Raw genomic sequence first — 57671 nt, 5'->3', positions numbered from 1 at the left:
GCTAAAGTGAACTGAACATCAAGACGCTGCTGGGAAGCTTTACCCGAAGACCGCGCGCGCCTCGTGTGCTTTCACCGAGGTTCTAGCCTCCAAGCCAAAGTTGGTTGATGAATGTGCTAACTCTGGAAACAGAGTAAGTATCTCAGTGCGCTGATCTTCATCAAGGGCATGAATGGACTGCGCTCCTGGATAGAAACTTTCTGACGGAATGCCTGCGCTATATATAATTTCGTGTTGATCAAACAGTATGTGAAAATACTCAACTGACCCACCTGCTTCAATATATATACCTTCGTTCATCGTAAGGTGTTTTGCGGGAATTAAAGCTTCAGATACGCCTAAGTTTAACTCCACTTTCCAGCCCTCAATGAGCAATCTATGTTGCGGAGAGACGCGCAACTCAATGGAGTTGCCCATAGCACCAGCCGAAATAACGACTGGGGCAAACCGATCGTCTGCGTGTACTCTTGTGGATCCTATCCATCTGATCGGTTGCAGAACTGAATCTTTCGTCACAATCAGGTCGCCTTTTCGTAAGGCTTCAATGGGCCGTTCGCCTTTGTCGGTCAAAATAGGCGTGCCGCGGACAAAACAGGGAACTATGTCCGTGTATGCCTCGATCACATTTTGACTCGAGACATCGACATTAGAGATCGTAAAGCTGTCGCCGGGATTGATGTAAATCGTAGACGCATACCCTACAAAACCTGTTCCTTGCCCTCCGTCACCTACGGTAACGAACAGTAGTTTTCCTGTTTCGCCTGTCGTATTGTTGATCACGGTAGCTTCAGCGGCGTTGTAGATAGGGTCACCAGCGACCCCAACGGTTTCTCCGTCGACAATCAAATCGGTGGTGAGGATTTGGTCAGCGCCCGTTTCGTCAGGAGTGCCGAAATCGCGTGGGCCATCATGAAAAAACTCATCGTCATCACTAAATTCCGCCACGTCTGGCGTGCCAGTCATTGTGAAGGTTCCACCAAAGACATAGCTCGAGGTGCCGAAGTCGGAGGCAGACCATATGGCGACAGTTGGCATGTTTGCATTCTCCTAGACAAAGGTGTTGCTGTGTTTCGGGTGGATTTAACAAGTAGGCTTTGTGTCCCCGCGGGCGGCTTGTCGTTGGTCCGTCAAGCGACAAACCTTTTGGGGTAGCGCTAATGTGGGCATTTCTGGTGGCTAGCTTCAGGGTAGGGCATTCCACAATTAACATTCAATTATATGGGGGAATGGGGCGAAATTATGAATGGATAGAAATTCCCTCTCCCCCATCTGGCGTGGCCGATACAGCAAGGGCGACCATGGCTTGCTTTCCTGTCTGTAGGCAAGGCGTGTGGAGATCCATTGAGATACAGCCGAGAGGCTGTGATGAGTACTTTCCGCATATGCCATCTGACGCAAAGCGCGTTGACACCTATTGGGCTGCCCCATACCGCTGGCGCTAACACGCATCACACGGATACCCGCAATGCCCACGGTTGCGCCTGCCGCTCCTCTTGCCCATCTCTCCCGTCGCCGCCGGCTGTCGATCTACGCCTTCATGATGATGGCGCTGTTCATGGCGACGCTGGACAACCAGATCGTCTCGACCGCATTACCGACGATTGTCGCTGAATTAGGGTCGATTGAACGCTTCGGTTGGGTCAGTGCTGCGTATCTGCTGGCGCAGAGTGCCATCATGCCGGTGTATGGCAAGCTGGGGGACTTGTTCGGACGCAAATATGTGATGATGTTTGCGATCTCGCTCTTTGTGGTCGGCTCTCTGAGTTGCGGCTTGGCGTGGTCGATGGAAAGCCTGATTGCCGCGCGTGTTTTGCAGGGACTGGGTGGCGGCGGCATTATGGTGTCGATTTTCTCGATCAATGCCGATCTGTTCGAGCCGCGTGAACGGGCGCGGTATCAGAGCTTTTCCAGCCTTGTCCTCATGGCCTCCGGTTCCATAGGCCCAACACTGGGCGGGGCCATGAGCCAGTATTTCGGCTGGCGTTCGATATTTCTTGTGAACCTGCCTGTCGGGATTCTGGTTCTGTCCGGCATCTTTCTCTTGCTGCCCTATGTCCGCCCGAACCGCCAGCCGAAGATCGATTATGCGGGGGCTGCGACCTTGGCGCTGACGATCGGGCTGATCGTGCTTTGGGCTGACGGGGCGCAGATTTTTGGCGGGATGTTTACGCCCGTGACCTTCGGCATTCTGGCTTTGTCCACCATGTCTGCTATTGCTTGGGTCCACATCGAGCGCCGCACGCCGGAGCCGATCATTCCGCTGAGCCTGTTCCGCAATCGCAACTTCCCGCTTCTGTTGATCGTGGCACTGACATCGGGCGGGGTCGGGATTGGCCTCGTCAATTATCATGCGCTGTTTTTGCAAATGACCACGGGGCTCTCGCCCGCCCATGCGGGTCTGTTCTTCATTGCACTCACCTGTGGCATTGCTGTTGGGTCTCTGACGGCGGGGCGTTTGATCGAGCATACAGGGCGATACAAACCGTTCCTGATCACTGGCACGACGCTCTCCGTGCTGGCCTTGATCGGGGTCTCGCAAATTCAGGTGGGAACATCGCTTTGGCTGATTGGGGCTGTGCTGGCAACATGCGGTCTGTCGATTGGTCTGGCGCAGCAATCGCCGGTCATCGGCGTGCAGCTGGTGGCTCCGCAGGGCGATATTGGTGCCGCGACCGGCGCGGTGACGCTGTGCCGGATGGCGGGGGCGTCATTGGCCATTTCGATCTACGGAGCGGTTCTGTCGGCGCGGCTGATGGCGGGGGCAGGAGATGTGAGTGATATTCCAGATCCCTCCAGCCTGTCGCCTGAAGCGCTCGCCGCGCTACCTGAGACCAGCCGCATTGCGGTCAGTATGCTGTTCTCGGATGCCTTCACATGGCTCTACATGGTGGCGGCGGGGCTTTCGGTCATCGGGCTGACCGCCGCGATCCTGCTGCGCCCGACGCTCATGCCGGTGAGTAAGCGGGCGGGGTGAGAGGGGAGGCATAGATTTTTGGCGCTAGCTGTGAAATGCCGCGCAGTGTGATGTCGAAATGACAAGCGCGCTTGACACGCTTCTGGCTGGGGTGCGAATTAATATTGTCCTTGCTGTGGCTTTTGCGGCGTTGTTGGTTAACGTGTTGGCTAAACCAGCTGAAATTTGGGCGGGGGGGCGAACTGTGCAAATTATGACGTCGCATATCATTCGCGCTGTGGCGCTTGTTGCCATCACCGCGAGTCTGTCGGCTTGTGCCCTTCCACGATCCGGTCCCAACAAAAAAGAGATTTTTGCAGGCTCCGTTCTGGAGCAAGGCGATTCCTTTGTCGTGGCCGTCAATGACCACGTCACAGCGGCCACCGCCATCACCGAAGAACTCGGCTTCTCCTCCGCGTTCCAGAACGCCGGCCTTGTCGGTTCCGATACTATTGCCGCAGGCGACATGCTGTCCTTGACGATCTGGGAAAACGTCGATGACGGGCTGCTGGCTGGTCAAAGTGCCAACGCCACCGTCCTTTCCGAGGTGCAGGTCGACGGCAGCGGCTTCATCTTCGTGCCCTATGCCGGCCGTATCAAAGCCGCAGGCAACAGCCCCGAGGCCATTCGCCGCATCATCACCGAGAAGCTCGACACTCAGACCCCTGATCCGCAGGTCATGGTCACACGTGCCGCAGGAGACGGGGCCACGGTCTCCATCACCGGTCAGATTGCCGCTCAAGGTGTTTATCCTATCCAGCGGCCCACCCGTCGTCTGACTGCCATGCTGGCGCAGGCCGGTGGCGTCTCGGTCGAGCCGGATATCGCGCAGATCAAAGTTATTCGCGGCAGCAAATCTGGTGCGGTCTGGTTCGAAGACCTCTACAAGAACCCGAAATACGACATTCCGCTGCGCGACGGCGACCGTATTCTCGTCGAAGCCGATCCGCGCTCCTTCACTGCACTTGGGGCCTCGGGTGGCCAAAGCGTCATCAATTTCGAGACCCGCAATCTCTCCGCGCTTGAGGCAATCGCTCAAGTCGGCGGGCTGCAAACCAATTCCGCCGATCCCACAGGGGTTTTCGTGTTCCGCAACGAACCTGAAGCCATCGCCAGACAGGTGCTTGGCCGCGATGATCTGGTCGGCCCCCAGCGCATGATCTACATGCTGGACCTGACCCAGCCGAACGGCCTGTTCCTTGCCCGCGACTTCCTGATCCGCGATGGCGATACGATCTATGTCACCGAAGCGCCGTTCACCCAATGGCAGAAAACTCTGGGTGCAATTACCGGCGCCACCAGCTCTGTCGACTCGCTGGCCAGCATCGGCGAGTAAGATTGAAGTGGTCCGGCAAAACTGGACGCGTGCTAAGATGTATCCAACCTGAACGAATGGATACAAGAATGACAACGCAACGGAACTTTTCAGACACGCACCTGCGCCTGTTGTCGCCCGGCGTGCCTTGAAGGTCTAACGATCGATGAAGATGAGAGCGTCTTTGCATGCAGTCGTCAGAGCTTCAAGAACACACTGCCAGGCACAGCGTTTCTCTCAACCGGACATAGCAGTTATAAACAGTCGTATGTAGGCTATACTGATCAGGAAGGTTGCGGCATAACACGCCCGTTTTCGACAGATGAAACGTGCAGAAGCGATTTCACCCAGTTGGTGAATTGGGTTCAGACCCTAGTTGTCAATGATCACAAAGAGGTCTTTCCTGGATCATAAGCCGGCAGGTCGAGCTGTCTGGCGATCTGGTTCATCTGATTGGCGAAGTGCGGCCGTCGTGCCGGATGCGATGCCTTGAGCACTGCGTGACAATAGCGATATGTCAGGCGCGGCCGCTTCATCTCTTGCAGGCGCTTGAGAAGCAGCTTTTGATAATATGGTAGCGTGCGGCGGGAGCGTAGCTGCCGGTATACGCCGGATTCATCCAGATCGTCATTGACCAGCCCATAAACAACAGGCTTCAGCGCCCCCATCATGGACATCACCGACCCGAGATTATGTCCTAAATGGCGGCATCTGATATGTGTGGTATTCGGGTGCCGGAACAAAGCGGCGTGGATGGCATCCTGATCTGTGTGTGGGTCATAAAACACCCATGTTTTTCGGGCTGTTGCGACTTCTTCGGGCGCATATCCGTAACGTCCGTCAAAATCCCGACGCCAAGCCGCACGAAATCGCGTTTCCCAGCCGCCTGTTATGTCGCGGTCCAAGGTTGCCTGCGGTGAAAGGGCGATCACTGTTGCACCGGGGGCGGCGGATGAAAAGGCCGCCGCGGCATATCCGGCCATAGATGTTCCGTAAAAGACCACCCGTTTGAACTGGTCAAAGAACTTGCTGTCGCGCAATTCGTCGAAAAAGTCGCAAACCTCTTCTGTGCGATACCACGTCCATCCGTGTGCTGCGATTCCCAGTGCTGACCAGCCTTGGGAATTGATGAATTTCACTCCCCAGGGGAGCCTGTCTTCGACCTTTTGCCGTGCATCGTCCAGATTGTCGAAGGTCACCACCAAGGTATCGTCCCCGCGCAGGAACAGGGCTTTGTGCTCAGCGTCAATCTGCCGGAAAAAGCCATGTTCCGCGCCAAGCTTTTCGAGCTGGTTGGTCCAGGCAATCTGTTTATCCGTTTGGGCGGAACTATTCATTCTAAGCCCCCTGTTTGGGTCGCAACACGAAACCCTATATGGCCCGTTGAACTGTCGGGCGTGTTATGTGTGCGGGAATGTACGAAATATCTCTGGCAATAGGAGGCATGGCACAGATGCGAGCCGCCTCTCATAACGCGTCCGGGACCCTGTGACGGACCTGTCGGGTCGGTGATCGGCGGCATTGTGGCGGCGGGCAAGGCGCCGAACCAGTCCGCGCACCAGTCCCAGACATTGCCGGTCATGTTATACAGCCCGTACCCGTTGGGTGCGAAGCTTTGAGCCGGGGCGACACCGACAAAACCATCCTCGCCGGTGTTCTCGGTCGGGAAGCGCCCATGCCAGATATTGTGCATGTATTTATTCTCAGGTTGCGGATCATCGCCCCAAGGGAACAAAGTGTTCTGCAGGCCGCCCTGCGCCGCGAATTCCCATTCGGCTTCTGTCGGCAGACGGACCCCGCAAAAATCGCAAAAGGCGACGGCATCTTCCCAACTGACATGCAGGACAGGGTGATCTTCCCGACCTTCCAGACCCGATTCCGGCCCTTCGGGGTGACGCCAGCAGGCTCCGGGCACAGCGCGCCACCAAGGGGCGTCCACAGGACCGGCAAGGCCGGCGCCCTCATCAGGGGCAAACATATGGAAAACGAAAGACCATCCTTCGCGTTCAGCCACTGTCTGATAACCGCTTTCGGCTACGAAGCCCTCAAAGATTTCATTGGTGATCTGCGTGGCCCCGAGCATGAAGGGAGACACGCGGACATGTCTGGCCGGACTGTCGAGATCGGCGGAATACCGTGGCTGGTTTGTGCCCATGTTGAAAATGCCGCCGGGAATAGGACGCAACAGAGCCGTAATTTTTTGTTTCAATCGGGCTGAGGCTGCATTCTTTTTGACCGGCGCGACAGGCGCGGACGCGGCCTCCGTCCGAGTGGTGCCGTGACAGCAGCCATGCTCCGGTTGCGCCGTCATTTCGCACCTCGTTGCGCTTTGATCGCTGCCAGTGCCTCTTGTCTTGCCTTGACAAAAACAGGCCCCCGCCGCTCACGCATAACAGCATCGGCCCAGCGGATGACCCATCTGTGCCTTTTGCTCTTTTGCAAGTGGGCGAGGACCGCCCTTTTATACGTCAGGGATGTGTGTCTGTTCCGCATGAGCCGTGCAATGCTGCGACGTGTCGCCGTCCCGTCGATACAGGACGACACAACAGGTTTCAGAATGCCCATGTCGCGCCAGACGGACAACATGCCGTGCCCCATGAAGGGACATTTGACCTTTTCTATATTGTCGCCCCTGAACAGGGCGACATGGGCCGCATCGCCAAAAATACGGCTGTCATAGAACAACCAGACCTTTTCTGCGGTCTCCACCATGTCAGGGGCAAACCCATACCGGCCTGAAAAATCATTATGCCATGCCGGACGGAAACGCCGTTCCCATGCCGCATATTTGCGCGCAAGCGTGGCCTGCGGGTTGATGGCAACGACCGTAGCCCCCGGAACCGCGGCAGAAAAGGCACAGGCGGCATAGCCCCCCATAGAGGTGCCGTAGAACACCACCCGACGGAAACGGTCAAAGAACTTTTCGGATTTCAGACGGTCAAAGAAATCCAGCACAGCCTCGTCGCGATACCATGTTGCGCCATGTGCCATAAAGCCGAGCGCGGACCACCCCTGCGAACTGATGAAATCAACGGCCCAAGGGAGGCGATCTGTTTTCTGGCGCACATCGTCAAGGTTGTCGAACACCACAACGAGCGTATCGGCCTTCTCTCCCTCGGCAGGGATAAAGATTGCCTTGTGCATATCCCCAACGTCTTCAAAAAAACCTTTGTCGCGTGCTTGTGCCAGCAAGGTCTGCCGCCAGGCTTCTGCGCGGCTCGATAACTGCTTTTCTGTCATGACCATTTACCCGCTGTACCGGATCACCCGTCCGGATATGAGACATAGCCTAATTTGTTATACGGCGTAAATCTTTACCTTTGCACGCTAATCAGCGTAAGTTTTCGGGAAATTGGATCAAAAGAGCAGGATCATTATGGCCGATACCTCTGACACTCAACAGGATGCATCTGGCGATAAGCTGCCTGAGTGGTATCGCGAAATTTTTCCCGCCGGTGCCCATGACGGTTTCTACGAAAAACTGGGAGAACACGCTCTGATCCATGTTGATCGCGGGCCTGAAGTTCTCGTGGTCACTTTCGACAACCTGTCGGATGCCGGTTACCCCGATTATGATGTCAAAGCATGGGCGGAGAAATTCATTCGGGACAGCGGGCATAGTCACTTGGGCGTTGTCGCACAGGGGCCAACCTGGTTTCGGGATGCCCGCCTGATCGAGCGGATGGAGAAATTGGCCGCAGACGGATTTTTTGCCCGCTTTGATCGAGTTGTCATGGCTGGCACGTCCATGGGCGGGTTCGGGGCGCTTGCCTTTGCAGATCTCGCGCCGGGCTGTGATGTTATTGCGTTCAGCCCGCAGACAACCCTGTCCGAAGAGCTTGTGCCTTGGGAGAAACGTTTCGGCTCCGGACGCGCTCAGGACTGGACATTGCCGCGTTCGGATGCGGCCAAAACGGTTGGAAATGTCAGAAAACTCTGGGTCATTCTGGACCCTTTCTTCACGCCGGACCTGAAACAGATCCAACGCTTGCCCGAAGATAAAATATCGGTTCTGAAATCCTTCGGTCAGGGTCATAAAACGGCACTGGTGTTGCGTCGGATGGATCTTTTGAAAGACACGATGGCCAAAGCCATCGACGGCACGTTGACCGAAAAATGGTTTTATAGCGCCACACGCAAACGCAAAGACCTCTATCTCTACCGCAAGACGATGGAAGACCATCTTCAGGCACGCGGAAAACAACATCGCATTCCCGCTTTTGTCGCTGCGTTCCGGACACGCGCCCGCGCCCGACAGGCTCAGGAGGCAGGCAAAGAGGGCACGTCCTCCACAGCCTCTTCCTCTGATGCCGACACCCCTCGAAGGGCCGTTGCGGCGATGAGCAGGCAAAACAAAACCGATGCGCATATCACTGTAGGAACAGAGCTTCAGCGTCCGTCACGCAAGCCCCGAACGCTTGGAAATGTGTGGAACCTGTCCGATGACGGGGTCACCCTGCGCTACCTGTCCGATCAATATCGCCATCAGGTGATGGGATTTGAAGAACGCGATGGTGTCACACTGGCCCAAAGCCCTCAGGTGGCCTTAGGCATGGTTTCAATCGGCGGCACAACGGCCATCCCCCGCACCTTGCCGGAGCGGTTTGAATATCACGTACGGGACGAATTTCTGTCGCAGGACACGGCTCCACAAGGTGCAGAAGCACAAGGGGTCGCCGTGCTGTCGTATGAGCGTGCCGACTGCCGTGCGCTACGCACCGTTTTTGCCCTGTCCCACCCCAAACCTGGGATCACCGCCGCAGAGATCCATCCGGACTCCTCCTATCTGCAAGATGTTATGGACCGGATTCAGGATGCGAAAAGCAGCGCCCAAGAACATGATCGCATCTTGTATGTTGATCGTATCTCCATGGACCTGCTCGCGGGGGATCTCACAATGGACGAGTTATCCGCCGCAAGCCACTATATCGACACGATCCGCACCCTACGCGAACATGTCGCGCGCGCCGCAGACCAGATCAGCTACCCCCATGTGATCGTCACGCAAAAGCCGGGCACGCGGACAAACGGAAAATCCGAAGTTGCCCTTGCTGAAGGTCGGCTCGATATTCACGAGCCGGGTCTTGGCATATTGGTGGCCAGCCCGAGTTACATGCTGGAATTCATGCCCGATACAGTTGCAACGATTGCGCCAAAAGACCGGATGTGGCTGGATGAGCTTGAAGCCCTCGCCGTGCGGGCCGCGCAAAATGGCGAACGCTGGTTCTGTCCCTCCATGCGTCAGGTGTTCCGGCGCGGCACGGATCTGGTGGTCGAATTTGCCACCATGACTCCCTTGGAATTAGATCCTAAAGTCGCCCGAAACACGCATGGATTCACATTGGATGGCTGTGTGAACGACGCGCAGATCACCGGTTTGCATTTCGAGCCTGCCTTTCACGGAGGGCAGCGGGTTGTTCTGTCACTCGACCGTTTCGCGGAAGGCCCCGGCCTTTCTGTAAACTATGCCTGGGGCATGATGCGGGATGCTCCCCACGGAGAACGTCCGGCCAACCATGGCGCATTGCGTGAAACCTGGTCCAGACCAAGCCTTCTGCAACCCGAACGAAGGCTCTACCGCTATGCGCTGTCGGGCCGTCTTCCGGTCATGCCGTCCGAGCTGGCAGGAGGCGTGCAATGACAACTCCCGAGCGGCCCAATATCCTGCTGATCAGTATGGATGATGCCTTTGCCTTCTGGCGCTTTCGCAATGCTTTCGGCGTGGAGCTTCAAACCCCCAATCTGGACCGCATCTGTGCGCGGGCGACAGCATTTCATGCCGCCTATTGCCAGACGCCGGTCTGCGGTCCCTCGCGTTCCAGTTTCATGTCGGGGCTGGCTCCACATCAAACAGGCATTTTCGACAATTACAGCGAGATTTTCGAACTACTCCGGCCCGAGCAAATGTGGTCCTACCGCCTGAAGGAAGCCGGTTATTTCTGTTCGACCGGTGGCAAGATACACCACGGTTACAAACCTCGCCCGCCTGAAGTTCATAACGCCCTGTATTCCCACGAGGCACAGGAATGTCACTTCGGTCCGTCCCGCACGGCGCCCCACAAGGATTTTGGCGGGGCCGGAAGGGGGCTCGGGACCACCGATGAGGCGAATGACAGTCAATATTACGACCATACCTCTGCAGATTATGCGATCGACTTCCTGCGCCGCTATGAGGGGGATGCGCCATTCTACCGCGAAGCAGGGTTTCACAACCCCCACCCGCCGTTCAGAACGCCCGCCCGTTTCAAGGAAATGTATGATGAAAACGACTTCATCATGCCGGAAGAGTGGAAGCAGAAAAGGGAATCTGATGCCTTTGCCGAGGCCTCTTTCCCGCCGAATTTTCCGCTCAAGAATGAAACCGCATGGCGCAAGACGATCCGTAACTATTTTTCCTGCTACAGCCATGTTGACTGGCATATCGGACGTGTTTGGGATGCGCTGCAGGCCTCCCCGCATGCAAAAAACACGCTTGTGATCATCACAGCAGATCATGGCTATCACATGGGCGACAAGGCGCGCTTCCGGAAATATACGCTCTGGGAAGAGGCCGCCGGAGTTCCTCTGATTATCTATGATCCGCGACAGGACAAGGGGCAGGTGGTCAAGGACCCTGTCGCGCTTCTGGATATCGGGCAAACCGTCATGGATTACGCGCAACTGCCGCCCCTGCAGGACAGCCCCGGCCGGTCTTTGCGCCCGCAGGTTGAAGGCGCGGTCCAGGACGACCGATCAGTTCCCACGTTCTTTTTCGGTTCGACCGGCATCCGTCATGGACAGTTTCGCTACATTTATTATCAGGACGGAAGTGAAAAACTGTATGATCTGGAGAGCGACCCCTGGCAATTGCGTGATGTCAGCCCCAATCATCCCAAGCTTTCCGAAATGCGGACGCGCCTGAAGCAAACGGCCAGCCAGTACGGCATGTTTATCTGTGATGATGAGACCTGTGAGCCGCGCCCAATCGAATATGTCTCGGTTCAGGAGCATGGGAAACAACCGGCGTCCCCTCCGACAAGCGGCCAGATCGCATTTGAGCCGCCCGACTCGGACATGCCCGACTATCCCGGATGGCGCCGGTATTTCTTGCGCCCGCGCACGGACATGAGCATTGATTTGCCCAAGGCCTGGAGGGAGCTGTATTATCCCGGGGACATCGGGGACAAGGCTGAACACCTTGAAGTGCGCTGCAATGATTTGGGCTGCCACATCGACTTCATGGGGGGGCATCAGCGGATTGCATTGCGCATCTTTGGCGGGCGCGGGAATGACCGGATTGAAACGGCCCATGACCCGATCACGGCCTATCTTCAGGCCGGAGACAACACCGTTGAGGCCGGATTTGCTGATGCGACAATCGTCGGCGGGTCCGGATATGATCGCATAGAATGCCAACGAGCGGAAAACCGTGTGCATGGCGGCACGGGGGACGCGCATATCATATGCGGAACCGGCCATGATATCATTACGACAGGCGACGGCAGGAATATCGTCCACGGCAATACCGGCACCTCAGATGTGACCATCGACGGCGGCACAAACGTGATTGAGGTCGGTCCCGGAGACATGGTGCTACACTTCCAAAGGACCGGACTACCTCAGGTCGTGAAAGGTTATAAAGGCGGTGAGTTGGACATTTCGGACTGGAATGCCCTTGGCCCGTATGACCTGTCATCCGATGGCTGCGATGCGCTCCTGACCTGCGGGACCGAACGGGTTCGCTTTGTTGCAACCGATGTGGCGGTCTTGCGTCAGGCGCTTGCCGATATTGAATGAAAGACACCTTCCCATGCTCTTATCTCCCAAACTGGATACGGAAATCACAACCTTCAAAATTTATGGTGAGCGATGCTCCGGTACGAATTTCGTCGAGACCCTCATCAAGCAGAACTTTCCCGCAATCCGTCAGGGGAAACGGTATAACTGGGAAAAGCATAATTTCGTCAACCCTCCCTTCGCACTGGATACCACTCTAGCGGTTGTCGTTGTCCGGGATGTTTTTGAGTGGCTGAAAAGCCTGCACCGTAGCCCGCATCAGGTTGACTACTGGTATCGCGATGTCGATTTTTCGGGTTTCCTGCGCCACGAATGGTCCGGAGTTTTCAACGGATATCTGATCCCGAACCAGCGTCAATTGCCCGTGCGCTTCAAGGAGTTGATGTATGAGCGTCACCCGATGACGGGAGAGCGGATTAAGAATGTCGTTGAATTGCGCAACCTGAAACTGGCGAGCCAGTTAAAGGTACGAAACCTGTATCGGAACTGGATCATCCTGAGATTTGACGAGGCTCGGGATGCGCCTCACTCTCTGGTGAAACAAATGGCCGAGCATTTCGATTTACATGCTGCGCCGGATTTTCTGCCTGTGAAAAAGGATGTGTCACACTTTGCTCTCCCCGGAGATGTCGAGGGTAAAGGGCGCCAACAAGAATATGCCACCTTTATCCCGAAGGACCGCGCATTCGTGATGGAGAACCTGAATATGGAGAACGAGGCCCTCCTTGGCTTTCCATATGCTACGACAGGCGTGGGTACGTGATTTACTCGCGGAGCGAGGGATTCCCGGTGATGCTGAGATGGTTTGTTGTGGAGGGAAGTCTGGGCCCGAGACCTGTGAGTGTGCAACAGAACCATTTTTGGGAGACAGTTTGTGTCTAAACAGTCCATACTTAAAAACAATGAAACCGCTGGCCCCGTCGATTTGGTGATATTGTCCGGTCAGTCCAATATGGGTGGCTACCGTAGCAATTTGGGAAAAATATTGCCTGCACGGCGTGCTTGCCTTGGAGCCAGTATTTGGCACAATAAAGTTTGGGCGCCGCTTGAAGTTGGTTCGGGCTATCAAAAATACGGGGCAGGGCCTGAGGTTGGCTTTGCTCGAGCTTGGACTAAAACCACAGGGAAGCCGTTGCATATAGTGAAAGTGTGCAAAGGCGGGGCAAGTATTTGGCGTGAATATCACCCGCATTTGCCAGGCCGGAAATTTTCTGAACTTCTTCGTGAAACGAGTGATGCACTTACGTCTCAGCCGCATCGACTAGTCGGGTTAGCTTGGTTTCAAGGAGAAGAAGACGCCAAGCGGTTTGAGTGGGCGGAGGCTTACCAGCAACGGTTTTCTGAGTTTTTAGAAAGTTTTCGTGTAAAATTAGGCGTTTGCCGGCTGCCAGTTGTTTGTGCTGAACTCAGCACTACAAATCCGAAATTTCCGTATATTGCCCCTGTTAATGCTGCATTCAAAGCTATGAAAGCTGAGAATGTCTCGATGATTAAGACTGCGGATTTCCCGAAGCCTGACGGGGTACATTTTACTTACCGTGGGTTGTTCGAGCTGGGGCGACGTGCGGCAAACAGTCTTTATCAACAGCAAAGGTAAGGTGTGGACTGAGGCCTGTTTGGGAAATACTTACGGAAGTGCGGATAACAATTTTCCAATAAGTTCCAGTTGTTCACAGCTGAAAGACGAATGGTTGTTTGCGGGGCTGTGAGGCGGGTCAAAGGGTGGAGTGTCTTGATTGAGGTAATTTTCCGCAAGCTTTATATTTTCGTCCTTAAAGTGGTTAAATATCTCTTTTCGTTGTTCATCTGACAAAAGATTACGACCAGCCCCTGTATGAGGCAGATCTGCTTTTACAAGTTGGGCATTTACCTTGGCGACATCGTACTTTGTGTTTTGGGCGACCAGCTGCAGCAGGTCATATAGATCCCGATTGGCGCGAGGATTGGCTTCTTGTGGGGTGGCCTGCAATGCCTTGAGTTTCTCCATACCGATTAAGTGTAAGAAGTCCTCAATGGCATCCTGCCCTATGAGTTTGTTGCGCTGATAAACTCTCACCAAGATTTCGGCTTCAGGGAATGCCGTTTTCCACAGATCAAGAGTTTTCGTATAACGTCCTCTGCCAAGGGAGATCCTGCTTTGGATGAACTTTTCAAGTGACTGTCGGGTTCTGCCGTTACGCAATCTTTGTAAAAACAATGACTCAAGATACTCATCTTGACGGCGAAGATAGCAAATTATTTTAACATCTTCACCGGGACGAACGAGCTCTGCGTGCAGGGCCGTTTTCAACATATTCGGGGAGGTCGCAAAAAGGTTCTCAGCTGAGATCAGGCAGTGTTCTGCGTTTTCGCGTTGCTTGGCCAGCACCCTCCATGCTTTTTTGACCATATTCGGGTCCTGGCTCGCGATCTTATTGATCAACATGTTGGCTGCCGGAGCTTTGGGACCATAAGTCAGATAAGCGAGCCCTGCTTCCATGAAGGCTTTTCGGTTTTCCGAAAGAAAAACTTGAATTGAGGTGGTGCCAGTTTTGTGGCTGCCGATGTGAAGGTAGACTGTCATATGTGCTTGGATACAATCGCTTTGTTAGAGTGTGATAACTTCTATCTTTCTTGTCGTATGAATGTCCGGATACTCACCTGAAACCCGTGGTTCATGCGATGTGGAACACGCATGACATCAATGCGCCGTTTCACCGCGCTCTACGGTGAAAAAGAACTCCTCGCCCACATCTTTCTCCAACACCTCGTCGGGCACGCATTCGGGGCCTGAGAGGAAGACGTTAGCGCCAAAATGGCGGTGCATCCGGCTGAGTTTTTCCATCCGTGCGCCGGTCAGTTCTGCGTAGAAGTTGCTGTAGTTCTCTGTGGCCCGCAGTTCCGCGATCTTGTTTTTATGGGCGGCAACACAGGCGTCATGCATGGCTCTAATGTCCGGATCGGCCATGAGACGGTCGAATTCTTTCTGGAGTTTGGGGATCATGCGCTGAACCGAACGCTCTTCTTCAAAATTGTTGTTCATGCGGAACCAGTAGGCCAGCCCTTGGTCCCGATCCACATGGTTCACGCGTCCCCGATCGCGCTTGACCAGAAAGCTCTCGGCAGAGCGCACGGCGTAGTGGTTGAGCTGGACGACATCATAGCCATAGGTCGAGGCGTTGGAGCGCCATGCGTTGCGGTATTCGCCCTCCGGCATCGGTTTGGCCGATCCGTTGTACCAGCGGATCTTGTCCCAGACCTGCGGTTTGAGGCCCTTGGGACGATGCACCCCAAGCTTTTTGAACAGGCCGACGTTTTTGAAGAGGGTTTTGAAGCCCCAAGCCTGATGCGGTTTGTTGGCAAATTCGGGGGCGGCGCGGAAGAATTGTTCGACCAGAAAGCGGTCTTCGTATTCATGCACGTCATTATTGCCAAAGAGCCGCCATGTGCAGGAGATCAGGTTCGCATCCGGCACTGTGTCAAACAGTGCGGTCATAGTCCCGTCCCCGACCTTAATATTGATGAACTCGTCCACATCCATGGAAATGGCCCAGTCGCTCTCCATGATGATGGGCTCTTTCTCGGCTTGCTGCAACGCGTGGTGTTGAGGCTTGAGCCCCGTGCCGTGGAACTTGTTGTCGCGGTGTTGGACGTAGCCTTTCTCCTGCAACAGATCGAGCAGCTCATCCGTGCCATCTGTGCAGTCGTTGGTGTAGACCAGAAAACCTTCGATCCCTATGGCGCGGTGATAGGCCAGCCATTCAAGGATAAAGGGCCCCTCGTTTTTCATACAGGTGACGATGGCAACGGAATTGTCACCTTTGGGCGGTTTGGTGATGTCCTCTTGGGGCATCAGGACCGGCTGGTGCTTCCATTCCCGCTTTGCCATTTTCAGTAGTGGCGCATGTTCAATCAAGGAGGCTTTGGGCACGATTTTCGACACTGACGGTGCGCGATGACGCAGGGCCATAAAACGGTAGAACGGGTAGGAGACAGCAGGCTCCACCCCGCCGATGCGCACCAGCCGGAACACGGCCCGATCCGGCAGAACAGACATGGCCGCACACCAGCGCCCGCGGCGTTTTTGGGCGTCGAACTGGACACAGATGTGGTCGGCAAATTGCACGGGGTCATCTTCGCGCACCCGCCACGGGTAGCATTGTTGGCCGACCAGTTGCACTACGCCGTTTTTGGCATCCTGGGCCAGATCGAACATGGTGCCGCGCGGGTCGGCGGGGACCAGATCGTAAATCTCGATATTGGCCACGGCACGGGCCTTGGACAAGAACAGATGCCGCAGCATTTCATAGATCAGAACATCGCCCAAAGGCGCGCTCCAAGGATCCGCTTGCGGCACGTCCATCCGGTCCTTGCCCGGCGCGCCGGGGGTGGCGTAAGGGTGATGTTCCGGCGCCGTGTCGGGCTGCCCCAAGGGCACGTCGCAATCGACGAGCACTACGGTCATATCCTTCAGCTTTTTCAGCCCTTTGCTCAAGGCTTTGACAAAAGCTTCATCTGTGCCGGGCTTTGCGCGATCGAGGATTACTGCGCCCGTCATGCCCTGATGCTTGGCGTGATAGGCAAGCCACTGGAGAACAGTCTCGGCGGTCTCGCCATTGCGTGTGGCCAGTGCCACGTTGCGACCGGACATCATGTCAAGCTGTGGCTGCTTAAGCGGAATTTCGACCAGCTTGCTGTCGACAAAGGTTTGTATCTTGCCCGCGGGACAGGGGCGCGTAAGCCACGGCGCATCCCCGACACTGCGGATCTCCGCGCCAGCCAGAAGGTTCTCCGCCATGATAGGACTCAGCTGCGAACCCTTGCTGAAAAACAGATGCGCCTGACCGTCACCCGTGTCGAGAGCGGCCAGAACAGTTGATGTGCCGAGAGTGACGGCTTTGATATGATGCCGCTGTAGCTGTGCCATACCAGGCCTGTCCTCATCTCACGCCAAGCGGTCTTGTCGCTTGATTTCTTTCATAAACGGGTCTCACATGGGGTAGTATGTGTCAAGTTTTCGGCAGTGGCCCCTCAGGCAGATTATGATAGGCTCGGGGGCGTATTGTCAGGTCAAAAAGAGCAGGTATTCGGCAAAATGGACAGGTTACCCGAGATTGCGTCCTTGTGGATTGGTGGCAAGTTGAGCTGGCTTGAACAGCTTTGCCTGAAGAGTTTTGCCGATCAGGGACATCACATCACGCTCTATTCCTATGAGCCGATCCCGAATGTGCCGCCGGGTGTTCACATCGCCAATGCCGCTGATATTTATCCTGCCGAGCCGATGCTGCGCCATGCGCGCACGGGCAGCCCTGCGATCCACGCGGATATGTGGCGGCTTAATCTGCTCAAAAAGACCGACAAGATCTGGGTTGATGCGGATATGTATTGCTACCGGCCCTTTGATTACAGCTCTCCCTATGTCTTTGGCTGGGAAAAGCCCGGGCTGGTGTGTAACGCGGTTCTGGGCTTGCCGTCGGACAGTAAGACGCTCAACGGTTTGCTGGAGTTTTTCGAGGACGAATATGCCATCGCCCCGTGGCTTAAGCCTGAGCAGATCGCCGAGCTTGAGGCCGAGCGCGATGCTGGCACGCCGGTTCATATGACGGAACAGACCTGGGGGTTCACAGGGCCGTCCTCTGTCACGCATTTTCTCATCGAGACCGGAGAGATCGAACATGCCCAACCCGAAGCGGCCTTCTATCCGGTGAGTTTCAAGGAACGAAACCACCTGATCCTGAGCCGGTTCAAGCCCGAAGAGCGGTTCACTGAAGACACCCGCGGGGTGCATTTCTGGGCACGCCGGATGAAGCCGCGCCTGGAGGAAAAGGAAAACAACACGCCGCGCCGTGGGTCTTTCATGGATGGGTTGATCAAGAAACATGCCATCGATCCCGCCGCAGCTCCTATTCCGGCCAAGAAGCCCAACGCCAATGCCAAAGCCCCTGTCACGGATCCGGCGTTTCAGGCCAAAATCGGATTGGAAGCTCTCAAGGGCGAATTGTCGATGGACAAGATTTGTCGGGATTTTCTTGTGGACAAGAAATTCGTCAAAGAATGCCGCGCGACCATTGAAGAGAAGGCTGTGACCCTGTTTGAGTAATTCAGACTGCAAATCGGTTCAGGGCAACGTGGCAGTCTTTGGAAAATCATAAAAGAGGGACGAACCTTGCTCAACGGGCTTCAGTATCGGACCGTAATTGGCACTTCAGAAGTCCGTTGAGGATATAATTGCGGCGGGCGATCATGGGACAGATCAAGCCCGCCGCTTACGACAAACCAAGCGCGATGGGGGGGGATGGTCCCGCGGCCTGTCGTATTCCTGTTTGATTTTATTAAGTCTAATGACCTGCGAACCTAGGGAGAGACCACGCTGGCTTCGCCGATGTCGACTGTATTCGTCGTCGTGTAGAAATTGGGGCGTTCTAGGTCGGATGCGATCAGGGCTTCTATGATGTCCGCTGTAGTGAAAGCGGGTTGTTCAGCCGTGTCATCAAATTCCGAAGCAATATCAACCTTTTCTGCACCCTGATGTTGATGGCGGTCCACTTCATCAATGGCGATTGCACAAAACGGGCCGGTGTCACTGTCTTCGGGCAGGGGCGCGGCGTTGGTCGCAAAGCTGTAGACGAGGGCCAATGTGGCGGAGAGGGGGAGTGTTTGCGCGGTCATTTGCGTCTCTCGGTGTGCATTCAGTTGCGATGCAGCCGGTATGCACTCTCTATGCGCAGTGAAATTGCAGGAAATTCGCAGATTTGATGCAGAGTGCAAAAAAATCCATTTTGTTTTCCAGAGGCCACAGAATTGCAACCTGAACCGGGAAGGCTCTCCTTCTGCGATCAGGTTTCATATGGTTTGTAATGTTGCTGAAAAAGTTTGGCCAAGAAGACGCGTGTGGTGGTGTGTTTGTCACTTATCCAGTGATCTTCGCACCAGATCGCCAAGAAGCAGGCTTCATAGGCTGCCGAAAGAAATTTCAGACGTAGATCATAGCTGCAAAAGGGGCCCCGCCCGAAACGTATCGGGCAGGGCCTATTCATCATCTTACGGGATCAACTGGTCGATGATCGCGTCGGCGGCTTCTTCCGGTGTCATTTTAGTCGTGTCGATCCGCAGATCCGGAGCCTCGGGATATTCATACGGGCTGTCGATGCCGGTGAAATTTTTCAACTCACCCGAGCGCGCTTTCGCATAGAGCCCTTTCACATCGCGGCTTTCGGCCACTTCCAGCGGTGTATCCACGAAGACTTCGAGGAACTCGCCTGGCTGCATCATGGAGCGCACCATGTTGCGTTCCGAGCGGAAGGGCGAGATGAACGCGGTGATCACGATCAGGCCGGCATCGGTCATCAGGCGCGCCACTTCGCCTACGCGGCGGATGTTTTCCACACGGTCGGCTTCAGTGAACCCCAGATCCTTGTTCAGGCCATGGCGCACGTTGTCCCCGTCCAGCAGGAAGGTGTGGCGGTTCATCCGCGCGAGCTTTTTCTCGACGATATTGGCGATGGTCGATTTGCCCGAACCGGACAGACCTGTGAGCCAGAGCACGGCCGGCTTCTGATGCTTCATCGAAGCGTGGTGCTCGCGGCTGATGTCTGTGGCCTGCCAGTGAATGTTCTGTGCCCGACGCAGGGCGAAGTGGACCATCCCTGCGGCCACGGTTTGGTTGGTGATCTTGTCGATCAGGATGAAACCGCCGAGATCGCGAGAGTCTTCATAAGAGGCGAAGGGGATTTCACGGTCGGTGGTGATATTCGCCACACCGATGGCATTCAGGTCTAGCGTTTTCGAGGCCAGATGTTCCTGCGTGTTGACGTTCACCTCGTATTTCGGCTCATGAACGGTGGCCGACACGGTCTGGGTGCCTATTTTCATCCAATATGCACGGCCGGGCAGCAAAGCGTGCTCGTCCATCCAGACCAACGTGCTTTCGAACTGGTCGGCCACTTCCAGCGGCGATTGGGCCGCGACAATGACCTGTCCGCGCGAACAGTCGATCTCGTCGGTGAGCGTGAGCGTGACGGATTCACCGGCCACGGCCAGATCCTGATCACCATCAAAGGTCACAATACGCGCAATCTTGGAGGTTTTGCCCGATGGCAGAACCCGCACTTCGTCACCCGGCTTGATTGTGCCTGACGCGATGAGGCCGGAGAAACCTCGGAAATCGAGGTTCGGGCGGTTGACCCACTGGACGGGCATACGGAAGGGCTCGGACTGTTCCAGAGCATCTTCGACCTCAACGGTTTCGAGCAACGGCAAGAGCGCGGTGCCCTCATACCAAGGGGTGTTGTCACTCGGGCCGGTGATGTTGTCGCCCTTGAAGCCGGAAATCGGGATTGCGGTGAACTCTTCGATCCCAATGCTGTCGGCAAACTCGCGATAATCGGCGACGATCTTGTCGAATTCGGCCTGATTGTAGTCGACAAGGTCCATCTTGTTGACGGCCAGAACGACATGGCGAATGCCCAGCAGCTTGACGATATAGCTGTGGCGGCGGGTCTGGGTCAGGATGCCTTTACGGGCATCAATCAGGATCACGGCCAAATCGGCGGTCGAGGCGCCTGTCACCATGTTGCGGGTGTATTGTTCGTGGCCGGGCGTGTCGGCGACGATGAACTTGCGCTTTTCAGTGGCAAAGAAACGGTAGGCTACGTCAATGGTGATGCCTTGCTCGCGCTCGGCGGCCAGACCGTCGACCAGAAGGGCAAAGTCGATCTCTTCGCCTTGCGTGCCGGAGCGTTTGCTGTCGGCCTCAAGAGCGGCGAGTTGATCTTCAAAGATCATCTTTGAATCGTAGAGCAGCCGCCCGATCAGTGTGGATTTGCCGTCATCGACGGAGCCACAGGTGATAAAGCGCAGCATGGTCTTGTGCTGATGGGTTTCGAGATATGCGTCGATATTCTCGGCGATCAGCGCGTCGGTTTTGTAGATAGGATCCGGGGTCGTCATGGGAATAGGTACCTGAACTGAAAGGGGCGATAGGAGGCGATCGGGACGCGCGAGGCGTCCTCAGAAATAGCCTTCCTGCTTTTTCTTCTCCATCGATGCCGTTTGGTCGTGGTCAATCGCACGGCCCTGACGCTCGGAGGTGGTGGTCAGGAGCATTTCCTGAATGACTTCGGGCAAGGTTTTTGCCTCGCTCTCCACCGCACCGGTCAGCGGATAGCATCCCAGTGTCCGGAACCGCACAGAGCGCATCACCGGCTCTTCGCCGTCGTTCAGCGGGAAGCGATCATCGTCGACCATCAGGATCAACCCGTCGCGCTCGACGGTCGGGCGCGGCGCGGAGAAATAGAGCGGAACGATCTCGATGCCTTCGAGATGGATATATTGCCAGATGTCCAGCTCGGTCCAGTTGGAGATCGGGAAGACCCGCATGCTCTCACCCTTGGACTTGCGCGCATTGTAGAGATGCCACAGCTCGGGGCGCTGGTTTTTCGGGTCCCAACGGTGATTGGCGGAGCGGAAGGAGAACACACGCTCTTTGGCGCGGGCCTTTTCCTCGTCACGGCGCGCACCACCGAAAGCGGCGTCAAACCCGTATTTGTCTAGGGCCTGTTTCAGACCTTCGGTCTTCCACATATCCGTGTGCAGCGAGCCGTGATCGAACGGGTTGATGCCGCGTTCCACCGCTTCGGGGTTCTGGTAGACCAGCAGTTCCATGCCCGCTTCTTTGGCCGCCTTGTCGCGCAGCTTGTACATGTCCTGAAACTTCCAGGTCGTGTCCACATGCAGGAGTGGGAAGGGCGGCGGGGCCGGATAGAAGGCCTTTTTCGCCAGATGAAGCATAACGGCGCTGTCTTTGCCGACGCTGTAGAGCATGACGGGATTTTCCGCTTCCGCGACAACCTCGCGCATGATGTGGATGCTTTCGGCTTCCAGATGCTGGAGATGGGTAAGGGTTTTGCTGGCCATCAGGCGTTCTCTGACTCTTCTGAATTGAACATTCCGCTCATTTAATCTTATCTAGCGGTCGAATAACCTCCCATATGGGAGCATCTGTCCTATGGAGCGGATATGCCGAGTGAAACCGAACTTCTGACGGCCCTGTTTGCCGCGGCCATGGGGGGGGCTTTATCCCCTCGCTCCGTGGCCGCGCCTGCAGATGAGGTTGCGACGTGGGAGGATTTCCTGTCGGTGCTCTTGGAAATGACCCATGCTGACACGGTGCAAATGCAACTGGTCGAAAATGGGCGGCCTCTTCAGTTCTGGCAGGTGGGGGAGGACAGGGATGGGCTAAACATGGCCGAGAGTGGCCAGATGCGCACAAGCCGAGTCTATTCCCGCTCCGATCTGCCTGCGGGACTGAGTTCCGCGAGCGAGACCTGCCCGTTACGTGCCCTGCGCTGGCGGTTCGGACCGGACGCGTGGGGCGTGATCACGCTCAGACGCCGAAGCGAGGATTTCCGCGCGATCGACGGTCAGCATATGTCCAATCTTTTGCCCTATCTCGGGCCCGCGGTGCAGGGCTGGCAAAAGCGTGCGCGTGAACGCTGGCGCGCCGCGCTGGAACACCGGATTTGCGCCGGTTTTGGCTCTGGTTGGGTCCTGTTTTCACCCTCGGGACTGGTCACGGATATGGCAGAGGGATTGGCTGAGAGACTTGAAGCCGTGGCCGGCATCCGCCTGAGCGCCGAGGGGCGGTTTTTGTTGTCTGAGGAAAACGCACGCGCTTTGCGGGAGGCACTTAGTGAATTGGCACGCGACTCGACTGGCACCCATGTTCTGTGGCTCTCCAGCGCGCCGCCGGTGCAGATGATGCTCTCTGTCGAAAACGGTGAACTTTTGGGCCGTATTCGTCATGAGATGAGTGCCCGCGCCCTCCCGCTGTCACAGGTCATGGCTGCATTCAACCTGAACCGCAGCGAGGCGCGACTGGCGGTAGCTCTGTGCGATGGCCTGAGCCTGTTGGAGGCGGCCGAGAAGCTAGGCTGGACCGCTGAAAGTACGCGTACCACCTCTAAGCGGCTGTTTGCTCGCATGGGAGTTAACAGCCAGCCTGCTGTTGTGCGAGCAATGTATCAGAGTGTGGTTTGGATGTGTTGATGATTGTACCTGAAAGCAGAGTCGTCATACATAGACACTGCACCCATGTGTTCATCGACAGTATCATAAGCAGCCGATGAGACGAATAGGGCATCGGTTTTTGACGTTATAAGCTCTGGGCCGTGGACAGTGAGATATCACGGAACATTAATGGTATGCATGTCAGAATTGATGCATTTAGCTTATAAACATACACATCGTCGAAAATTTTAACGCCAAATACAATCTATGATTGTATCCGATTTATAATTCATTGCAACGGGCATCAACGTATGCATTCGTTTTTTTCGGTGCGGTTTGGTGAGGCCTCATTATGAGATGTGGTTTGGTGGGCCTCATCATGACGTGCATTTCTGGGTTTTGGGGAGTGTGTGCATGTTTCGTGTATTGTGTTTTTTTGGACTGCATAAGTGGCGGGATAGTCATCGCATGCCTGAACGGGTTTGCACGAGATGCGGCAGACGGGAACATTCTTTATAAAGCGCCAAGCAGTTCCTGTGTGTGAACAATTCCATATCAAAAAGTTAAAGAATGCTCGGCCATCTGACTAGGCTTTCTCTCTTTAGTGACTTGGACGGCAAGCTCTATGGAATGGTCTTATGGCGGCAAACTGGCCTCATTTCGATCATTTTTCAGACAATTTACTCGACAATCACGGACCTTTCACGTCGTGCTTGTTTTAAATTTCACGATGAAAGTCGTGCCCTCTCCCAGAGTACTTTTGTAACTTATCGTCGCGTTATGTTGTGTTAATATCTGGCGACAAATATGCATGCCAAGTCCGGTTCCACCCGCCGGGCGAGTGTCGGAATTATCGACCTGTGTGAACAAGCCAAACACCATATCCTCTGCTCCCTCCGGAATGCCGACGCCGTGGTCTGTCACAGAGATTTGCGGTTCGCCTTCTACATAGTTCAGATCGACTTCGACCTGCCCGCCAGGATCGGAAAACTTGAACGCATTCGACAGCAGGTTGGCCATGACGCGGTCGAGTTGTTTACTGTCTCCTTGCACAACGCAGGCGTGGTGTGTCGACGCTGTGAACGTTAAACTGACACCCTTATCTGCAGCATAGCTTTGATAGCTGCTGACAGCCTCCTCAACCAACCCGAATAGATCCACCGGCACAAATGAGGCTCGATTAGTCTCGAAAGTTCCTTTTTGTATCTCCAGAATATCATTGACCAGTGACAGAAGCTTATCGCTATTTTGGTTGGCAATAGTGATAAGTTGATCGAACCGCTCGGGTGGGAAATCGAGCCCGCCGAACTTCAGCAATCCAAGCGCCCCTTTAATCGAAGTAAGTGGCGTCCGTAGTTCATGGCTGATTGTAGAGAGAAAGGTATTTCTTGCTTGTTCTGCGGCGATGAGCTTCTCCGTTTTGTGCCGCAAAGAGGCATTTAGGCCATTCATTTCTGCGTTTTGGGCATCAAGCTTTTGGGAATGATCAACCAAATCCAGATTTTGCCGGTGTGACACAAGAATAGCCGTAATCGCCGCTCCGATTTTGGACAGAGCCTCTTTGGTCTGCTCGGAATGAGTTCTGGGAACCGTGTCTATAACGCATACCGTTCCGAGACGGATTTCAGCTTCTGGTTCCAAAACTGCGCCCAAGTAAGACCGGACTTTCGGATCTTCTACAACAAACGGGTTCGAAGAAAACCGGACATCACAATGCGTATCGGGTATTTCAGTCTGTGAGCTGTTCACAATTGCATGCGCACAAAATGAAGCCTCTCGAGGCGTGCCTTTCAAATCCCCCAGCCCCACATTCGCCAGAAAGATTTGTTCGTCCTCAGTGATCAAGGTGACAATCGCGATTGGAACATTGGCCACACTTGCAGCCACCTCGCACAGTCCTTGGATTTCATCGTAAGGGTGTGACAAATCCAGCCCAAGGCTGCGCAGATACGCCACTCTTTCAGCTTCATTAGCTGGAATGGGACACGATGTGGAATTGGTAGACGAGACCTCGTCACCTATATCTGATACGTGCATCTATGAAACCCTCATTCAAAACAGGTGCAGGCCAAAAAAACTTCCATCTAGAAAAGTCCTGAACATGATTCAATCATAAGGCGTATCCCGCAAGGGATCTTCCGCCCGCAAGTTGAACTTCTTTTAACTTTTGCTGGCTGAAGCGCCCCCGACGCGGGCATGTTTTCATAGGCTTTCTCATGGGTCAATACATGATAAAGTATTTGTGTGCGCCTAACTTTTGCCTTAATTTATAATACGTTGAAAGATTATGCGCCACATGAATGCATCATAGGCAGGCAGCTTCTTCCAATTTATTGTGACGACTACAAAAACAAGTCTATGCGCTTTTTTTATGCAGGCTTCTAAGCTGGGCACCGCAGTCATCGTCACAACACAGGGAATAAGTTCAAAGACTTAAAAATAGAGCATTTTCGAGTGCATCTGGCACAGACTGGGCACGTCCAAGGGGAAATACGGCCAAAGCCGGTTTGTTGACGGAAAGTCCTCAGAGACAAATTTATGCTTCAAGAAGTCTCATTCTTATCGCCACGGCAACGGCTTCGACTGTTGTCATAACAGATAGTTTCCGGCGCAGGTTGCGGCTGTGCATATCGACGGTCGGCAGGGATATGTTCAGTCGATGCGCAATGCGGTCGCGGCGGAGGCCGGAGGCGGCCAGTTCCAGCACGGCGCGTTCACGGGCTGTTAATTTCGGATATGTAACCTCTTCGGCGCCTATCTCCGGGGACGACCAAAACAGAACTATGCGGGCCACACCGGCGCAAAGTGGTAAAACGTTAATCTGCAGGAGTGGGTCTTCGGTATTGTTGATCGGCGAGAGCACGGTCGAAACGGGATCAAACCTGTCACAGGCGGACTTGAGGGCCTGTAGGAACGGCTGTATCGGGGTGACAGTGAAAACCTCCGCACCATTATATGTGATATATGTGACGTAGTGCGGGTTCGCGTTCAGAAACTGTTGGGCCACAGCATTGCGTGAGAGGATCCGCGCTTCGGCATCGAGATCGAAATAGGCAAGATCCGCTCCCTCCGTATGAGCCGTGTAGCCCTCGGCTTGAAAACCGGCTGTCGCGTCCTTCATTTGCAACTCCATTGGCTGAAGTTCTCAGGCTTTTGGCCCTTCCATGGACAACGATAGAAGTCGCGTATTTATCCTTCGCCCCCCCAAAGGGGGGCGGGGTGCAAAAATGCGCAAAGCCGTGTCAAATTTAGGATTGGCAGCCTCAACAGTTGATTTTGACGAGGTTTCAGAGGATCGTGAACCTGTCTCGGAGGCGAAGACCATGTGTGGTGCGTTCGAGAAGCAAACAGCCACGCATTCACTATGGCGGAGCAATCGTTCGGTGCCCTCTTCCTCTCAATTCATTCAAGTTGTGACGAGTGTTCTGAAAAAGGACGCTCTGGCACTGCCGCCTGAAGAAGCGCTCTTACTGCAGCCGCAGGACGAGGCCCTCAGCGCGCGGTTCTTTTACCGGATCTTCTCGGGGTGCAGGCTTCCCGCCAATCTCTTTGACCGGCAAGGCAAGCGGCAAATCCACAATGTGGCTTCCGAGAGAGAGAGTGATTTCCCATCCGTCATCCGGATGCCAGAGCAATCCGCAAGCGGCTGCGCCTTTGTGGTTGAAGAGGACAGGCTATACTTCCTCTATGACCGGATGGAACGCTGGGCTGATGCTCCGGATCATGTGGCGCTGGTGGCTGTGCGGCTTGACCCTGAACGGATCGCCACCTTGGCCATGCAGGGGGGAGACACACGGTTTGCTCCATCCGAGTATCTCTTGCTTGCGCATTTGCTGACGGGCCTCGACCTCAAAACCGCAGCCGAGATTCTAGGCGCTTCTTATGACACCAAGCGCAAGCAAATTCAGATCATCCTGGATAAACTCGGCGCCAAAACGCAAACGGCGCTACTTAGAACATTATCCCTCGAAATCACGGGGGCGGTTCTCGATGAAATCCTGCCGCAGCAGAACCAAAGCCGCGAGACGGCCTTAATCAAGCGCCAGTTCGGCAGGGATGTGATCGCCCATAATATCTCGATCGGTGACGGTCCGGATATCCCTGTCTGGGAGTTCGGAGCACGGCGCGGGCAGCCGGTTTTGTATTTTCATAGCATGCTGGCCCCGATCGTGTTTCACGACGAGATGGTTGAACTGCTCAAGGCGCATGATCTTCGTTGGGTGATCGTGCCTCGGCATTTCCTCGAACTGGACGGGCGTGGAGATATTCAGGCGCGCCTGCACCGGCTGACACATGCGCTGGCAGAGACCGTGGAGTATCTGTTCGATGCGCCCCTAATCTGTGTTGCAGAAAGCGCGGGCGTGCCGTGGGCGGTGCATTTTGCCAAGCAGAATCCGGATCTGGTCTCCCGCCTCGTTCTGGCCGCCACACCGCAAGCGGTTCAGCCGGTCGAAACCTCGGACAGTTCCACACTCTTCGTCGAGATGTCGCAACGCTTGCGTCGGGACGAGCGGATCATCACGGGGCTAACGCAGATTTACAACGCGTTCAGCCGTGTTCCAGCTCTGGCCCAAAAGGGGCTGGCACATATGTATCGTAAATCTCCGCCGGATTCGGCCTGTCTCGATAGTTTGTTCCAAAAACCGCATCTGACCGAATGGCTGCGCCTGATCGCGAACCACGCCACGTTTGCGTCTATTGACGAGCTTAAAAACCTGCAACGTGACTGGCTGTCAGACCTTAAAATGATATCCTGTGAGATGATGTTCTTCCATGGAGAAGAGGATCCCATCAGCCCCATTGGCGACATTCGGGCGATTGCAGAGCATTTACCGGAGGCGCACTTCCATACGATTGAGAATGCCGGACATCTGGTGTTGTCGCAGCATTTTGGTTCGCTGCTGTCACAGATGACGGCGATGGATGGTTCTCCTGAACTGTCATCGTGATACGGACCCCGCAGACATTTCAAAACTGGTAGGACCATCCGATCCGGCAATCCGTCGATGTCGCCTCGTAGAGCGCAATGTTCGAGTTCTGGATTCTATAGCCGCATGACAGTTTCGGCGTTCCGCCCATAATCTTGATGCGCTTGTCGGAAAGAGAGACCCCAATCCGGTAGACTTCGTCCTGACGTGCGTAATCTACTGCGGAGAAATCACTGTCATAGTGCCGCAAGGTCGCGCTCAGGTTGACGCCGCCGCGTAAGGTGTCGGTGATGTTCGTGTCATATCCGGCGCGCATGGTGGTGCCCCAATAGCGGTGATAATCCAGCGAGGGCTTGGACCGCTCAATCGAACCGCCCAAGAAGAACAGAGCGCTGTTGTTAAACCTCTTGCTCCATCCCAGACCGAGAGAGGCGTAAGGGCCAGAGAGCGAGCCTTTGTCCAGATAGTCACGATATTCCGCCAGCCCATTGAGGCTGAGGCGGGTATCTTGAGGCAAAGCGCGGGACCAGTGCCCATGTATGCCTGAGGCAATGCGGTCCGAGCTATCCCCTTCAACATCTGTGTAATAGATACGATCGGCGTGTAGACCCACCCTCAGGTCTTGCGCTGCCTTCAGCCAAATAAGGTCCGCCGTGAGCCGCCCACGCCAATAGCGCAGTTCCGGCTCACCGTACCAAATACGATGGAGCGACGTGCCGAACTCAAGTGAAAACCCGTCCGCCAAAGACTGCCGGTACAGGCCTTTCACGCCAACATCGACACCTATGCCGGAGGTTTCATCCCCACCATCGTCGATCTCGAACCGTCCCAAAAGCGTGTCGAATACGGTCTGTGACGAGGTGTTTCGGATGTTCGTGCTTGGTAAGGCCGCGAAAGAGGCCGAGGCCACGAACGGGTAGCGGCTCTGTAACTTCGCAAGTGCCGCCAGATAATAGACTTCGTTTTGAGCTTGGTCTGGTTGCCTGAGCAAATAGCGAAGAAAGGCTTCGCCCCTGCGGACCTGTCCGCCCCGGGCAAAGGCTTCGGCCAGAGATAATTGCGCACGCGGATCTCGCGGGGCGATCCTGCGGGCTTTAGAGAAATAGACAATGGCTTTTTCCGGTGCATCTTTGGCCAGCGCCACCTGCCCAAGTTGCATGAGTTTGGCATAGGCTTCACGGGCCGTGATGGCGCTTTCTGCCTGCGCGCCGAGGCCGAGATTTATGAGCACCAATATCAGGGCGCATATCTGCCGTAAGGAAAAAAAACGCCCCATGATTACCCCGTTGCCATGTCATGCAGAACGTGCCGCGAGTTTCCTCGCAGCACGCTGAAACCATTCACTCGTTACGAACAGGTCATTCTTCGATCGCAGCGAAGCCGCCATCAGCCTCTTCATCATCGATATATCCATACACCTCACCGGTAACGGCGAGATCTCCATTGGCATCATAGAAGGTGCCCTCCATGGTCATGTCGACGACATTACTGTCGCCTCCTTCGACCAGATCACCCTGAAGACTGGCCTCCATAGTCGTGCCGGTGATATCGCCGTCGACGGTCAGTTCACCCGACAAAGTACCCTCAAGTTCGTCCGTATCCGAGACATAGAGCGCAAAGTTATCCGCGGTCCCTGTTATTGTATTCTCGTCGAAATCAGCTGTCAGAGCCAATTCGCCGATCGCTTCGAATACCTCTCCCCCTTCCTCTCCAAGATCTTCAAAGGCAATTGCACCCGCAAGCGTGGCTGTCCCGCTCATCATCTCTTCGGAGGCTTCTTCGAGTTCGCCCGCTTCTGCAGCATCGTACAGATCCGTGAGCTCTTCAAAATTCTCCGGAAGATCGACGTCATTGTCCCCTCCGCCCCCGAGACAAGCCGCCAATGGAAGAGTTGCGGCAGCAAGAGCCGCCATAGTGAAAAGTCGCATGAAGAGTTCTCCTAGTGATTGTGTCATGATCTGAAAACCGATCCTTCGAGATCATGAAAACTCTCCATTGTTTTGGCCGTAGAACAACCTATAGGAACTTGTAGGTTTACATCCGATTCTGGCCGACTGCAGCGGTATGCTCTTGCCAAACATCAATTCTCGGCTCTCTGGGAATAGGCCCGCGTCGGGGAGAGAGGGCAAGTGCGCATGGACTGGTTTGAAGCCTTGAAAAGCCTCTTGGTAGGTTTACAAGAAGCATCCTGACAGAAGCAGTTTAGGCACTGTGTCCAGGGCCGCTTCACTCTTACGGAATGACTGAAGCCGGGTAAAGCGCACGATCCGCATCGAACTCAATAGCACCTAGAATTTCGCCTAGGCTTTCTATCTGGGAACATTATAGAAACATTATGCACTTTCTGTTAATATAGATGCAGAAAAGGGGTCTGCCGTATGCTCGAAGCACTCGAGAAATCAGAAGATGCCGTTGCACTAATCGAGATGAAAAAGACTGACGACACACAGAACATGCACCGCTTCTATCGCATGTCGCTGCAAACTGACTTGTTCGGCAATATCAGTTTTTTGCGGGAATGGGGCCGCATCGGATCTCGCGGACAAATTCGCATCGACACCCATGAAGAAAAAGCCGCGGCAATCAAGGCCATGGTCAAACTCGCCACTGAAAAGCAGCGACGCGGGTATAGGCTTGCCTGCCGCCAAACAACACCGCCCGCGAGCGCTCGCGCTCAACCCGCCAGCCAATCCTAGCTTCTTTCCATTTAGTTGCGTGCCTTCTTGCAGATGCTAAGCTCCTCCTATGACTTATCGCACCCCCTCACGCCAGCCTGCGCCATCTCTTAAGTTGGCATCCTCGCCCCCGCGCTCTATGGACGACGGTTTGCGGCCAGGATCAGGCGCAGCGGATCAGGCAACACTTTACTCCCTCGCCTCACTTTTGTCTGAGCAGAACGGACTGGTCGAATTTCGAGATCATTTGCTCGTAGCCATTTCGCAGGCAGATATTTCTGGATTTGAAGGTACTAAACAGGCGCTCGTCGCTATGCTCAAGGACGTGGAAGACGAGTTGCAGAACATGTGATTTAATACCGTAACGCGTTACGCAACCGCCTGCCCGAAGGCGGAAGGAGCGGCGGATTGTCGCTAAATTTTAGTGTCTTTCGCCCCCTGAGAACTCTCCCCATGACCCGCCTCCAAGAAGCCGGGCGGATTAAGAGGATAATTTGCTCTCGCAACATGCAAAGTGAAACGATCGCAAAGGCTCTCACCGACCGCCAATCGGCTTAAATACTCACGGCGCTCCAACCCTTAGACGCAAGGGGCGTCCGCAGAGGCGATATGAGGGCCCTTGAGTGCTCTCCTAGGCCTATTTGGGTGCCGACGAGTTTTATTTTGGTCTTGGGGAAGACTATGTTGATACATCTTAGTACGTTGTTCAGTTTTGCCGGACCACTTCAAACATCCGGCATATCGCGGGATTGACAGGTTTGAAGCTGAAGACATCAAGACAATTTGAGGGATGCGCGTGCGCAGCGTGATTTCCCGTACCGAACGTTATCAACTACTAAAATCAAATCTGTAGACTTAGGTCATGATCATCGGATAAATCGGATTAACTGGGAGTAGGCTAGCAAGTATTGGGGGGTGGTTGCGGCGCATTCGAAAGGATAAAGAATGTTCGTCGGATTACTTTTTCTTTCAACTTTGGTAGCTGTAGTCATAACAGCTGTCGGAATTGTTTTGGGACTATCGACATGGGCTGTCCTTTGGCTTTTCCCTTGTGTTGGAACGGTAACGTTTTTCATGTTCGCTATCCTGATCTACATGCTCGGCATGAAGAGATCAGGCGAAACTGAACGGAGCACTAAGTTGCATTCAACGCGAATGAGTAGACGTGGAAATGATGAAGAACAGTAGTTTTAGAACAAATGACCTACCACTGAACTTTTATTTCGCGTAGCGGAGCGGACGATTAAGGTGTTCAGTGTCTGTGCGTAGTCTGCCTGGGTCACGTAATCTAAAGTCAAGTGCGGGCCGCTCGGTGTTGCAATCGGTAGCCCATGTGGCGATCACGACGCGTGCCTGAGCCTGGTTACGGCAAATTGGGGGCCACGCCATTGCAACGGACAAAGGCTGAAATTCTCTCTCCATCATAAAGAGTCTCGTTCACTATCCATGGATTTTCCACCGCGGACCAGCGCCGACGACGCCCCCTATCGGTAATAATTTCATCTCAGACACAAGAACGAGCTTAAGGCTATCCTTGGTCAGCCCAAGGTATTCGGTCGAAATGGAGGCTAGCTCACCCTTCGAAGCGGACGGGTCACATGGAGAACCAGCGGATTTTGGCTGATGTTTGAACGAGTTAAAATAGCCAATATAAAATTAGTGTTGTGAAAAGCTGGGCTAGTTCAAGTCATCTAAACTTTCTTTGAAATTCTGTAATTATATAATATTAAACAGATTAAATTTACACGGCACTTCATTGAGCGAAAAATTGGCCCAATTATATCGATGCACTTCGCACATCATGCAGATGCATAATTCCATCACCTCGACATCACGGTTGTCACACGCACGTGAGAGGATTGTGAAGATGGAGTGTAACCCTTATTATTTCTCTGGTGAGGGTTAGGTGTATTAAAAATGTCTGAATATGTTTGTTCAGGAATTATGTTTGAAGCTTGGGCTGCTTCCTTTGTAGTTTGCATCGGAATTTTGTTCATCAAAAAATTCCATCTAAAGTTTGTCGACAAACGGGGAGACACGGCTGCTATTCAAGCTGCACATTCCAGACCGACTCCGCGATTGGGAGGGGTCGCGATCCTAACGGGCATCATGTTTCTGAGCTTTTTAAATTTGATGGAGGACGCCCCTAATATTTGGCGTCTTTTTGTTCCCTTAACACCTATGTTCATTGCAGGCATTGGGGAAGATTTGGGATTCAACATATCCCCCAAAATACGTTTGATTGCTGCGGTCATATCCTCGCTAATCGGTGTATATCTTATGGGCGTCTGGATTCCACGGTCAGACATTCCAGGCTTAGATGCTCTATTTTTATTTTCTCCTTTTGCGATTTTCCTGACCGTAATCGCGACGACTGGAGTTTGTAACGCATTCAACCTTGTGGACGGCGTCAATGGCCTTGCGAGCATGATCTCTATTTCGGTTGCAGCTTCTTTGATGTTAATTTCTTTTTGGACTGATCAAACAGATATTCTTACTTTTAGTTTGATTGTGGTGGGTGCCCTGTTGGGGTTCCTAGTTTTCAATTTTCCGCATGGAAGCATTTTTATGGGCGATGCAGGGGCCTATGGGATCGGGTATCTCTTGGTTTGGCTTGGGATAATCATGCTAAACCGCATCCCTGAATTTACGCCTTGGGCTCTTCTCTTGATCTTCTTTTGGCCTGTTGCCGATACGATACTTGCAATCGTCCGCCGCCGCCGTGCCGGCAAACCAACAGATCAGCCCGACAGGTTGCACTTTCATCAATTGGTAATGAGGTCTCTTGAAATAGGGATGTTAGGCCGCGGTGCGCGCCATATCTCAAATCCACTTTCGACCTTGATCTTGTTGCCCATGTTTCTCGCTCCCCCTGCAATAGGGGTCCTGTATTGGGATAACCCTTTGGTAGCTGGAAGCGCACTGGCCTTCTTTTCTCTACTCTTTGTAGTCACTTATTTTATGGGGGTTCGTCTCGCACGAAATTTGCGCAGTAACATTTTCACAAAGCTTGTAAAGAAAATTTCGCGGGGTCATTTTCTGCGGCGCCACAGACATTCGTAAGGTAAGGTTTTATGAAGTTTAGTCCGCGCATGAGGGCGTTAACATCTCAATCAGGATACGCCCGATGATATAAGGGGAACGCTCCCTCAAATTTCTTCTCGTATCCTTAAGGCCTACAAATATGTAGCTGATGCTCAGCAAACAGTAAGTGTAGACCAAGATAAGCACATATGAGTATTATTCTAGGAAATAGAGCGCAAAACACGTGTTGCAACGCATAGTCATGATCGGCAATGTGCTTAAGTGGATGGACAGCGGTGGTGGGGTTTACAAAGTGATTAGAGACGTTCAGTCTAGGATGGTTTTTTCCATAAAAAATATTGCTAAGCGCTCCCTTCAAAACAGCTCCGTAATAACATTGGCGTGTTTCATTGCCTCCGCTCCCGCCATTGCCGACGAGTATCCTCCGATGACATTCGAGAGGAGCAAAACACTGAGCTATAATCTGTTCGGAGTGCCTGGTCTTATTGATATGCCGACGGCAGAGGTTGCTCGTGAAGGGGACTTGGCTGCCTCTGTTGTGCGTTTCGGCGGGACGACACGAACAAATTTAACCTTTCAAGTTACTCCACGTCTTTCCGGTAGCTTTCGCTATTCAAAGATTGATCCCTATTACGTAGGAGGTGGTGCGCTTTATGATCGGTCCTTTGATTTGAAATATCAATTAGCCGAGGAAGGCAACTGGCGGCCGTCTATCGCTATCGGGCTTCAGGACTTCATAGGCACCAGCGTATACTCGGGCGAATATCTTGTGGCAACGAAACATCTTACTCCTTCATTCGCTCTGACAGGGGGGCTGGGGTGGGGGCGGCTGGCGTCTTATGGCGCGTTTAGCAACCCGCTCTCAGCGCTAGATGACCATTTTGATATTCGCGCTGAGGGCTTTGAAGGCAAAGGGGGCGAGCCTGATCCTGGCCGATGGTTTACTGGGGATGCTGCATTTTTTGGTGGGGTAGCTTGGCGTGCCACAGACAAAATTCTTTTAAAAGCTGAGTATTCCTCTGATGATTTTGATAGTGAAACCAGTTCTGGGGCAAACGACTGGAGCAGCCCGTTGAACTTTGGCGTTGATTACCAACTCGCAAAAGATCTGTCAGTGCAGGGCTACTTTTTGCATGGTGAAGAGATTGGGGCATCGGTCACACTTCTGTTTAACCCGAAAGATCCGCCAGTTTACGGTGGAATTGAAGCCGCACCACCTCCTGTCGCAGTTCGGCCTGCTATCTCTTATGCTGATTTAGGGTGGCTTGAGGATAGTGTGCGTTCACAAGACAGCACACGAAAAACTCACGCCGCTTTGCAGGGTCTAGGCCTTGAGATGGAGGAGCTACATCTGGATGCGCACAGTGCCACGCTTTACCTTAGAAACGATAAGTATGGGGCATCGGCCGAAGCGATTGGCCGTGCTGCGCGTATTCTGACACATACGCTTCCAGCATCAATCGAAACATTCCAGATCGTTGCAACAGACAATGGTCAGCCGCGTTCCATGGTGACTTTACAGCGTTCGGATGTTGAGGATCTGGAATTGTCTCCTGGAGGCACAGAAGAAATCCTTGCGCGGGCTCGGATTGAAGAAGCCCCGCGCAAAAGCTTGACATGGGACAACCCTGCAGAACAAAGACCTCGGTTCTCTTGGGGCCTAGCCCCCTATTTGTCGCTGTCTTATTTTGATCCGGACCAACCGGTTAGAGCTGATCTAGGATTAGAGCTTTCTGCAGATTATTGGTTGGCACCAAATATTGTGGTGTCCGGGGCCGTTCGTAAGCGCCTAGTTGGCAATATTGAAGATATGCGGGAATCAAATTCCGTATTGGAACATGTACGTACGGATGCGGGCCTTTATGCGTCTGAAGGTGATCCAAGTATTGCGAATTTGACGATTGCCCATTTCGGTCGTCCTGCGCCGCAATTCTATAGCCGCGTTACATTCGGGTATCTTGAAACGATGTTCGCAGGCATTTCCGGGGAACTTTTGTGGAAGCCGGTCGACAGCCGCCTCGCTTTGGGTGCTGAGGTTAATTATGTAAAACAACGCGATTATGATCAGTTGTTTGGGTTGCAAGATTACGAAGTCGCGACCGGCCACCTTTCTGCCTATTACGATTTCGAAAACGGCTTTCTGACTCAACTTGATGTTGGTCGATATCTGGCTGGAGATACTGGTGCGACCTTAACTGTCGAACGCGAGTTCAAGAATGGGTTTAAGGTAGGAGCGTACGCGACTTTAACAGATGTTCCCTTCGATGACTTTGGCGAGGGATCATTTGACAAAGGGCTACTGTTCACCGTTCCGTTTGAAGTACTATTTGGCTCCCCCAACAGGCAACCATCAACTATTACTCTGAGATCTCTCGCGCGAGATGGTGGTGCACGTCTAAACGTAGCAGGCCGCCTTTATGAAAGTGTTCGTAAGGACCACAAAGTCGAACTTGTTGAAAGTTGGGGGAAGTTCTGGAGATGATCATCCATATGATGAACCGTACAGGCCTCAGCCTTTTACTTGGCCTCACTCTTTGTGCGTGTGGCACTCAAGAGAAATCGTCTCTGGCTCTGACGGTGAGTCAATATGCGTCGCGGATTTTGGGTGGAGGGGCGTCACAAGATGCAATGACAATGGGGCAGCTACGCGCGATCTTGACACCTGAAGTCGTCGATCAATTTGGCGGATCTGTTTTACTTGTGGAAACTGTTGATAAGGGCACCGCAGCTGGCTTTCTTCCCGTAGCTATCAATGGTTCAGCCACCACTTGGATGACACAGGACGGTCAGACAAGCGTTAGCACCAGAAACGGCGCATTGATCGCAACGCGAGGTTTTGGGTTTGATCTTTTATCAGCGGAAACGCCGCCTTCGTTTAAATGGGGAGAGACGCCAAGTTCACGGGATCGAAAATTTCGGCATCTGGATGGAGAAAACCAGGTGGTGGCGACGCGCTATACTTGTGACTATTCACGAGATTCGACCAAAATAAAGGAACATTGCCACAGCGCGAAACATGACTTTGTTAATGCCTACGAAGTCACCAAAACAGGTAAAGTGTTGCATTCGCGCCAATGGATCAGCCCCCAGATCGGCTATGTTGTTCTGGAGACGGTCAATTGAATAAAGCTTTGTTGCAAGGTTTGCGGCTCATATGTATCCTGTGAATGTATAAAATGAGTTTAAAAACTCCATTAAAAGGTAACTGGAGAGATATCATGAAACATCTTCTCATCACTGCGGCTCTCGCGGGCTCAATGGCTGCTTCCGGCGCTCTTGCTGGTGGCTACGAACTTCCTATTCAGGAACAAGAGCCTGTTGTTATTGAAGGCGCTCAGCCCGTCTCCTTGGGCTCTGTTGCGCCTTATGCAGGTGTCGGCGCTGCGGTTTTGCTCGTCGCCCTTATCGCTTCGGGTTCCGATTCTGATTCCAGTACGACTGGAAGCACCGACTAATAATTTGACCTCTGATTGTAGAGCTCCAATTATTCATAGCACTAACACGCTATCGATATACAACAACCTTCATGCATCACCTATTGTGCCGATGCATGAAGGTTTTTTTATATCGAGATCCCAAGTCTTCATTGGTCAGGAGCCGAGTTGAGACACTTAAATATTGGTTGTGTTCCATGCTGGGACAGCATCACCCGCAAGCCGCTTCCTACTTTGTTATCAGATGACTGACTTCTCTTCGGATGCATAGTGCATATCAGGGGCGCACTGGATATCTTGGATAATTCGCCCGCCAGGGGTTTTGATTGGTTGTCTAATGCACACTTCTTACCAATAATGAAGACCCCGAAACACTCTCTTATCAAGTGCTGTCTAACAGGCTTTCCATAAATCCAGTTTCATATGGATGAGTGAGTGGATAAGAAGAAAATTAGAAATATCTGCATTGTAGGACAGTTGAAGGCCCGTATGAGTAAAAACGATAAGCCTATTGCGCACAATGAGCAGCCAAACATAGATATCGCTGGCCCAGCTCAAATGAAGCTGCGGCATTTCAGAATCATACATTCGTTTGTTCTTGCGGTGGTTGTGCCGATTTTCCTTTCTGGTGTTTATCTGTGGGGTTTTGCTAAAGATCAGTATCTCTCCAGCATGTCATTTTCGGTGCGTACGGAAAGCTTACAATCGGCAACAGATTTGCTTGGTGGCCTCTCGTCTATTACAGGGAGCAGTTCAAGCGATGTCGATATTGTAACACAGTATATTGCCAGCAGCGATTTAGTCCAAATCGTGAATGAGAAGATCGATCTTCGTGCGAAATTCTCCACTGCTTGGCCTATGGATTTTATTTATGCATTTAACCCAAAGGGTGAATTTGAGGATTTGCTGGAATATTGGAACAATAATGTTACGACACGCTCGGAAAATGGCATCGTAACGCTAACCGTACGCAGTTTCGATCCGGAAACTTCTTACGAGATAACTCGTATTGTTTACGAAGCAAGTCGTGAACTGATCAATCGACTTTCTGATGAAGCGCATGCAGATGCTACTCGCTTTAGCCGTGAGGAGCTTCGTGCTGCAGAGGAGAGGTTAACGCAAGCCCGTGAGGCAATGACCAATTTTCGCCTGGAAGCACAAATTATTGATCCTAACGCTTCACTTCAGGCTCAAATGAGTCTTCTCACCGAACTTCAGGTTCAATTGTCTGAAAATGAGGTGCAAAAGGACCTCCTGAGCCGAACCGCACAAGCAAATGATCCGCGCCTCAACGAGCTCAACCGAAAGATTTCGGCGCTTCAGGCTCAAATTGCAATTGAACAGCAGAAGTTCGGACGCGGAGGCATGGGGCCGGGAGGGGAGAGTTACGCTACGCTTTTTGCCCGCTATGAAGGTCTGTCCTCAGACTTGCAATTTAGCGAGGAAGCCTATCGCTCTGCGCAACTGGCCTATAGCTCTGCGATTGCAGAAGCCAAACGCAAGGCGCGTTATTTGGTAGCCCATGTGCAACCGACTATTGCAGAGAAAAGCCTTTATCCGCAACGGATGATGCAGTTGCTCGTTATTGGACTTTTTGTCATGTTAGTTTGGTCTGTCGGGCTGTTGATTTTTTACAGCATCAGGGATCGTCGTTAAATCATGATTGTCTGCGAAAATGTCTGGAAAACTTTCCGCACTCAAGGGAAGAAAAAGGCTGTCGCCAAGGGCATCAACGCTGTGTTCCCGACAGGGGTAGCCGTTGCTATTCTTGGCCGTAATGGCGCGGGTAAATCTACTTTGATGAATCTGATTGCGGGCAGCCAAAAGCCCACACGCGGTCGTATCTGGAGTGATGGTACGATTTCTTGGCCCGTTGGTTTCGCAGGATCTTTTCACGGAGAACTGACCGGTGCGCAGAACACGCGCTTTATTGCGCGGGTTTATGGTGTGGATACAGATATGTTGAGCGACTTCGTTGAGGATTTTGCCGAATTAGGCCCGAATTTCCATTATCCGTTTCGCACTTATTCATCAGGAATGCGATCACGGCTTGCTTTCGGAATTTCTATGGGCATTCGTTTTGACACTTATCTCGTAGACGAAGTTACAAGTGTGGGTGACCAGAGGTTCAAAGACAAAGCATCCAAAGTTTTTCATCAACGTATCGGAGCCTCAGGAGCAATCGTTGCGTCACATTCCACGAATATTATTCGTGATTTATGCAGCAAGGCGGCTGTTCTGGAAAACGGCACTTTGACTATGTATGACAACGTGGAAGACGGCATTGCGCATCACATGGAAAATATGAAGAAATGAGCGATCCGAATACCATTGAAACGCTTGAACAAGACGGAATGCGTGCTCGGAAATTCAGGACGGGTCGGACCATTTTTGCTTTGCTTATGCGTGAGATGTCGACCTCATATGGAAAATCTCCCGGCGGCTATGCCTGGGCGGTGCTCGAGCCGGTCATGGCGCTAACCGTACTTTCTACGATTTTCTCGCTTATCTCGAGATCCCCAGCATTAGGAGATAGCTTTCCGCTCTTTTATGCCACGGGGTATCTGCCATTTATGCTGTTCCACGACATCGCTAATAAGACAGCTACTTCTCTAAACCACTCACGGCCGCTGCTAAAATATCCTGCTGTAACGTTTATGGACGCACTGCTCGCGCGAGCGCTATTGCATTTCCTTACCCACACGCTGGTTGGCTATATAGTTTTTTTCGGAATGATCATCATTCTCGACTTGAAAATCAGCCCTGACTTCCGCTTTGTCGCCCTCAGTTATCTTCTAGGGACATTGCTCGGTTTTGGTGTTGGCTGCTTTAACTGCTATGTGATGATGAGTTTTCCGGTGTGGGAGCGGGTCTGGCAAATACTCACTCGCCCCCTGATCTTTATATCCGGCATGTTTATCCCCTTTGAAATGATGCCGGAAATTGCTCAGGATATTCTTTGGTGGAACCCTCTTATGCACGTTACCGGCTTCCTGCGAAAAGGAATGTATGCTCCTAGCTACACTGGAGAATATCTCTCCTTTGCCTTTCCGGCGACAGTTGCTCTGGCTCTTATGGCTCTGGGCTTACTGCTTTTGTGGCGGAACCATCAGAACTTGCTAGAGAACTGACCAAAATGTCCCCTCAGTCAGGGAGACCTGCCCCCGACGAAATCCATGCGAGCAGAACCGAACCTATGGAAACAGCCGACTTAAGTCTACGGCTGAGCACCATTAAAAATGTGGGAATTCCCGGACCACTTCAATCTTTCAAAAATGATTGCGAGGGAACTTAGTCTGCGAAGATTTAAGGTAGCTCTCAGGTCCATTGCGAATTTTTGAAAGGGTACTTTCAATTTCCTTCTGTGTTGCCTTTGCCCCTGAAAATTTTGCTAGATATTTTACAAAATTTTCAGGCATTCCAATAGCCTTTTCGTAGCTCACCAGCATCACAGGCGCATCAATTCGCAGTGAAAAATCAACCAAACTTCTAAGCCTATCAGTTGCTTTTAAAAGTTGATCTCGGACTGGAAAATCCATTGATACGTTGTTTCTCTTCGCAACCGCAAGAGGATCTCGAAACATAACAACAAATCTTGGATTTCTAAATTTATCAATGTTTTTCTCAAGAAGGTTCCAAGCAAGAGGGCGCTTAAATCCCCATACATCAAAACGATGGTTATAATCGTCTATTACATCTGATAATTTCTCTTTTTGTTTCTCAAGCGCGGCAGCTAGTCGTGTATCTTCAAAGACATCTTTACGAACGCCGTCACCCATGAATATACCAAGGTGGTATAGAGCCGTGGCTGGCATAGTAGTGCCAGATCGAGGCACCCCAATAATCAGTGTAGTCCGTTTTATAGGATTATTGTCGTCTCCGCAGATGACGACGCCATCGTTTTCAAGCTGGTTAAGGTCCATACTAATTACCTTCGTATGTTTCTAAGCGTCAATTGAGCCGGCCACGTTTTTATTCTGATCTTGTATTTATTGAGACGAGCTATATTCTAGGATACCCTAATCAACTTAGAGGTTTCAATGATAGTCAGTCTCCTTTGTTGCCGTAGCTGCGATCAAAGAAGCGGCATCTGAGCCTGACAGGTCCAGGTTAACTTTTTTATTTAATACGCCGACCTTCTTTGATTCCATGTAAAAGGTAGTGCTTATAAGGATTTACACCGGCAGCTTTCACGTCGGGGTTTAATTTTAGATACAAATCGGAATCGAACATGATTGAAGTCTTGGAGCATAAATCTACGAAGGACATGAAATATCGGGCTAGCAAAAACTTTGTGTCTTGAGGAACGAAAGCAAGGCCACATTCACGTTTAAGATAGTCGCCTATTTTGGCAATAGTATCTGGGGCTAGTGTACTCAGATAAGCATCCAGCTCTTTCACCGAGAATGGTGCAACAGAAGTTATGGACATTCTGAAATCAATGCCTGTTTCTGAATACAGCCAATCAACATCTGCAAAATCTATACAACTAGACACAAGAGGGGCGGGCAGATCAAATTTCCCAGGAAAAGTTTCTCGAACATGATTAACCATATGTTGGCGTGTTCGCACTAAATTACGACTTTTATCAAAAGGTGAGACCAATTGATTTAGAAGATATAAAACCTTAATTGCTTCCGTTGATAATGTTTCATTGGAGTCCCTCCCGTATTGAGGCGGACGGACGCCAACAAGCTTTGCAAAATCCTGGACTATATCGTGTTCAAATAGCTCTGCACGTTCGAATTTCTTAACCGTGACGTTCTCTCGTCCAAAAACTTCTATAAACTTTTGAATTCTAAACCTGTATTGAGGCGGCAGTGGCTTACTTGTTTTAATGCCGCTTTTAATATTTTCTTGAAAGTTGCTTTGGATAAAGGACACTGGATCTCTGACATACACAATGACTTGAATATTAACTTCAGATCCAAACTTTTTATTAAGTTTCTCCACTGCCGAAGGAGGTAAAATGGATATATCTTCTCCAGATATAATAATATCTTTTTGCTCTTTAGAAGACAGTTCTCTCTCGATTGTTCTGAGGCATTCTATTCTTTTGCGCTCAATTTGTTCCGCTGTCAGATTGTTCGTTTTCCAAATGTGATAATGTTGATGCTGTCCTGAGTAAGCCGTAAAAAAGGGGATTGAATGATTTTCATATCCCAAATTGGCGTATTTGGTGTAACCATTATCAAAGCCGTTGAAAGCTGATTGGATCGCGGTTGATCCCGTTTTATGCATGCCAATATGGAGATATATGGTTTTCATCTTTTAAACCTTAGTATCCTCGTAACTCCAAACCCATTTAGTTTGGATATTGTTTCAGTTTTGAACGTGCTCCCGCTTAAGCATACATGCGAGCGAGAACACTGTAGGCAGAGATGAACCCGCGAAGCGAGTGTGATTTTTTAACTTGGAGTTTGAATGGTTGTCATTATAGCCCTCGAACCAACCCGATTATATCCTGGATGAATCGCAAACATAGCTTAAAAGTGAACCACTTCAGAAAATCAAATCAACCCACTCATAAACGCTGCTTTGCGCCAACCAAACAAAACATGCTCACCATACGGACGAGCAAGAAGGATTTTAGCCAACTCTTTAGATTCTCTCTGATCTAGCAGCTTCGTAATATTGTTCACGTCAGAAATATCTGCCATGCCACGATAGATAAGGTCGAGCTTGATAATCGGCAGCCCCATATGAATTAATGTGGTAGCATTCTGGTGAATCTGACTGTGTCGCATGAACAGTTCAACGGCGACAGCATGTAAGGCTTGGTTGAATTTTTCCTCGTCTATCTGGGAGAAATCCGCAAGCCTCTCTTGAATAACCTTTTGAATATCCTCAACTTTTGAAACAAACGCCATAGCATTAGCTTCAGCCAAACTGCTTTCTATCTTCATTTCAATATCTTGAGTCGGATAAACGCTGTGGAGCAAACTCCCTTCGAGATGTCCGAGTATTGACTTTAAATTTAAGCGCCGCGCCGGTGTCTCATTGCAGTTCCGTGCATTTTCTATGGAAAACTTCAGAAGCGAGAAGTCCTTTTTTGCTTCATCATGGAAGCGCACAGAACCGTAAAGGGCATCCATTTCATCCGGCGCAGAAAGACATCTTTTCAGCGTCTTCGACAGTTTCATCTCGCCGCGTTTTATTACGCGTGGGCGCACGTCTGTAAGACGATAGTTTCGCCAGTACTTTTGAAACTTCTCGGCACTCAGAATTGACTGGGACATAGCGATACAGAATGATCCCAGATGATACTCAATCTCGTAGTTTTCTGTCGCGCCGAGCACTTCGGTCTCAGACGTCATCATGTCGTTCAGAAATTTCGGCATCCGCTCTGCAGAAAAGAAGATGCTATCATTGATCATCAAAAGGCGCGGGCAAGTTTCATGCCATTTATTATTAAAAACATGGAGAAAACCAGTCTTGTAGCTCCCAAAATCACGCCCAAAATTAGGACGCTCAATGTAGCAGTCAATCAACTCCTTATATTCTGCAGGATTGCGGAGCTTAAGGGTATTAACAGCAAGAACATAGAGGCCTTCGGCTCGAGCCGCTTCAATAAGGCGAACAACATCAGGGCGTAACTCACCTTTTTCATAGAGAGCAAGCAACATAATGCGCTGGCCCGCATAGGGGGCTTCGAAATGCACACTCGGCTTTTTCCCTATGGTTCTCCAGCGTTGGCGCTCGGACTGAAACGTCACGATTGCTCGCGCGGCAGGGTAAAGTGTCAAGGTATGAAAGTAGCTTATAATGCGCTTGATCATTGGTCACTCAATAAGGGTTCACAGGTTGGCACCTTGCTTAAAGCCTGCGTACTGAGCAGGCAAGATAAAGGGCGACGGTTTCTAAGATAGTTTGGCGATACACGCCGGATCGATAGAGGGCGAGAAGTCTGCTCAACGGTCCACCATGTCGTGCCTTGGAAAAATGGCTCAATATATTTTGTGCTTCAGGCGTTAACCTTTGATGCGATGCTTGCAATGTTGAAATATTTATTTCGTTCCAACCAGCATATCGCCGCTCAGAGACTTGGCGGATGCGTTCAAGTTTACTCTGAAGGGACCGATTTGCCCCGATGGAATTGCCCTCATGCTGACGATAGTAGATCATGGGCTCTGGGTCGCGAATAACAACGCCACCGCACCCTGATATAATCTGGTAAATCCACCAGTCATGGACAACGATGGCGTCAGCTTCCTGTGCGGCAGCCTTTAATAATTTTATAGCGGGCGCGTTCAGCATCATTGTGTTGCCGCCGCCGATAGACTGAACGAGAGCGTTACCAAAGCTTGGGGCACGACGAAAAGTAGGGGACCTCTTTTTTATATTCCGTGCTTCGTCGTAAATATAGCTGCTGGCGGCATATAAAATCGGCGCACTACCCCTCATTGCGGCTTCGATTTTGGCTCGAGCCCGAGATAATTTTTGTGGCAGCCAAACATCATCCTGATCTGAAAAGGCAATAAATGACGTGGCCTCAGGCACCCTTGCAATCAAGGAGAGGAAATTCCGAGCATGGCCAGCCTGAGGACCTCGTAAAATCTGAACAGTATGATAGCCCTTTGTTTTCTCTTTAAAGCCTTCCAAGATCTTTAAAGTGCTATCCGTTGAGCCATCATCCGAGACTAATAAATCCCATTTGGAATCGCTCTGCGACAAGAAGCTGTTCAATTGTTCTTCGAGAAACTTGCCGCCATTAAACGTTGCCAATAGTATTAGGATACGATCACTATCACTCATCCCGATACTCTTCCTATTCGGGTGCATTCCTCTGTGCGTTTAGTCTTTTGCAAAGGGATCAGCAAGTCGGGCAAGCTGGATAGCCGCCCCGAATTCATGACTGAGGAAAAATTATCCTTTCTCAGTTTGTTTGGTGAGATTTTGTTCTGTATAGTCCATTAATCCCGTTTCCTTGAAGCAGACAGGCTTCTTAAAAATCCATTGTCCGGTCCAAAGATTTTTGTTAGTGCGCAATAGATAGACAGCACATTTTAGCATATTCGATGTCCCTTAATGAGCAGGCTAGGTTATGAAAATTTCATCCACATCCCTCTCTGGCGTTTATCTCATCACGCCTCCCCGGTTCGGAGACCACCGCGGTTTTTTCTCTGAAAGCTGGAATAAATCGAAACTTGAAGCGGAAGGTCTTGTCCTGCCTGAGTTTGTGCAGGACAATCATTCCCTGTCGCGTGAGGTCGGGACTGTGCGTGGATTGCATTTCCAAAGCCCGCCTCATGCCCAAGGCAAGCTGGTGCGCTGTGGTCGCGGGCGGATTTTTGATGTTGCGGTGGATGTGCGTGCAGGGTCCGATACCTATGGCCAGTGGGTCGGGGAAGAGCTGTCCTTTGAGAATGGTAAACAGCTCTGGATCCCGGCAGGTTTCCTGCACGGGTTCATGACGCTCGAACCTGACAGTGAAATTGTTTACAAATGCACGGATCATTACGCGCCCGAATGCGATGGATCGGTGAAATGGGACAGTTGCGGGATTGACTGGCCCTTAGACGGGATCACACCTGTGATCTCAGAGAAAGACGAAAAGGCGCAAAACTTTGCGGAGTTTGAAACGCCTTTCACAAAGGACGCGCTATGAAGCTTTTGGTGACGGGGGGCGCAGGGTTTATCGGCTCTGCTGTGGTGCGGCTTGCGGTCTCGCGCGGGCATGAGGTGGTGAATGTCGATGCGCTGACCTATGCGGCTTGTCTCGACAATGTGGCTTCTGTGTCCGATAGCCCGCTCTATGCGTTCGAACAGGTCGATATTCGGGATCGTGCTGGATTGGACACTGTTTTTGCGAAACACAAACCCGATGCGGTGATGCATCTGGCGGCCGAAAGCCATGTGGATCGCTCGATCGACGGGCCGGGAGATTTCATCGAGACCAATATCACCGGCACGTTCAACATGCTGGAGGCGGCGCGCAAATACTGGATGGAGAGCGGCAAGCCGGAGAGTTTCCGCTTTCATCATATTTCCACCGATGAAGTGTTCGGCTCTCTGCCCAATGATCCAAGCGTGCAATTCACCGAAGACACGCCGTATGACCCGCGCTCCCCGTATTCGGCCTCAAAAGCCAGCTCCGACCATCTGGTCCGCGCATGGCACGAGACCTACGGATTGCCGGTAGTGCTGACCAATTGCTCGAACAACTATGGTCCTTTCCATTTCCCCGAGAAACTGATCCCTGTGATCATCCTCAATGCGCTGGCGGGCAAGCCTCTGCCGATCTATGGCGATGGTTCGAACATCCGCGACTGGCTTTATGTCGAAGACCACGCAGACGCGCTTTTGCTAGTAGCGGAAAAGGGTTCCATCGGACGCAGCTACAACATCGGCGGCGAAAACGAGCGCACCAATCTCGAACTGGTCCAGACACTCTGTGCCATTCTGGACAAAAAACGACCTAAATCCAACGGAAGCTACGCGGATCAAATCACCTTCGTCACTGATCGTCCAGGCCACGATGCGCGCTATGCCATCGACCCCACGCGTATCCGCGAGGAACTTGGCTGGCGGCCTTCTGTGACGGTCGAAGAGGGGCTGGCGCAGACCGTGGACTGGTATCTCGACAATGAATCTTGGTGGCGGCCTCTGCAAGAACGGCACGGGGTTGGTGAACGGTTGGGGGTGAAGGCGTAATGTTAGTCTTCGGCGCAACCGGCCAAGTGGCCACGGAATTACAGCGCATCCTGCCAGAGGCGCAGTTTTTAGGCCGGGATAGGATCGATCTGACGACCCCCTCGGCTTGTCTCGCAGCGATCATGGATGCGCGCCCCAGTGCTGTAATCAATGCGGCCGCTTATACGGCGGTTGATAAGGCTGAGGACGAAGAAGGCATCGCCTCCTTGGTCAATGGAGAGGCGCCAACACAGATGGCGCGGGCCTGTGCTGAACTGGGCATTCCTTTTGTAAATATTTCGACTGATTACGTGTTCGATGGGTCTGGGGAGGCACCTTTTGCTCCAGACCATCCGACCGGACCTCTGGGTGCTTATGGACGCACCAAGTTGATTGGTGAAGAAGGTGTTGCGGCGGCGGGCGGAGCTTATGTAAACCTGCGCACCTCTTGGGTGTTTTCTGCTCATGGCAGCAATTTCGTGAAGACCATGCTGCGCCTGTCCGAGACACGCGACAAGCTCACGGTTGTGGCCGATCAGATCGGTGGTCCGACGCCAGCAAGGGATATTGCGAAAGCCTGTGTCGAGATCACGAAACAGCTTGAAAAAGACCCGAATAAGGCTGGAACCTATCATTTCTCCGGCGCACCGAATGTGAGTTGGGCCGATTTCGCTCGCGAGATATTTGCGCAGGTGGGTAAAGAAATGGTTGTTGAGGGCATTCCAACATCAGCCTATCCGACACCAGCCGCACGTCCTTCTAATAGCCGTCTGGATTGCAGCACAACAGAAGCGGCATTTGGCCTTAAACGCCCTCAATGGAAAGCCGGATTGGCCGAGGTTTTAAACGAATTGGACAACACATGACCGAGCGCAAAGGTATCATTCTTGCCGGCGGCTCTGGCACGCGGCTTTACCCGCTTACCATGGCCGTCTCCAAGCAGCTCATGCCCGTCTATGACAAGCCGATGATCTACTATCCGCTTACGGTATTGATGCTCACAGGCATTCGCGAAATTGCCATGATTACGACGTCGCAGGATCAGGAGCAATTCAAACGGCTCCTGGGGGATGGCAGCCAATGGGGCGTATCGCTTACCTATATCACTCAGCCCTCCCCAGACGGTCTAGCGCAGGCCTACATTCTCGCCGAAGACTTCCTCGATGGGGCGCCGTCTGCGATGGTGCTTGGGGACAATATTTTCTTTGGCCACGGTCTACCGGAAATGCTGTCTGCGGCTGATGCTAAGGACGTCGGAGGTACGGTATTCGGCTATCATGTGGCCGATCCCGAGCGTTACGGTGTGGTGAAGTTCGATGCAGATGGCACCGTTGAAGAGATCATTGAGAAGCCCGAAGTCCCCCCGTCAAACTACGCTGTCACAGGGCTCTATTTCCTCGACGGAGATGCGCCACGACGGGCTAAAGAGGTGAAGCCTTCGCCTCGAGGTGAATTGGAAATCGTGACGCTTTTGGAAAGCTATCTGACGGATGGCTCGCTCTCGGTCGAACGTATGGGGCGAGGCTACGCTTGGCTCGACACCGGCACGCATGGTTCGCTGCTGGATGCCGGGAACTTCGTACGCACCCTTTCGACACGTCAAGGCATGCAATCGGGATGCCCTGAAGAGATCGCCTATGACCAAGGCTGGATTGACGACGACAAAATGCATCGACACGCCGAGATGCTCAGGAAGACCGAATATGGGAAGTATTTGCGGAGTGTGATCAAAGAGAAAGTCGAGAAGGCTTAACATCCTCATACCCTACCTTCTTAGTGCTCTAATGAAATCTCAGGCGAACATACATACTCGCCTTCTTGCTTGCTCAAGACCGAACGGGAGAGCAAATTTACCCATTATTCGGTATAGAATATCTCTCGCTCTGAGGAAGGTGAAAGGAACTCGCTTCTGAGTGTTCGTACGATGCCTTCTTGAAGTGAAAACGGGGGGGAAAAGCTCTCAATCTGCTCTTTTGCCGAGGAAAAAACTGTTGAGGCACAAAACTTTTTCACTCGAATAGCACTTATGGGTAAATTTTTCCCAGTCATCAGGGTGAAACCGTCTGCTGCGCGCCCAAGCATTAAGCCCACCCATAGTGGTAGCCGCCATCCGACGTTATCACGGTCTTTCAATATGTTGCGCACTTGACGAACAAGCGTGTTCATATCCAGATCGGGCGTATCAACGTAGTTATAAACAGCGTATTTTTGGTCGGACTCAATACACTTTTCTAGAAAAGCGGCGACATTCCCAATGTATGCCATGGATTTTCGATTTGTCCCTGGGCCGATCATAATAAATCTACCAGAAGCTATCTGTTTGAAAAGATTATAAACATTCCCTCTATTGCCCTCACCAAAAATGACAGTCGGCCTCACAATGATCAGATTGTTGTCTGATGAGATCTGCCATTCACGGAACTTTTCTTCCGCTTCAAACTTGGTTTTTCCATAGTCATTAAATGGTCGAATAGCTCCATTTTCGCCAGTTCCTGGCTCCGCGAACCCATAAACCGCTACAGAACTCGTAAACACTATTTTTTTTATACCTTTCTCGGAACACACCTTCGCGACGTTTTCTGCACCTCCGACATTGGTCCGATGATATTCAAGCTTATCACGTATATCATCACGATGAACGGCAGCCAGATTGACGACAACGTCACCTGTAATGGCGTTCCTCATACTATTGATATTTCGTACATCCGCGATCTTAGATTTCTCGGGAAAACGCCAGCTCCTTTTTAAATCAATGATTTCAAAAGGAATATTTCGATCATATAAAATTTGACAAAAGTTGGTACCCACAAAGCCAGCGCCACCAATTATTGTTATTTTGGGAGGATATTTCACCAATAGATCCACCTTAACCATGAGCCCTAATCTTTGTAGCTATCGCCCTCCCCGAAATCCGTCCATACATAACCTGCAAAACTGAACCACGTCGGTTTTTGGGAGTATTATTGTCAATAGTTACGCGGCCTGGGCCTTGGTTTCCAGTGTTCTGGAACCCAAGGCCCTGCTTTAGCCGAGGATACTCGGCTTCTCCGCGCAATCCTGCTAAATTTTCTTCTCCGGATAAGTGATGCGAAGTTTGTCCCCGAAATTACAGACAAAAAAGAAGCACCCCGTATGGGGTGCCTCCAATCACATATTCAAACACGTTTGAGAATATAGACTTAGTTCGTAGAGGTCGTGCTGGTGGTCGTGGTGGTCGTGGTAGTCGTCGAGCCGCCTCCACTGCTCGCAACAGCTACAGCCCCAGCGACACCCGCCACGCCGAGACCGAGGCCAACAGTCGATAAGCCAATTGCCCCAATTCCCGGAAGGGCCAAACCAGCGGTAGCCGCTGCTGCGCCAACACCACCAGCGGCGGCACCAGCCGCACCCGCGCCAGCCCCTGCACTACCTGCAGCGGCGGTCGTCGTAGTGGTAGCGGTAGTAGTGCCGCCTGCCGTACTAGCAGCGGCACCACCAGTAGTTTGAGCATATGCGCCGTTTGTGGCAGCGAAACTAGCAGCAACGATTAGAAGGAATACAAATTTAGACATAGCGGCTCTCACAATCAGTAAGGTTACATCCCTTGAAGAAGAGACGTTGTTTCGGATTTAAAATCAAAATACGCGATTCACGGCGCAAATACATGAAAAAAATTAACCCTCCCCTACTTTCGTTTTATTTTACCAGTACTGCGCCATTTTTACGCAGTACTGGTAATAACGCTATTCGGAGCAATATTAGTTGATCGCCGAAACCCCTGACGTAATGAGCGAGGGTGTAATTTGGTTGATCACGCGATTCCATTTGGTAATCGGCTGCTCTGCAATGAAAATAATATCATTCGGCCGCAACTCAAAACGCGTAGCCAAGGTCAAAGCCGCTGCATTCTTTGTATTCAACTGCCATGCAGTCAGAGAGTCGAACTCCATCGGATCATCAGAGCCACGCAGCACATAAATATGACGAGGGTCTGCTGTTTTGACCGCAAGCCCACCACCGCCTTCATAAAGTGCATCTGCCAAGCTGGCTTGCCGCCCAAGAGGCAGAGGGAAACGTCCTTGTTGGTTCACCTCACCCGTAAGGTAGACATAATCACGATCAACAGCATCAAACTGAACTTGAGCTTGATAGTTACTGCGCGCTTCTGCCAATTGGTTGCGGCGCAAATTAACTTCTGCTTGCAGTTGCGACAGCGCTGCGGTGCGCGCATCTTGGCGATACTCGGCCAGCTGAATCTGCTGCTCAAAATACGCCGACGCCTGATCCAGCTGATAGGTATCGTCAACGAAAACACTATCACCGGGCAACAGCGGAATTTTCTGAATGCTGCTGTTCGAGTACAAAGTTTCAAGCGGCACCTGATAAATTGTCCCATCCCGATAGAGACGCACAGAGGTATAATCCATATTCGCCGCAGTTGTTCCGCCAGCTTGTGCCAAAGCCTCATCCAGATACAGCGGGGTCAGGGTCACAGGGATCACGCCTGGCTGAGAAACCGCGCCGCCGACAGACACTTTCTTCGAGTTGAACTCGGAGACTTCCAAACTGAAGGTCGGATCGATTTGTGCCGACACCAAACTTTGGAAAAGTGTGGCCTCCGCTTCTTCCAGCGTTAACCCCGCAATAGCTACACGCCCGACATCCGGAATGGCGATACTGCCATCATCTTGCACCGTATAACCCTGGCGACTGTTTTGAGCCGCAAGCAAGCCTGACAGTTCCTCGACAGATGATCCGGTCGGGGTCGCAAGCAAAACCACATCGCCAACGCCGATTTTATAAGGCTCAGGTGTCACGGCGGGCGGCAAGCGTGTTTCTAACGCATTAGGCCGAGTTTGGGCCGTATAGGCCGGTTCAGGGATCGCGCCTGTGCCACGCAGCCCGCCACCATACCCTGCAGTGGTTTTGAACACAGCAGGAATGTCCTTGGGATCATAGCTCGATCTATTGGCAACCAGCACGGATTGAGGCGTGACATCGATGACCCTAACTTTCGCCTCATCGGTAGAGCCGGAAACGACCTTTTGGCTATGGTAGACGGCACCACAGCCCGTAAGGGCAAGGCTCGTAATAAAGGCAATGGCTATACGCAACGCAAACAGTCCTTTTGCAACACGGTGTTCATTTCGTCATATCTAAGAATCGGCATCGTAGCCATGTAGTCTTCGGCTGGAAGCACCCATCCAGTCAAAACAACCGGCTATTCGGTATAATATTTGGCACCATAGCTTCCATAAGCCCCATAAGCTTCACCGTAACCATATTGCTTCATACCCTTCGGATCGATTTGATTGAGCACAAGCCCGCTTACTTTAACACCGACAGTTTCAAACATATGCAATGCATCACGAACCTGAGTTTTCGACGTGCGATCCCACAACACAGTAAAGAGGACGACATCGGCGTGCTGCGCAATCACACGCGCATCCGACACGACCAGAACAGGAGGCGTATCGATTATGACCATATCGTAGGCATCGCGGGCGGCTTGAATGAAGTCAGCAAAACGCCGAGAAGACACAATATCAGCAGCATTCACATTGCTGGGCTCGCTAGCCAAAATGTCAGCCCCCAGAATAGGGTCGTGAATTACAGCCTCTTCAAGAGAAATGTCGCCAGACAACACAGACATCAGACCCTTGGCATCTTTCACGTCCAGATACTGGGCAAACACCAAGCGTCGGATGTCACCCTCAACCAAAAGGACTTTTTTCCCGAGGCCAACAAGGTTTTGCGCCAAAGCGAACGACACAGTCGTTTTACCTTCACCCGGAAGAGATGAAGTCAACATAATCACTTTGGGTGTTTCATCCAGCCCAGAGAGCAAAACCGAGGTACGCAAATTGCGGATAGCTTCTGCAGCAGCTGAGGCAGGTTTTTCGACAAGATATTCCAAACCCTCTCGGCGATTGCTCGTTGGCAGCAATGGTATTTGCCCCATGACAGGCAGGCCTGTTTCCGCCTCAAGATCAGATGCCAGTCTGTATCCATTTTGGCGCATTTCCCAGATCAGCGCCAAACCACAGCCAACCATGGCACCTAGAATGATCGACATAGCAAGAATAAGCGACTTGCGCGGTTCGGAAGGTCCTTCAGGCAAAACAGCATTGGAGAGGATACGGCTGTCCGCCTGCTGAATACCCTCTTGGGCCGACGTTTCCTTCAGACGGCTCAGAAAATACTCATATAGCAAACGGCTAGCTTCTGCCTCGCGCGTGAGCTGTTGAAGCTGGATGAGCTCATCGCTTTGCCGCGCAATATCCGCTTCTCGTGTTTTAATGCTGGCCTCAAGAGACTGGACTTGTGCCTGCGTGCGCTGCACTTGAATAGAGGCCTGCGTGAGCAACTGCGCATAACGCATATCAAAAGCTTCCGCTTCACCATTCTCCCGGTAGACCGTTGTCAATCGGGGATCACCTGCAGCTTCGAGTTTTGCGTCGGCAGCCTCATGCGCTGCAGTGGTCAAGCGTTCCAAATGAGCTTTGTCATTCTCCAGCGCCAAGCGCATGGTGAGCAAGCGGTCGCGCTGCTCTTTCAATTGCCGTTCAAGGGCTTGAACAGTTTCAATGCTCACAACTTCTGAATTGGTGGAAAACTCTGAAACCCGAGATTCCGCTTGTTCAAGATCAGCTTTCAGGTCCGCAACCCGAGACGTAAGCCATTCAGACGCGTCTTTGGTAGCTTCGAACTTCACATCCATCTGATAGAGAATATATTGCTCTGCCATCGTATCGGCGAGCATCACAGATTTATTTGGGTCTTCCGTCTCCACGGTCACCTGCAACACATAGGTGTTAGGGACGTTTCGCACGAACATACGGTCAAGCATACCGTTGATTGCAGAAGTTAATTGCTCTGCCGGAGTTGGTGTCTCAAGCGGTTGTCCTGATAGAGCGCTCTTGATCTTGCTTTTCAGGCCAGGTGGCAACAAGGAGGGATTAAATTCCGGGTCTTCTAACAGGTTGGCCGAAGTCACAACGCGCTCAAGTAGGCGACGGCTCTTAAGAACTTCAACTTCGGTGTTGATCGCCTCCGAGTCCGTTCCCAGACTGGGCAAGACCGCACCAAGATCCAGTAGCTGCTCACCTGAAGTATCCAATACGATCACAGATGTTGCACGATACTTCGGCGTTGCAGCAACAAACGCATACAATGCACCAAACACAGCAAACGTTAAGATACTCGCGCAAATCCAAGTTTTTTTGCGCCACAATGTACTCAGCAAAGCGCCAAGATCAATAACGTCATCATCGGCCGTGGGGGCATTATATGTCATAAGGGCGTTGGGCACTGGCATCTCGGACAATAGATTTGCATTTCAGCTTTACGTACGGAAAAGACAAAGGCGTTACCATCAGTTTTCGTCATTTACCTGCCGCTTCCCATTTCTATGTGACAAATTATAGAGCAGATGTAACATCTACCGAAATATCCACAAAATATCCTACGTATTTGCGTATTTCTTATGCAGAAAATATTCTTTTGTCTATATAGTAATACTTAAGATGCAACCAAACCCCACTCTTCCCCCTTTTCTTTTCAAAAACGTAAAGAAGTATTTCAAATGGAAAGGTCCGCAAGTTATGTCTCCAAAAAAGATCAAAGGTATTGCATGGCCATTATGAAAACTTTCTATCATTCCTGTGTATATGCGACTTTGATGGCCAGTCCTGCAGCAGCACAAGACGTACAACTCCAATTCCCCGTCTCAATATATGGCACTCCCGGATATATAGATGTCCCTTCCGCAGAAATGTTTCCGGATGGTCAATTGCAACTCAGCTCAAGCTTTCGCAACGACACTCAATTCTATGCTCTCTCCTTTCAAATCACCCCGCGCCTTTTAGGGACGTTCCGCTATGCAATTGCACGCGGATTTGACGGCAACGGAAAAGGGGATCGCTTTGATCGAAGCTTCGACGTCAAATATCTGCTAGCCGACGAGACCAACTACTTGCCAGGAGTCGCTGTCGGTCTGCAAGACTTCGGTGGGACAGGCATTTATTCTTCTGAGTACGTCGTGGCGAGCAAACATTTCGCGGATGATCGCCTTGTGCTAAGCGGCGGTCTTGGCTGGGGGCGATTAGGGACCTACAATGGTTTCTCAAACCCTCTTTCGGCTTTGGGAGCCTCTTTTTCCGAGCGTAACTTGTCGGTCAAACCTGTGGAAGAGGCCGGGAAACTCTCAACTGGGGACTGGTTCTCAGGAGATGCGGCTTTTTTTGCTGCAGCATCATACCAGATCAACGATAGATTGCGTGTTGCCCTTGAATATTCATCTGACGCTTATGCAAATGAAGTTGAGCGTACGGAATTCAAGCATAAAACACCATTTAATGCAGCGCTATCTTACGGCTTCAAGAACGGCGCTGAATTCTCAGTTTATACCCTACATGGCTCCGAAATGGGCTTCATGGCCACCTTGCCAATCAATCCACAAAAACCTAAATTCACAAGCGGAATAGAAGAAGCCCCTCCAGCATTATTGCCGGCGCGCACAGCGGCATTGTCTTGGGATTCAAATAGCGTCCAAACAAAAGATAGCCCCCTCTTCGCTGCCCTGAAAGATCAAGGCATCACATTGGAAGGGATATCTATTGAAGGGGCAATTGCCACTGTTCGCATCAATAACGGGCGCTACCCGGCACAAGCGCAAGCATTAGGCCGCACAGCAAGAGTTTTAGCGAATAATCTGCCCAAAGAGATCAGCACTTTCCGTATAGAAAGCACAGCAAACGGAGTGACGACATCGCGTACCATCCTACGCAGAGCTGATCTCGAGGCATTGGAATATGATCTGGATGGCAGTTGGCGAACGTTTGCGCGCGCCAAAATCGAAGATGCGCCTAAGACACAAGCGACCTCAATCTCGGGCACATACCCTAAATTCGACTGGCGCGTGACCCCCTATCTCGAACCAGCCTTGTTCGACCCAGACAATCCAGTTCGTGCCGATTTCGGCATCCAGTTGGCGGCTTCCGTCACCCCGGTACGAGGGCTTGTTCTTTCGGGAGCAATCCGACAACCGCTCACCGGAAACCTTGACGAAAGCACTCGGTCCTCCAACTCGGCCCTCCCCCATGTTCGGACTGATAGTGTCGAATACGCCAAGCAATCCGATCTTGAGATCAAACACCTCACCGCAGAATATTTTTTCCGTCCCGGCAGAAATCTGTTTGGCCGCATAACCGCAGGCTATCTGGAAACCATGTATGGAGGGCTTTCAACAGAACTTCTTTGGAAACCCGTGAATAGCCCCCTCGCTCTCGGTACCGAAATTAACTATGCAAAGAAACGCGATTACGATCAGATGTTCGGCTTTCAGAGCTATGACATCGTAACCGGCCATGCCTCAGCATATTATGACCTTGGCAAAGGATATCTAGGCCAAGTGGATGTAGGCCGTTACCTTGCCGGCGATTACGGCGCGACATTCTCGCTTGATCGAGAATTTGATAATGGCTTTAGCGTTGGCGCCTTCTTCACTCTAACGGATGTATCCTTCGACGATTTTGGAGAAGGCTCGTTCGATAAGGGCATTCGGTTTAACATCCCGCTTGATTGGCTCACAGGAACAGCCACAAAAGGGGGCTACGGCACGACCATTCGCCCGGTACTGCGTGATGGCGGCGCACGACTGGACGTGCGGAATCGCCTTTATGGCGTTGTCAGGGGCACTCAGACCAATGAGTTGGAAAACCGTTGGGGAAAATTCTGGAGATGACCCATATGACATTACATGCCTTTGGCTCCATAGTTGCTTCTCTTGTTATTCTCGCAGGTTGTTCTTCGGACCCAAACCAGTCCGCCTTGCTTAAGCAAACCTTCAACAAATCTGCCCCGCTTGAGCCTAGCGCGACATTTTTAGCACTACAAAACTCAGGCGCTCCTACCTATGTGGCAGGGCTTCAGAACAAAAAAGATGCTTACACACTCTTTGTGCGCCAAACCGTCAATGCCAAGGACGAAGAAACCTGGATCTCTCCAGATCACTTATCTTTAGGCATGAAAAACGGCATGATCATTGCAACACGTGGCTTCGGAAATGACATCTATGCTGCAGATGTAGGCGGCACATTAAGCGCCTTGCAGAAAGATGATGAAGTTTCCATCACTGAGCATTTTATCACGCCTTTAAGTGGTTCAAGCCAAGTCGAACGCCTTGCCTTTCGTTGCCAGGTTACACATCAATCCCGCGAGCCAGTATCCTTAAGCGAGAGTTACACAGCTGACACAGACCTGTTTTATGAAACATGCCGAAACGGGCGAATGAACTTCCAGAACTTGTTTTGGGTAGAGCGGAAAACAAAACGAATTGTCCAATCGCGGCAGTGGATCAATGAAGAGACGGGCGAATTAGCACTTCGACTGATCGTAGAATAAGAGATAAAAAATGAAAGTAGCAGTTGCTGGGATCGGGTATGTCGGGATGTCGAATGCGGTTTTGCTGGCGCAGAACCACAAGGTCATGGCGGTGGATATTTCCGAGGAACGCGTGGCTTTGGTCAATGCGCGGAAGTCTCCGATTGTGGATGCCGAGCTTGAGGAGTTTCTGGCCCATAAGGAGCTGAACCTCACGGCGACGACAGATGCGGCGGCAGCCTACAAGGATGCGGATTTCGTGATCGTGGCGACGCCGACGAATTACGATGCCCAGACCAACTATTTCGACACATCCAGCGTGGAGCAGGTGATCCTCAAGGTGCTTGAGGGCAATGACACCGCGACCATCGTGGTGAAATCGACCATCCCTGTGGGCTTTATCAACCGTATTCGCGACGAGTTCGACACGGATCAGGTGATCTTCAGCCCCGAGTTCCTGCGCGAGGGCCGTGCGCTTTACGACAACCTGCACCCCAGCCGGATCATCGTTGGCGAGCGTTCCGAGCGGGCGCGTGTCTTTGCCGATCTGCTGCTCGAAGGGGC

At 52.1% G+C, this 57671-nt stretch carries 46 protein-coding genes and 1 pseudogene; 25 read left to right on the top strand and 22 right to left on the bottom strand.

The features are described from left to right. Positions 1 to 39: 39 nt before the first annotated feature. Entirely contained in the window at positions 40 to 1035 is a 996-nt protein-coding gene (locus KO492_RS04255; protein WP_216043828.1) for a Hint domain-containing protein, read from the bottom strand. Positions 1036 to 1465: 430 nt separating this feature from the next. On the opposite strand from KO492_RS04255, the gene KO492_RS04250 reads away from it, so the two are divergent. Further along, positions 1466 to 2974 carry an MDR family MFS transporter gene (locus KO492_RS04250; RefSeq protein ID WP_216043827.1) on the top strand — a complete coding sequence of 503 codons (1509 nt, stop codon included), beginning with the start codon at positions 1466 to 1468 and terminating at the stop codon, positions 2972 to 2974. 193 nt (positions 2975 to 3167) lie between these two features. Next, positions 3168 to 4289, top strand: a complete 1122-nt coding sequence (locus KO492_RS04245; protein WP_216043833.1) for a polysaccharide biosynthesis/export family protein — start codon at positions 3168 to 3170, stop codon at positions 4287 to 4289. A gap of 365 nt (positions 4290 to 4654) precedes the next feature. Here KO492_RS04245 and KO492_RS04240 read toward each other — a convergent pair whose 3' ends face one another. Genes KO492_RS04240 through KO492_RS04230 form a run of 3 tightly spaced genes read right to left on the bottom strand, consistent with a single transcriptional unit; the run spans position 4655 to position 7412 of the window. Next, on the bottom strand, positions 4655 to 5605 hold the full coding sequence (locus KO492_RS04240) for a phosphoadenosine phosphosulfate reductase (protein ID WP_216043826.1): 951 nt from the start codon (positions 5603 to 5605) through the stop codon (positions 4655 to 4657). Beyond that, a complete protein-coding gene (locus KO492_RS04235) occupies positions 5602 to 6579 on the bottom strand; it encodes a formylglycine-generating enzyme family protein (protein WP_216043825.1) in 978 nt (325 codons plus the stop codon). The genes KO492_RS04240 and KO492_RS04235 overlap by 4 nt, the downstream gene beginning before the upstream one ends. Then, positions 6576 to 7412 carry an alpha/beta fold hydrolase gene (locus KO492_RS04230; protein WP_216043824.1) on the bottom strand — a complete coding sequence of 279 codons (837 nt, stop codon included), beginning with the start codon at positions 7410 to 7412 and terminating at the stop codon, positions 6576 to 6578. The genes KO492_RS04235 and KO492_RS04230 overlap by 4 nt, the downstream gene beginning before the upstream one ends. Before the next feature lie 232 nt (positions 7413 to 7644). Between KO492_RS04230 and KO492_RS04225 the strand changes: the two genes are divergently transcribed. The 4 genes from KO492_RS04225 (at position 7645) to KO492_RS04210 (ending at position 13641) form a co-directional block, all read left to right on the top strand. Then, positions 7645 to 9909 (top strand): hypothetical protein, encoded by a 2265-nt coding sequence (locus KO492_RS04225; RefSeq protein WP_216043823.1) that lies wholly within the window; start codon positions 7645 to 7647, stop codon positions 9907 to 9909. Then, the gene (locus KO492_RS04220) at positions 9906 to 12044 is read left to right on the top strand and encodes a sulfatase-like hydrolase/transferase (RefSeq protein ID WP_216043822.1); all 2139 of its coding nucleotides are present in this window, start codon (positions 9906 to 9908) and stop codon (positions 12042 to 12044) included. The genes KO492_RS04225 and KO492_RS04220 overlap by 4 nt, the downstream gene beginning before the upstream one ends. A gap of 13 nt (positions 12045 to 12057) precedes the next feature. After that, complete coding sequence (locus KO492_RS04215; protein WP_216043821.1) at positions 12058 to 12807, top strand: hypothetical protein; 750 nt, start codon at positions 12058 to 12060, stop codon at positions 12805 to 12807. Positions 12808 to 12918: 111 nt separating this feature from the next. After that, complete coding sequence (locus KO492_RS04210) at positions 12919 to 13641, top strand: sialate O-acetylesterase (protein ID WP_216043820.1); 723 nt, start codon at positions 12919 to 12921, stop codon at positions 13639 to 13641. 30 nt (positions 13642 to 13671) lie between these two features. Here the strand turns inward: KO492_RS04210 and KO492_RS04205 are convergent, their stop codons facing one another. Both KO492_RS04205 and KO492_RS04200 read right to left on the bottom strand, forming a co-directional pair. Then, a complete protein-coding gene (locus KO492_RS04205; RefSeq protein ID WP_216043819.1) occupies positions 13672 to 14607 on the bottom strand; it encodes a hypothetical protein in 936 nt (311 codons plus the stop codon). A 117-nt stretch (positions 14608 to 14724) separates the two neighbouring features. Beyond that, complete coding sequence (locus KO492_RS04200) at positions 14725 to 16950, bottom strand: glycosyltransferase family 2 protein (protein WP_216043818.1); 2226 nt, start codon at positions 16948 to 16950, stop codon at positions 14725 to 14727. Between the two features lie 168 nt (positions 16951 to 17118). Here KO492_RS04200 and KO492_RS04195 point away from each other — a divergent pair, with 168 nt between their 5' ends. Next, positions 17119 to 18123 carry a hypothetical protein gene (locus tag KO492_RS04195; RefSeq protein ID WP_216043817.1) on the top strand — a complete coding sequence of 335 codons (1005 nt, stop codon included), beginning with the start codon at positions 17119 to 17121 and terminating at the stop codon, positions 18121 to 18123. A gap of 254 nt (positions 18124 to 18377) precedes the next feature. On the opposite strand, the gene KO492_RS04190 is transcribed toward KO492_RS04195, so the two are convergent. From KO492_RS04190 to cysD, 3 genes are all read right to left on the bottom strand, one after another. Then, a complete protein-coding gene (locus KO492_RS04190) occupies positions 18378 to 18692 on the bottom strand; it encodes a hypothetical protein (protein WP_216043816.1) in 315 nt (104 codons plus the stop codon). Between the two features lie 372 nt (positions 18693 to 19064). After that, positions 19065 to 20972, bottom strand: coding sequence for a sulfate adenylyltransferase subunit CysN (cysN, locus tag KO492_RS04185; protein WP_216043815.1), 1908 nt, complete (start codon positions 20970 to 20972; stop codon positions 19065 to 19067). 60 nt (positions 20973 to 21032) lie between these two features. Next, complete coding sequence (gene cysD, locus KO492_RS04180; RefSeq protein WP_216043814.1) at positions 21033 to 21938, bottom strand: sulfate adenylyltransferase subunit CysD; 906 nt, start codon at positions 21936 to 21938, stop codon at positions 21033 to 21035. 102 nt (positions 21939 to 22040) lie between these two features. On the opposite strand from cysD, the gene KO492_RS04175 reads away from it, so the two are divergent. Then, positions 22041 to 23069 (top strand): helix-turn-helix transcriptional regulator, encoded by a 1029-nt coding sequence (locus tag KO492_RS04175; RefSeq protein ID WP_216043813.1) that lies wholly within the window; start codon positions 22041 to 22043, stop codon positions 23067 to 23069. A gap of 663 nt (positions 23070 to 23732) precedes the next feature. Here the strand turns inward: KO492_RS04175 and KO492_RS04170 are convergent. Next, positions 23733 to 24986 (bottom strand): sensor histidine kinase, encoded by a 1254-nt coding sequence (locus KO492_RS04170; protein ID WP_216043812.1) that lies wholly within the window; start codon positions 24984 to 24986, stop codon positions 23733 to 23735. A gap of 580 nt (positions 24987 to 25566) precedes the next feature. After that, positions 25567 to 26151, bottom strand: a complete 585-nt coding sequence (locus KO492_RS04165) for a helix-turn-helix transcriptional regulator (protein ID WP_216043811.1) — start codon at positions 26149 to 26151, stop codon at positions 25567 to 25569. Positions 26152 to 26413: 262 nt separating this feature from the next. Between KO492_RS04165 and KO492_RS18855 the strand changes: the two genes are divergently transcribed. Continuing rightward, positions 26414 to 27979, top strand: a complete 1566-nt coding sequence (locus KO492_RS18855) for an alpha/beta fold hydrolase (protein ID WP_216043810.1) — start codon at positions 26414 to 26416, stop codon at positions 27977 to 27979. 19 nt (positions 27980 to 27998) lie between these two features. Here KO492_RS18855 and KO492_RS04155 read toward each other — a convergent pair whose 3' ends face one another. After that, positions 27999 to 29234: a porin family protein gene (locus KO492_RS04155; RefSeq protein WP_216043809.1), complete on the bottom strand. Its 1236-nt coding sequence runs from the start codon at positions 29232 to 29234 to the stop codon at positions 27999 to 28001. Positions 29235 to 29316: 82 nt separating this feature from the next. Next, positions 29317 to 29886 (bottom strand): hypothetical protein, encoded by a 570-nt coding sequence (locus KO492_RS04150; RefSeq protein ID WP_216043808.1) that lies wholly within the window; start codon positions 29884 to 29886, stop codon positions 29317 to 29319. Positions 29887 to 30336: 450 nt separating this feature from the next. On the opposite strand from KO492_RS04150, the gene KO492_RS04145 reads away from it, so the two are divergent. Then, the gene (locus KO492_RS04145; protein ID WP_216043807.1) at positions 30337 to 30654 is read left to right on the top strand and encodes a WGR domain-containing protein; all 318 of its coding nucleotides are present in this window, start codon (positions 30337 to 30339) and stop codon (positions 30652 to 30654) included. Between the two features lie 49 nt (positions 30655 to 30703). Next, positions 30704 to 30985, top strand: a complete 282-nt coding sequence (locus tag KO492_RS04140; RefSeq protein WP_216043806.1) for a hypothetical protein — start codon at positions 30704 to 30706, stop codon at positions 30983 to 30985. A gap of 1017 nt (positions 30986 to 32002) precedes the next feature. Here the strand turns inward: KO492_RS04140 and KO492_RS18625 are convergent. After that, positions 32003 to 32131, bottom strand: a pseudogene (locus tag KO492_RS18625) (IS3 family transposase); the annotation flags it as partial. Between the two features lie 419 nt (positions 32132 to 32550). Between KO492_RS18625 and KO492_RS04135 the strand changes: the two are divergent. The 7 genes from KO492_RS04135 (at position 32551) to KO492_RS04105 (ending at position 40243) form a co-directional block, all read left to right on the top strand. Then, entirely contained in the window at positions 32551 to 33696 is a 1146-nt protein-coding gene (locus tag KO492_RS04135) for a glycosyltransferase family 4 protein (protein ID WP_216043805.1), read from the top strand. A gap of 223 nt (positions 33697 to 33919) precedes the next feature. Further along, entirely contained in the window at positions 33920 to 36160 is a 2241-nt protein-coding gene (locus KO492_RS04130; RefSeq protein ID WP_252735284.1) for a YjbH domain-containing protein, read from the top strand. Further along, entirely contained in the window at positions 36157 to 36801 is a 645-nt protein-coding gene (locus KO492_RS04125; RefSeq protein WP_216043804.1) for a YjbF family lipoprotein, read from the top strand. Before KO492_RS04130 ends, KO492_RS04125 begins: the two co-directional genes overlap by 4 nt. Before the next feature lie 95 nt (positions 36802 to 36896). Continuing rightward, complete coding sequence (locus KO492_RS04120) at positions 36897 to 37133, top strand: hypothetical protein (RefSeq protein WP_216043803.1); 237 nt, start codon at positions 36897 to 36899, stop codon at positions 37131 to 37133. Between the two features lie 414 nt (positions 37134 to 37547). Then, complete coding sequence (locus KO492_RS04115; RefSeq protein WP_216043802.1) at positions 37548 to 38768, top strand: hypothetical protein; 1221 nt, start codon at positions 37548 to 37550, stop codon at positions 38766 to 38768. Positions 38769 to 38771: 3 nt separating this feature from the next. Beyond that, positions 38772 to 39428, top strand: coding sequence for an ABC transporter ATP-binding protein (locus KO492_RS04110; protein ID WP_216043801.1), 657 nt, complete (start codon positions 38772 to 38774; stop codon positions 39426 to 39428). Beyond that, on the top strand, positions 39425 to 40243 hold the full coding sequence (locus KO492_RS04105; protein WP_252735282.1) for an ABC transporter permease: 819 nt from the start codon (positions 39425 to 39427) through the stop codon (positions 40241 to 40243). Before KO492_RS04110 ends, KO492_RS04105 begins: the two co-directional genes overlap by 4 nt. A 138-nt stretch (positions 40244 to 40381) precedes the next feature. On the opposite strand, the gene KO492_RS04100 is transcribed toward KO492_RS04105, so the two are convergent. The 4 genes from KO492_RS04100 to KO492_RS04085 form a co-directional block, all read right to left on the bottom strand. After that, positions 40382 to 41035: a hypothetical protein gene (locus KO492_RS04100; RefSeq protein ID WP_216043800.1), complete on the bottom strand. Its 654-nt coding sequence runs from the start codon at positions 41033 to 41035 to the stop codon at positions 40382 to 40384. A 196-nt stretch (positions 41036 to 41231) separates the two neighbouring features. After that, the gene (locus tag KO492_RS04095; protein WP_216043799.1) at positions 41232 to 42380 is read right to left on the bottom strand and encodes a hypothetical protein; all 1149 of its coding nucleotides are present in this window, start codon (positions 42378 to 42380) and stop codon (positions 41232 to 41234) included. A gap of 242 nt (positions 42381 to 42622) precedes the next feature. Next, a complete protein-coding gene (locus KO492_RS04090; RefSeq protein WP_216043798.1) occupies positions 42623 to 43891 on the bottom strand; it encodes a rhamnan synthesis F family protein in 1269 nt (422 codons plus the stop codon). Positions 43892 to 43928: 37 nt separating this feature from the next. Continuing rightward, complete coding sequence (locus KO492_RS04085) at positions 43929 to 44867, bottom strand: glycosyltransferase family 2 protein (RefSeq protein ID WP_216043797.1); 939 nt, start codon at positions 44865 to 44867, stop codon at positions 43929 to 43931. A 289-nt stretch (positions 44868 to 45156) separates the two neighbouring features. Between KO492_RS04085 and rfbC the strand changes: the two genes are divergently transcribed. The 4 genes from rfbC to rfbA are packed head-to-tail and all read left to right on the top strand — an operon-like array spanning position 45157 to position 48498. Continuing rightward, positions 45157 to 45720 (top strand): dTDP-4-dehydrorhamnose 3,5-epimerase, encoded by a 564-nt coding sequence (rfbC, locus tag KO492_RS04080; protein WP_216043796.1) that lies wholly within the window; start codon positions 45157 to 45159, stop codon positions 45718 to 45720. Continuing rightward, the gene (gene rfbB, locus KO492_RS04075) at positions 45717 to 46766 is read left to right on the top strand and encodes a dTDP-glucose 4,6-dehydratase (protein ID WP_216043795.1); all 1050 of its coding nucleotides are present in this window, start codon (positions 45717 to 45719) and stop codon (positions 46764 to 46766) included. Before rfbC ends, rfbB begins: the two co-directional genes overlap by 4 nt. Next, positions 46766 to 47611 carry a dTDP-4-dehydrorhamnose reductase gene (gene rfbD, locus KO492_RS04070; RefSeq protein WP_216043794.1) on the top strand — a complete coding sequence of 282 codons (846 nt, stop codon included), beginning with the start codon at positions 46766 to 46768 and terminating at the stop codon, positions 47609 to 47611. Before rfbB ends, rfbD begins: the two co-directional genes overlap by 1 nt. Next, positions 47608 to 48498, top strand: a complete 891-nt coding sequence (rfbA, locus tag KO492_RS04065; protein ID WP_216043793.1) for a glucose-1-phosphate thymidylyltransferase RfbA — start codon at positions 47608 to 47610, stop codon at positions 48496 to 48498. The genes rfbD and rfbA overlap by 4 nt, the downstream gene beginning before the upstream one ends. Before the next feature lie 104 nt (positions 48499 to 48602). On the opposite strand, the gene KO492_RS04060 is transcribed toward rfbA, so the two are convergent. The 4 genes from KO492_RS04060 to KO492_RS04045 all read right to left on the bottom strand — a co-directional run bounded on the left by KO492_RS04060 (position 48603) and on the right by KO492_RS04045 (position 54042). Next, positions 48603 to 49619 (bottom strand): NAD-dependent epimerase/dehydratase family protein, encoded by a 1017-nt coding sequence (locus tag KO492_RS04060; RefSeq protein WP_216043792.1) that lies wholly within the window; start codon positions 49617 to 49619, stop codon positions 48603 to 48605. A 379-nt stretch (positions 49620 to 49998) separates the two neighbouring features. Continuing rightward, positions 49999 to 50235, bottom strand: a complete 237-nt coding sequence (locus KO492_RS04055; protein WP_216043791.1) for a hypothetical protein — start codon at positions 50233 to 50235, stop codon at positions 49999 to 50001. A 247-nt stretch (positions 50236 to 50482) separates the two neighbouring features. Continuing rightward, positions 50483 to 51838 carry a polysaccharide biosynthesis/export family protein gene (locus tag KO492_RS04050; RefSeq protein WP_216043790.1) on the bottom strand — a complete coding sequence of 452 codons (1356 nt, stop codon included), beginning with the start codon at positions 51836 to 51838 and terminating at the stop codon, positions 50483 to 50485. Between the two features lie 107 nt (positions 51839 to 51945). Then, a complete protein-coding gene (locus KO492_RS04045) occupies positions 51946 to 54042 on the bottom strand; it encodes a GumC family protein (protein ID WP_216043830.1) in 2097 nt (698 codons plus the stop codon). A gap of 315 nt (positions 54043 to 54357) precedes the next feature. On the opposite strand from KO492_RS04045, the gene KO492_RS04040 reads away from it, so the two are divergent. The 3 genes from KO492_RS04040 to KO492_RS04030 all read left to right on the top strand — a co-directional run. Beyond that, positions 54358 to 56469, top strand: a complete 2112-nt coding sequence (locus tag KO492_RS04040; protein WP_216043789.1) for a YjbH domain-containing protein — start codon at positions 54358 to 54360, stop codon at positions 56467 to 56469. Then, the gene (locus KO492_RS04035) at positions 56466 to 57128 is read left to right on the top strand and encodes a YjbF family lipoprotein (RefSeq protein WP_216043788.1); all 663 of its coding nucleotides are present in this window, start codon (positions 56466 to 56468) and stop codon (positions 57126 to 57128) included. Before KO492_RS04040 ends, KO492_RS04035 begins: the two co-directional genes overlap by 4 nt. 10 nt (positions 57129 to 57138) lie before the next feature. Then, positions 57139 to 57671 (top strand): 3-hydroxyacyl-CoA dehydrogenase NAD-binding domain-containing protein (locus tag KO492_RS04030; RefSeq protein WP_252735280.1); only part of this gene is annotated, 533 nt, incomplete at its 3' end.

This window comes from Celeribacter halophilus, from assembly GCF_018860305.1.
Taxonomy (GTDB): domain Bacteria; phylum Pseudomonadota; class Alphaproteobacteria; order Rhodobacterales; family Rhodobacteraceae; genus Celeribacter; species Celeribacter halophilus_A.
This window is presented reverse-complemented; position numbering and strand designations above follow the sequence as displayed.

Coding starts and splice junctions, on each gene's coding strand:
- cysN (WP_216043815.1), bottom strand. CDS start 20,972: ATGACGACCCCGGATCCTATCTACAAAACCGACGCGCTGATCGCCGAG.
- rfbA (WP_216043793.1), top strand. CDS start 47,608: ATGACCGAGCGCAAAGGTATCATTCTTGCCGGCGGCTCTGGCACGCGG.
- rfbD (WP_216043794.1), top strand. CDS start 46,766: ATGTTAGTCTTCGGCGCAACCGGCCAAGTGGCCACGGAATTACAGCGC.
- cysD (WP_216043814.1), bottom strand. CDS start 21,938: ATGGCCAGCAAAACCCTTACCCATCTCCAGCATCTGGAAGCCGAAAGC.
- KO492_RS04220 (WP_216043822.1), top strand. CDS start 9,906: ATGACAACTCCCGAGCGGCCCAATATCCTGCTGATCAGTATGGATGAT.
- KO492_RS04110 (WP_216043801.1), top strand. CDS start 38,772: ATGATTGTCTGCGAAAATGTCTGGAAAACTTTCCGCACTCAAGGGAAG.
- KO492_RS04255 (WP_216043828.1), bottom strand. CDS start 1,035: ATGCCAACTGTCGCCATATGGTCTGCCTCCGACTTCGGCACCTCGAGC.
- KO492_RS04230 (WP_216043824.1), bottom strand. CDS start 7,412: ATGCACAAGGCAATCTTTATCCCTGCCGAGGGAGAGAAGGCCGATACG.
- KO492_RS04095 (WP_216043799.1), bottom strand. CDS start 42,380: ATGAAAACCATATATCTCCATATTGGCATGCATAAAACGGGATCAACC.
- KO492_RS04135 (WP_216043805.1), top strand. CDS start 32,551: ATGTCTGAATATGTTTGTTCAGGAATTATGTTTGAAGCTTGGGCTGCT.
- KO492_RS04140 (WP_216043806.1), top strand. CDS start 30,704: ATGACTTATCGCACCCCCTCACGCCAGCCTGCGCCATCTCTTAAGTTG.
- KO492_RS04240 (WP_216043826.1), bottom strand. CDS start 5,605: ATGAATAGTTCCGCCCAAACGGATAAACAGATTGCCTGGACCAACCAG.
- KO492_RS04190 (WP_216043816.1), bottom strand. CDS start 18,692: ATGACCGCGCAAACACTCCCCCTCTCCGCCACATTGGCCCTCGTCTAC.
- KO492_RS04250 (WP_216043827.1), top strand. CDS start 1,466: ATGCCCACGGTTGCGCCTGCCGCTCCTCTTGCCCATCTCTCCCGTCGC.
- KO492_RS04035 (WP_216043788.1), top strand. CDS start 56,466: ATGACCCATATGACATTACATGCCTTTGGCTCCATAGTTGCTTCTCTT.
- KO492_RS04145 (WP_216043807.1), top strand. CDS start 30,337: ATGCTCGAAGCACTCGAGAAATCAGAAGATGCCGTTGCACTAATCGAG.
- KO492_RS04130 (WP_252735284.1), top strand. CDS start 33,920: ATGATCGGCAATGTGCTTAAGTGGATGGACAGCGGTGGTGGGGTTTAC.
- KO492_RS04045 (WP_216043830.1), bottom strand. CDS start 54,042: ATGCCAGTGCCCAACGCCCTTATGACATATAATGCCCCCACGGCCGAT.
- KO492_RS04155 (WP_216043809.1), bottom strand. CDS start 29,234: ATGGGGCGTTTTTTTTCCTTACGGCAGATATGCGCCCTGATATTGGTG.
- KO492_RS04060 (WP_216043792.1), bottom strand. CDS start 49,619: ATGGTTAAGGTGGATCTATTGGTGAAATATCCTCCCAAAATAACAATA.
- KO492_RS04100 (WP_216043800.1), bottom strand. CDS start 41,035: ATGGACCTTAACCAGCTTGAAAACGATGGCGTCGTCATCTGCGGAGAC.
- KO492_RS04085 (WP_216043797.1), bottom strand. CDS start 44,867: ATGAGTGATAGTGATCGTATCCTAATACTATTGGCAACGTTTAATGGC.
- KO492_RS04205 (WP_216043819.1), bottom strand. CDS start 14,607: ATGACAGTCTACCTTCACATCGGCAGCCACAAAACTGGCACCACCTCA.
- rfbB (WP_216043795.1), top strand. CDS start 45,717: ATGAAGCTTTTGGTGACGGGGGGCGCAGGGTTTATCGGCTCTGCTGTG.
- KO492_RS04055 (WP_216043791.1), bottom strand. CDS start 50,235: ATGCTCAAACTACTGGTGGTGCCGCTGCTAGTACGGCAGGCGGCACTA.
- KO492_RS04175 (WP_216043813.1), top strand. CDS start 22,041: ATGCCGAGTGAAACCGAACTTCTGACGGCCCTGTTTGCCGCGGCCATG.
- KO492_RS04245 (WP_216043833.1), top strand. CDS start 3,168: ATGACGTCGCATATCATTCGCGCTGTGGCGCTTGTTGCCATCACCGCG.
- KO492_RS04165 (WP_216043811.1), bottom strand. CDS start 26,151: ATGAAGGACGCGACAGCCGGTTTTCAAGCCGAGGGCTACACGGCTCAT.
- KO492_RS04225 (WP_216043823.1), top strand. CDS start 7,645: ATGGCCGATACCTCTGACACTCAACAGGATGCATCTGGCGATAAGCTG.
- KO492_RS04120 (WP_216043803.1), top strand. CDS start 36,897: ATGAAACATCTTCTCATCACTGCGGCTCTCGCGGGCTCAATGGCTGCT.
- KO492_RS04040 (WP_216043789.1), top strand. CDS start 54,358: ATGGCCATTATGAAAACTTTCTATCATTCCTGTGTATATGCGACTTTG.
- KO492_RS04125 (WP_216043804.1), top strand. CDS start 36,157: ATGATCATCCATATGATGAACCGTACAGGCCTCAGCCTTTTACTTGGC.
- rfbC (WP_216043796.1), top strand. CDS start 45,157: ATGAAAATTTCATCCACATCCCTCTCTGGCGTTTATCTCATCACGCCT.
- KO492_RS04200 (WP_216043818.1), bottom strand. CDS start 16,950: ATGGCACAGCTACAGCGGCATCATATCAAAGCCGTCACTCTCGGCACA.
- KO492_RS04105 (WP_252735282.1), top strand. CDS start 39,425: ATGAGCGATCCGAATACCATTGAAACGCTTGAACAAGACGGAATGCGT.
- KO492_RS04215 (WP_216043821.1), top strand. CDS start 12,058: ATGCTCTTATCTCCCAAACTGGATACGGAAATCACAACCTTCAAAATT.
- KO492_RS04090 (WP_216043798.1), bottom strand. CDS start 43,891: ATGATCAAGCGCATTATAAGCTACTTTCATACCTTGACACTTTACCCT.
- KO492_RS04235 (WP_216043825.1), bottom strand. CDS start 6,579: ATGACGGCGCAACCGGAGCATGGCTGCTGTCACGGCACCACTCGGACG.
- KO492_RS04150 (WP_216043808.1), bottom strand. CDS start 29,886: ATGCGACTTTTCACTATGGCGGCTCTTGCTGCCGCAACTCTTCCATTG.
- KO492_RS04195 (WP_216043817.1), top strand. CDS start 17,119: ATGGACAGGTTACCCGAGATTGCGTCCTTGTGGATTGGTGGCAAGTTG.